We start from the raw sequence: 40,564 nt of genomic DNA on the forward strand, positions 1-40,564 counted from the left end.
GCCATGCCCGGCGCCCGCGCCCACAGCCCGGCGGGGACGGGCACGACGTCGAGAACCGCCGGGTCCAGCCCGCGTGGCACGCCGACGGGCGACCGGACCGCGGGGCGTGCGGGCCGTCTGCCCATCAGCCGCCCGATCCTGCTGCCGCACCCGCGTGCACCGCTCGCATGCTCTGTCTCTCCTGCCTTCCCTGCCCGCTGCCCCGCTCCCGCCCTCGTCGGCATCACGTACGGACGGGCGCCGCGGTTCACCCGGGGTCAGTCCGGGAACGGGGCGGCGGCGACGCGTCCGAGGAAATCCAGGTTGCGGATGTGCGCGGCGATCGTCGACGCCGGTTTCCTGGCCGCCTCGGCCCGCAGGACGTCGATGACGAACGCAGTGAAGCCCGCCCGCGGGTACGCCGTAGGCACCTCGTCGACGAGCGCGGCGTACGCCGGACCGACGCCCACCCCCGTACCCACGCCTGTGCCGGCGTTCTCGCCCATGGCCATACCTGTGCCGACGTCCGTACCCGCGCCGACGTCCGTACCCGCGCCGACGCCCGCGCGCAGGACCGTCGTCGCGCTCGCGGCGCGGTCCGGTCCCGGGCCGTCGCCGTTGGCCGACCGCGCCTGCAACACGCGCGACGCCGACGCGAACACGTCCGCCGGCCCGGTGATGTCAAGAAGCTGGACGCCGTCGAAGGCCACGATCACGACTTGCCGGGGGTCCACCAGCCCAGCATCGCCGCGGGCCCGTCAGGCGGCAATGACACCTCTCTGTCAGATCCGGCCATCCGACGCCAGCCCATCAGCCGCAGTGCGATCGGGTGGCTCCGTGCCCGCCCCATCCGTGCCCGCCACGGTGGTGGGTCCGGGCGGCCGTGGTGCGTCTCCCATCGGGATCGGATGGGTCAGCAGCACGGTGAGGAAGAGGACCGCTACGCCGATCGCGCCGACGGTGAACGCCTCGGCCACCCCGTGCGCCAGCACATATCTCGCCAGCTCGTCGGGGGCAAGGCCACCCGGCGCGTCGCCGCGCGCGTGCCGGGCTGCGCTGCCGAAGACGGTGACGAGGACGGCCAGGCCCAGCGAGCCGCCGACCTGCTGGGTCGTGACCATCATGCTGGCGGCCGCCCCGGAGTGCTCGGCGGGAACGCCCGCGACGAGGCTCACGCTCAGCGGCACGAACAGCAGGCCCAGACCGGCTCCGAACAGCAGCAGCGGCCCGAGCACGACCGAGGTGTAGCTGCTGGTCGCCGAGACCTGCGCCAGCCACAGCATGGCCCCCGTGCTCAGCGCGGCCCCGACCAGCATGAGCGGCTTCGGACCCACCCTGGGCAGCAGTCTCGACGCCCGCGAGGCCGACACCAGGATGCCCAGTGACAGCGGGAGGAACGCAAGCCCCGCGCGCAACGCGCTGAGTCCGAGGACCTCCTGCAGGACCTGGGTACCGAAAAAGAACATGCTTAGCATGCTTCCGGTCAGCAGCAACAGGAGAAGATAGGTCCGCGCCCGGCTGGCCTCGGCGATCAGCCGCAGCGGGACGACCGGCTGCGCGGCCCGCGACTCGACGACCACGAGCGCCGCGAGTGCGAGGACGGCGAGCAGGAACGCACCGAGAGTCCGTCCGTCTGCCCAGCCGGCCGCGGAGGCGCGCAGGAACCCGTAGACGCCGGACGCGAGACCGACCACGGAACACAGCGCCCCGGCCACGTCGAAGCGGCCCTCGCGACGCGGCGGTGTGCGCAGGAAGCGCGGGGCCAGCAGCAGAATGGCGAGCCCGAACGGCACGTTGATGAACATGACCCACCGCCAGGACAGCCAGGTGGTGAGCATGCCGCCGGCGATCAGCCCGATCGAGCCGCCGACGCCGGCCACCGCCGCCCACGCCCCCATTGCCCGGGTGCGGGCGGGGCCCGGCGGAAAGTTGGCGGCGATGAGCGCCAGCGCGTTCGGCGACGCGCACGCGGCCCCGACGCCCTGCCCGACGCGGGCGGCGACGAGCATCCACGGTGCGGTGGACAGGCCGCCGAGCAGCGAGGCGACCGTGAACAGGGCGATCCCGCCGAGCAGGGTGGCGCGGCGCCCCAGCAGGTCCCCGGCCCGCCCGCCGAGCAGCAGCAGTCCGCCGTAGGCCAGCGTGTAGGCGTTGATCACCCAGGCCAGGTCGGTGGCGGTGAAGCCGAGGGACTCCCGAATCCTGGGCAGCGCAACATTCACGATCGTGATGTCGAGGACGAGCATGAGCTGGCAGGTCACGATCGTGACCAGCGCGATCCGGGCGCGCCTCGCCTCCTGCGCCGGCGGCCCCGCAGCGGTCTGCCCCGCCGACGACGCAGCGGACGACGAGGAGGCCGGCGACGAGGACGACGACGAGGACATGACAGCCTCCCGATCAACGCTTCATAAGATACGAATCCGTATCCAATTCGGGAGGGTAGCAGAGCGCCGCCCCCCGATCACCCACCTTTCCGCCGACCTCGTCCCGCCCATGTCGACCCCCTGGCGCGGGTACGCTCGGGGCCGGGCCGACGATCCGCCGCCGGGGTGTGTCGCACGGTCGGCGGCCACGGGCGGACGGGGCAGGCGGACCCGCGGACGGGAGGCAGGGCGATCGTGGGCGTCGTTCCCGCCGACAGGCAGCGCGCGGAGGTGACCCAGGGGCCCCGCGCCGGTGTGGTCGCCACCCGTCGCCGCGGCGACACGCTGCTGGAAGCGATCTTCGACGCGGTCTTCGACCAGCTCCGGACCGTCGGTTATGCCAACCTGACGATGGACCGGGTCGCGGCCGCCGCCGGAACCAGCAAGACCGTGCTGTACCGCCGCTGGGCCACCAAGGAAGGCATGATCGCCGACGCGTTGCGGCACCGGCTGCCCTCGCCGGGCGACATCCCCCTGACCGGCGATCTGCGCGCCGATGTCCACGCACTGCTGCGCTGCGTGCAGGCGTCCTTCAGCGCCACCCGCGGCACGGCGTTCCAACTTGTGTCGGCTGAGGCGGGCTGCGGCCGTCCCGCCATTCGCCAGACGATCATCGACCACGTGGTCGAGCCGTGCGTCGAGCTCATCGGGGAGGTCCTGCGCCGGGCGGCCGAACGCGGCGAGATCCGGCCCGAGGCCGCCAGCGAACTGGTGGCCGCCAGCGGACCTGCCATGCTCGTGCAGTACTCGCTGATCCGGGAGCCTGTCGTGCCCGACGAGTTCGTCGCCTCCGTCGTCGACCAGATCGTCCTGCCGCTGACGACCAGGTCCGCGAGCGCTGAGCACCGCTGAGCACCGCTGATCACGGCCGAGCACGGCCGAGCACGGCAGCCACCGCCGGCGCGCGGCGAACGGAGTGCGGCGGCCGGCGAGCGCGGAGTCGTGTCCAGAAGCCTTCTGCTCTGCACTAGTTTGGTCATGACCGATGGGCGTCGTATTGACACAGAGCGAACCGCCTTCGGTCGGCCCTTCCACCCTTGACCGTGACATGTACCCATGACGGAGCGTGATGAGTTCTGCGGACGGACGCGTCGATGCAGAATCTTGAACCGGGGGATCCGTCGACGATCGGCCCCTACCACCTGCGTGCCCGGATCGGTGAGGGCGGCATGGGGCGGGTGTTCCTGGCCCACTCGCCCTCCGGTCGGCTGATGGCCGTCAAGGTGGTCCGGCCTGAGCTGGCCGGGGACGGCGGGTTCCGGGACCGTTTCCGGCGGGAGGTCGCGGCGGCGAGGCTGGTCAGCGGGGCGTTCACCGCCCCGGTCGTGGACGCCGACCCGGATGCGGCGACGCCGTGGCTGGCCACCCTGTATGTGCCCGGCCCGTCGCTGCACGAGGCGGTGACGCGCTGCGGGCCCTTCGGTCCGACGGTGCTGCGTCGGCTGGGGGCCGGCGTGCTGGAGGCGATCGTCGCCGTGCACCGAGCCGGCATCGTCCACCGGGATGTGAAGCCGAGCAACGTCCTGCTCGCCGCCGACGGGCCGCGCCTGATCGACTTCGGCATCGCCCGGGCCGCCGATCACACGGAGCTCACCCGGGCGGGCGACATCGTCGGCACCGCCGCGTACATGTCGCCGGAGCAGGCCGCCGGTGGTGCCGCGGGGCCCGCGGCCGACGTGTTCTCGGCCGCCGCCGTCCTCGTCTTCGCCGCCACCGGACGCGGTCCGTTCGGCCGGGGCGATCCGGCCGCGATGCTGTTCCGGGTCGTGCACGGCTCCCCGGACCTGACCGGGGTGCCGGCCGATCTCGGCGACGCGCTGCGGTCCTGCCTGGCGAAGGACCCGGCCGAGCGGCCCCGCCCCGACATGCTGCTGCGCTGGTTCGCCGACGGGGTGGAGGTCGCGGCCGAGACCTGGCCACCGGCGGTCAGCACGCTGGTGGCGCAGCACACCGCCGAGGTCGGCGACCACCTACCACCGGCGCGTCCGGACCCGCCCGCCTGGTCGGCGACCCCGGACGCCCCCCGTTCGCCGACCCGGGTCATGGCCCCGGCCTACGTCCCGCCCCCACCGACCCCACCGCCCCTGCTGACACCCCGACCTCCGCAGGTCTCCCCACCGGCACGAACACCACCACCGGCCCGAACACCACCGCCTGACCGAACACCACCGCCTGACCGAACACCACCGCCCGCACGAACACCGCCTGTCCGGACGCCGCCACCCGCCCGGACACCCGCGCCCCCGCAGACACCCGCGCCTCCACGGACACCCCCACCGCCGCAGACGCCACCACCCGGGCAGACGCCACCACCCGGGCAGACTCAGCCACCCGGGCAGACGCCACGACCCTGGCAAACGCAGCCAAGCCCGTGGACGCCTCCCCCGCAGCCGGTCCAGGTGCCCCGCCCCCTCGCGGGCGACGAGGCCGTCTTCCTGGGGCCGCGGCGGAGGTTGCTGGTCGTCGGCTCGCTACAGGTCGGCGTCGGCGTCGTCCTGCTGGCTGCGGCCTTGATCGTCCTCGTTGAACTCCTGTTCACCTACCGGGGCTACAACTCCAGTGGTATCTCCACCGCGCTCCTGGGGGCCGGCGTCGTCGTTGTCGTCGGCGCCGCCGCGCTGTTCCCGGGCTGGCGGCGGCTGCGCTTCGGCCTGCGGCCCGCGAAGCTGACGATCGGCCCCTACGGCCTGCGCGCGGAGCTCGGCGGGCAGCGGTACGAACGCGCCTGGCCGGAGGTCGCCCGTGCCGACGTCATCCGGCTGGGTCGCCGGGAGGTGCTGGCGGTCTGGCCAGCGCGGCCCACCGTCCCCTGGGCGGCCGGGCCGCCCCGGCCGTCGCGCCGGACCCCGAAGGCCCGCTACCGGTTCGCCTGGTACAACCCGGTGCTCCACTGTGACGTCGTGATGGACATGGCACAGCTGCGGGGACGCCCCGCGCGGCGCGTCTCCGCCGCACTCGGCGCGGTCAGCGCCGCGACGCGCAGATCCGCCCCCGGGCGATAGCCTCGCCGGGCCGGACCCCGCCCACCGGCGCCATCGCAGCCGTTGCGTGGTCCCGGCCGCCGGGACGGCCCGGTGGGACCAGCAGGATCGCGGAAGTCGAGGTCGTGCTCGGCAGCGTGGCGCGGTTCCGCGGAACCGCCCCGGGCCCGGGGCTGGGGGCATGGGCAGGGCGGTGGTCGGAGGGTCGGAGGGGATGACGCAGGGCGCGGCAGCGGTCCCGCGAGCAGACCGGCTCAGGAGGTGGCCGGGGTGGCGGCAGGCGCGTCGTCGGGGGTGAGGGAGGGCTCGTCGGGGGCGGAGAGGCTGAGCACGGCGTCGACGACGGCGGGTGAGGCGGACAGCTTGGCCTCCACCCCGCGCAGGCGCAGCGCGACGTTGGGCTCGATGTCGTCGCCGATCAGGTCCACATCCCCGACAACGGTGATCATCCTGGGACCCACGACCTCCAGGCGCAGGCGGGTGACCCGGTCGACCTCGGGCAGCGCCAGCAGGGCCCGCAGTGTCGCCGCCCGCACCTGCGGGTCGGCCTCCTGCCCGACGAGGAACCGCCGGTTGTGGCTGATGAGCACGGTGGCCACCACCCCGAGCAGCAGCCCGACCAGGATCGAGCCGAGCGCGTCGAAGGCCGCCACGCCGGTGATCTGGTGCAGCGCCAGCCCGAGCGCGGCGATCACCACGCCGGCGAGCGCCGCCGAGTCCTCGGCGAAGACCGCGCGCAGCGTCGGGTCGGACGTCTCCACCACGTGCTCGAGGACGTCCCGGTTCATCGACGCGGCCTCGGGCCGGGCCTGGCGCACCGACTGCAGGAACGAGGTCCCCTCCAGCAGGAACGACACCGCCAGCACGATGTAGCCGATCAGGTAGTCCCCGCCGGACTCGCCGGCGAACAGTTCCTGCACCCCGTGGGTGATGGAGACCGCGCCCCCGGCGACGAACAGCCCCATGGCCGCGAACAGCGCCCAGACGTACGCCTCGCGGCCGAACCCGAGCGGATGACCCGGCTCCGGCGGGCGACGCGAACGCCGGTTCGCCATCACCAGGAAGACCTCGTTGCCGGTGTCGGCCCAGGAGTGGGCGGCCTCGGCGACCATCGAGGCGGAGCCGGTGAGCAGGGCCGCCCCCGTCTTCGCGATCGCGATGACCAGGTTCGCGACGAAGGCGACGGCGACGGTGAGGCCGCTCTCGCTCTTGCCGCCGCCGCCGTCCTGCTGCAGCGGGATGGCGTCCTGCGCCTCGGACGGCAGCTCGGCCGTGGCGGGCGGCGTCGTCAGGCTCTCGGTCGCCGGCTCGCACTCCGCCGAGGCCGCCGGCGCCGCAGGTGATGCAGGGGTGGGCTGGGTGGCGGCAGGCGCGCCGTCGGTGTCAGCGGGCATGCCTTGGTCCTTAGCCCCGATGACCATGTTCTAACCCGACAATGCTGGATGTGTCGCACGGATCGCCGCGGCGGCCGTGGTGTCGCTCATGTGACCGGCCAGACGCCGCCGGCTCGGCACGGGAACGGGTCGCACGCTGTTAGCGTGCCCCGGTGGAAGTAACGGGCGGGCGGGGCCTGCGGGTCGACGCGGCGCGCAACTACGAACGGATCATCGCCGCGGCGGACCGGGCCTTCGAGGACGTCGGGCGGGCCGTGACGCTGGAGGAGGTGGCCCGGCGCGCCGGCGTGGGGGTCGCGACGGTCTACCGCCGGTTCCGCAACCGCGACCAGCTCCTGCGCGCCGTGTTCGACCACCTCGTCAGCACCGAGATCGTGCCCCGGTTGACCCGGGAGACCGACGACCCGTGGCACGACCTCGTCGGCGCGTTGGAGGCCACGGTGGCGGCGCTGGCCGGCCGGCAGGTCATCCTCGCCCTCGCCCGCGAGACCGACGCCTTCCACGTCGAGGGGGTGCACCGCTACCTGGAGTCAATGGAACGGCTGCTTGGCCGCGCCCGCGACGCCGGCGTGGTCCGCCCCGAGCTGGAGCGCCGGGACCTGTCCGCGGTCGTCGTGATGGCCCTGGCCACCGTGAACCCCGACGACCCGGCGGGCCTGGACCGCCGCCGCTACCTCGCGCTGCTCGTCGACGGGCTGCGCCCGGCCCCCGGCGAGCTGCCACCCCCGGCCCCCGACGGCCAGCAGACCTCCGCGGCGAGCTGACCGCAGGCGTCCCACGGTTCCGTGCACGGATACGGTGAACTCGGATCAGGCTGGCCGCAGCCACCTTCGGATGATCGAGGAGGGGCCGTAATCCGGATTCGTGGCGCAGTCGTGTGTGGGGTCGCGCTGGTTGCACTGGCCGGATGCACCTCGGGCGAAGCCGGGAAAGGCGCGCCAGCCGTGGGTGCACCTGTCACGGCGGGCCCGCTCGAGACGTTCCAGCGGCGGCCCGGGGTGGTCGCGTTCGTGGCCGCGTTCCGTACAGCGCTCCCCGATCTGGCCGACGGCCGATCCGACGAGGCCATCGCCTCGGACGTCACCCAGGTCTGCCTGGACGATCTGCGGGACCCGACGACGGGTCAGCCCGCGCCCGACGGGGAGGCAGCCGCGCTGCGGCGCATCCCGAGTAGGTTCGAGCGGAACGGAATCACGCCGGACACCGTCGCCGCCAGACTGATCCTTTCTCTGGCCAGGGGTACGGCATGTAGCCGGGTGCACGTCGTCGAGTAGACAGGTCGCACTGTGGTCGTGATCTGACGGCCTGCCCGCGCCGCCTGATCCGGACCGTCGAGCCGTATCCAGGTCGGGACCGGGAGGCGCCCTGCGGTACGCGATGTACGGTCTGCGGGCCCAGACCGTACAGAACGCACCGCCACCGGCGCGGTTCCGCGGATCCCCTTGATCACCAGGGGCGGTTGCGGGCCGCTCATAATTGCTGCGATGACAAACTCCAGCCATGCGGGCCGCCACCAACCCGTGACCGCCTCGGTGGGACGGAGCACCGCCGAGATCGAGGCCGCGCTGGACGCCGCCGCCGCGCTGCTTGCGGGCGCGGGGGCGCTGCTGGTGTGTGCGGGCGCCGGGATGGGCGTGGACTCGGGGTTGCCGGACTTCCGCGGCGACGCCGGCTTCTGGCGGGCCTACCCGCCGTACGAACGCCTCGGCCTGTCGTTCGTGGAGCTGGCCGACCCGGTCCACTTCCGCGACGATCCGACGCTGGCCTGGGGTTTCTACGGCCACCGCCTCGGCCTCTACCGGTCGAGGCGGCCGCACGAGGGCTTCGCCGTGCTGCGCCGGTGGGGCGCGCGGCTGCCCGGCGGAATGTACGTGTTCACGTCCAACGTCGACGGCCAGTTCCAGCGGGCCGGCATCGACGCGGTGGCGGAGGTCCACGGCTCCATCCACGTGCATCGAACTTAGTAACGACAGAAGATCGCCGTCCCGCCTCACCGCGGCCATGCACCGGGGCCTGATCTACCTTGCCACCAAGGGTGGCCGCATCCACCACCTGGACACCGCCGTCCGCGCCAACACGATCACGGCTCTCATGGCGCGCAACCTGGTCACACAGACCGTGGCGCGCGGGACGACGCTGTTCTATGTCCTGACCGACGCCGGATGGGCTGCCCTGGCGGCAGCGTACGGCGTCGAGGTGCGGCCGGAGCAGGATGCCCCCACCGTCACGGTGCCGCAGGCGAGCGACGTCACCAGCACCCCCGACCGTCCCGAGGCCCGGACGGTCCGTTTGTGGTGGAGCTGGGATCTTGATCCCCGCACGGCCGCGCCGTGGCTGTCTAGGAACGGCACGATCAACTGCCCGGTCGGGGCCCTGGTGGCCACCGCGGTAGGGCTCGACGCGACCGTGACCGGCACCGGCCGGACGAAGCGCCGGTGCGCCCTGCGGAACCTACCCGCCATCCTCCGTGGCCACGTCGATGCCGCCATCCGCGACCACGTGACCAATCCGGACACTCACCCCATGCGTGACCTCGCGATCGTCTCGTGATGGACGATTTCCCCCGCGCCTACGCCGATGGCGACCCGTGGGAGACGATCACCGGATCGTGGTGGGCTCAGGACGAGGTCATGAGAGGCCGGCATCCCCTGACCGGCGAGTGGCTAGCCGTGATCGATGTGGACCGGCCGTCCGGCCGTGACGGCGGGCTCGCCCTATGGCGGCATCCCGCGGACGACGACGGCGGTTGGCCGTTCTGGCAGTCCTGCCCGGCAATCCGGCTCAGCTAGCAACCACCCCGGAAATGCCGAGAGCCCCCACGTGGAGGGCTCTCTTCCTCGCGGGTGCAACCGCGGGGGCACTACCAAAACACCACCTCGAAGGATACCCGTGTCTCTTGGTCATCAGCTAGCCGCGTGGGATGTGTTCCCCGGCGAGCTCTCACCACAGGAACGTGTCGTTCTGCTCGCCCTGGCGGAGGATGCCCGGTCGGGCCGCGACGTCTGCAGCCCCGGACACCGGGTCCTGACGGCCCGGACCGGCCTGGGCCGCTCCCAGCTATCCGCCACCATCGCCCGTCTCGTCTCCCGCGGCCTGGTGCTCCTGGCGGAGCGGGCACGTCGAGGTAGGCACGCCGTCTACCGGCTACTGTTCGCCGAAAGAGAGCGTCCGGCGGACCGGACGCAGAACGCGCCGACTGGTACCGATCATGGTTCGGAAAGCGTCCGGCCTGCCGGGAGCCTCCCTGGTGGTTCTTCTCCCCGGAAAAACATCCTGTCGCGCGTCCGCGCTCCGAAGAGATCATCACCAACATCGAAGCTGCAGCCGTGGCAAGAGCCGTCGAACGCGCCGACGAACCGGCTCAAGCCGTCACCGCGGCCCGACCTGTCAGCCCTGCCTGAGCCGCCAGCGTGGGCCGTCGAGGTGGCCAGGGGGCAACTGGGACGGTTCGCGGGCCCGTCGGCCGTGCTGGCCGTGGCCCGCACGATCGCAGATGCGGCGTGAACCTCACCCCCACCCAACGCGCCGCGGTGCGAATCGCCATGGCGCATCGTCTCGCCGATGGCCTGCCCGTCACCCGCGAGCAGCTCGTCCGGAAACTGTTCGGCCCGCCGGTCATCGCCGTCGCCACCGTCCGGCCCGTCGAGGTCGCCACCCTGGCGCCGTCCCTGGCGGTGGTGTTCGTCGAGCCCCCACCCGTCACCCCTGACGTCACCCCCGACGGGGTCGACGTGCACCCCGATCAGGTCATCACCTTCACCGAGGCTGCCCGGATGACCGGACTATCCGTCGGGACCGTGCGCCGTTACTGCGCCCCCTCGTCGGGCAAGCTCCGCAGGTCGGGCACCGGGGTGAGCCTGGCGTCCATCGAGGCCATGGCAGCCTGACCGGTCGTAGTCCTGGTGGGCGTTGTTGCAGGTCAGCCGGCAAGTTGTGTAAACGACCCGTGCGGGTGTCACACGTCGGCGATCTCCTCCCGAAGCATGGCGGCAGCGTCCATAGCTGACGAGGATGCAGGCGAGTGGAGAACCTTAGCCGTGGCACTAAGGAGAATCTCATTGACTCGAGATGAGTTGATCTCTCCCGTATACACCAATAGGCCCTCCATAGTCGACTCCAAATCCACCCACGCTCCGGCCATAACCTGTACATCCAGCAGTGACGCAAGGTTATGGTATCTACGGCGCCTTTCCCTCGCCGGGGTAACCTCGATAGATCTTTGCAGCGCCTCAAGCGAATCAGACCACCGACCGAGGTCGGAATAGATCATTCCCTCATGCCAAAGAATTTCCTGATCATTGATCCACCAAAACCAGTAGGGCTCACTGTCGCGTACACCCTCCATGTACAGGCTTCGCGCCTTCGCGAAGCTGTCGAGCGCGCCACTTATATCGCCCCCCTGGGCCAGGGCGCGGGCCTCCCGCGTGCGGAACAATGCCTCTAGACGAGGGGTCAGCCTGTTGGTTTCGAGCACTTGCCGGGCGAGCGTGAGAGCCTCGGCAGGGCGGCCAAGGTGGGCCGCATGCATCGCCATATTTTGCGTGACGAGCAGCTCCATTGCATGATCTCCGGCCGCTCTGCTCATACGTAATGCCTGTCGGTTTACGTCTCTAGCGGCGTCATGTTTTGCAGCATCGTAGAGAAGCCACCCCGTTACCTCGGCCAACTCTGCCGCACTCGCTTGCAGATCTCGTTCAAGTCGCAGGGGAATCGAGGCCACTTCCATTTTCCGGCTCAGGTTCCCCAGCGCCTGCACCGCAAGCGCCGAGGACTGGTCTCCTCCAAAACTGAGATCCATCTCGACAAGATGCGCTATCCGATCCCGGACGAAGCCGAGATAGTCATCATCGACCGGCGCCTTTCGGTGCCCCTTCTCGCCCTGGCGTACGTCCTCCGGCATCAGTAAAACGGCGCGCTGCGGCACATCCTCGGAGTCAATCAGGCGGGAGAGCTCGTCTAAGGAAATGTCGAGGACTTCAGCAAGCCGTGGCCTCACCGCAGGTTGCGGTTCAGTGTCGCCGTTTTCCCACCTGAAGATCGTGGTGCGGTCGACTCCAACGGCATGCCCTAGTGCCTCCTGACTCAGGCCGCGGGCCTTACGCCGTTTCACTAGATCCTTACGCCGCGCCCTGGGTGCCATGGTTGCGTCCCTGTCTCCCTTGATCGCCTGCATCAATTATGCAGCAGTTCTGCAACCACCATGCAGTCGCCTAGGCAAGCTGCCCGGACCAGTGTGGTCGGAGACGTCCGGAGGCAACGTAGACGGAGGGGCAGACGACCGTGACCATGACCGAGCCCGAGAGTGGCGGCATGCCGGGGGTCGCGCCTCCATCCGCGAAACAGCCGGAAGTCCCGCCGGTCCTCCTGCCGGCCGAACCGACGTGAACCAGTCGATAACTTACGAAGCGGACATCACCGTTCCGTCGGTGCCATCGGCTGTAGCGTGCTCGCGTCACTTTGCGGCGAGCACGCTTACGCAATGGCGAATTACTGATGTCGTGGACGTCGCCGAGTTGGTGATCTCGGAACTCGTCACGAATGCAATCAATGCTGGCGACGCTGCCGAGTCGGCCGGCGAGAACATGGTTCGGGTCCGAATCGTCGTGGCAGCGGATCGCCTGTTCATCAGCGTCTGGGATCGAAACGCGGGCGTCCCTGCCGTACGGGAAGCAGAATCGGATGCCGAAGGCGGTAGAGGTCTCTTTCTCGTCGACTCCTTGAGTAAGCGATGGGGCCATCGGCCTTCGAGGCGAGGCGGAAAGATCGTATGGGCTGAACTGGCCGCGTCGGTTCCTCGGACCGCTAAGGACCTTCCGATCCGTATCCCCTCACCGATTCTGCGCGATCGGTACGTCTTCGATATCCGCGCAATCGACTCCGTACTGTTGAGGCGGACAGTTGACCGCCTCCATGCCCTGGCGTAGCGGATGCGCCGAATTCACTCGCAGCCAACACGTCGAGAGATCTTGACGGGGCATAGCTTGCCTGAGCCGATAGTCGTGCGCTCTTCCGATCTACCATCCCTGATGCTGCCCTACCAAGACGGGTTAATCATCGCTGGGCCCCCGGCCGTCCGGGGTCAATGTCAAGGGCGGTCTCGTCTCGATTTCATAGTCGTACCGGCCCACCGCTTGGCCGTCGCGGTGTATGTAGTCCAGATCGGCAAATCCGTCACGGCGGTCATGCACCGGCGTTGGGTGGCCAGCGAGCGGACCGCCCTGGCCCTGGTCATCTCTACCCATCTGCACCGAAGACGCACAGACGCGGGTCTCGTCGGAGACGTGGTTACCTCTGCTATACCGCCCGATATTCCCGAGGGGCTGACCGTCGTGCCCCACCCCGTTCAGCTCGTCGACGATAACGGACGAGCAGAGGAACAACGAATCTGGGAGGTGAGACGACCGACTCAACACGGAAGGGTGCAAGCGAGCCAATGGCAAACCTGAATCAAGGAACCAGACAGGAAAGGAATCGGACGGATGACATCTGCGCGTGAGCTGGTCGCCCCCGACCTGTTCAACCGTCTCGCTGAGAGGGTCATGAAGGACGAGGGCCACGACCGCGACCACTCCGAAAGGATCGTCGATCAGGCGTTGGTCTTCTTGAAGGCGTGCGCCGACAACCCCGGTGCCGCCCTCGGACCGTCGACCGCCGTCGACGCCGGATGGCACGCCTTCCTCCTCCACACCCGCGACTACGCCAGCTTCTGCGCCCGCGTCGCGGGCCGGTTCATCCACCACGAGCCCACCGACGGCGACAGCTCGCGCGCCGGTACCCTGCACCGGACCATCACCGCCGTACGCGCCACCGGGTACGAGGTGGACGAGAGCATGTGGGCTCTGGCGGCCGTAGCGGACTGCGCGGACGAAGGGAACTGCTCCGCCTCCGGCAAGGACGGGGACGAGAACAAGGACACTAGAATTCCCAAGTAGGAAGAAGGGCGACAGATGGTGACCACCGCATGGGAAGAGCTCCCGGCTCTGCTACGGGACGAGGTAGAACGCCACGTCGGCCCCGTCGCGAAGGCAACCCCTGTAAGGGTCGGAGGCAATAGCGACGTCGCAGCATTCCTTGACGTACCTGAAGGTCGGGTTTTCCTCAAGGGCGTCAAGGGGATATCGCGGCCCATGCGGTGGCTCCGCAACGAGGTCTCAGCCGGGACGCTCGCGGCGCCGCTGGCTCCGGCCGTCCTGTTCTCCGTGGAGCTGGACGACTGGTTGGCGGCCGGCTTCGAGTATGTGCCCGGCCGTCCCGCCGACCTCTCCCCCCGCTCGCCGGACCTAGAACTTGTCGGGTCGACTCTTGAGCGGATGAGCGTCATCACGGCCACGGGGCTCAAGGGCCTACACGAGCGGTGGACGGTCCGGGACTGGTGGAGCCGCCTGGCCACAGAAGCACCTGCCCACGTGGCGGACTGGGACGTCGACAGGATGGACCGATGGACCGCGCTTGCACCGGAAGCCGTGCAAGGCGACCGGCTCACCCATACCGATCTTCACGGTGACCAATTCGTACTCGGCGCAGACGGGCGGGTCCACGTCATCGACTGGGGATGGCCAGCAGCGGCAGCCGAATGGGTTGATACGGCTTTTATGGTGATCCGGCTTATCGAAGGCGGGCATACCCCAGCCCAGGCGGAAGAATGGGCCGGAACGCTGCGGACATGGTCCGGCATTGACGGCGAGGCGGTCACTGCCTTCGCGGCCTTCGTTGCTGGCCTGTGGACTTACCGCGCGGCCACAGACAACAATTCCGGCATGCACGGCCGTGCGAAGATAGCGCGAGAGTACGCCGCGTGGCGACTTCCGGTCGTGAACTCGACTTCGAAGACGGGCACGGTCGGACCTCCAAGGTGACACGGGTACGGGGTGGGGCCCGGATCCTATCCGGCAGGGTCGGACGATCCGTCGACCACGTCGACCGTGTAAACGACGAAAAGCCCCCACCCGACCGGCGAGGTCGGATGAGGGCAAGGTGGTGCGTCGTCGTCGAGGTTGAACCGCCACGGTGATCACTAGGCGTCACGGAGCTGTGAAAAAAAATGACTGGGCGATGGGTCACTAGGCGTAGTCGCTCAGAAGAAATCGGCCCACGGTGATGGCTGTCCGTATTTCAATTCGTCAACGCGACGATGCGAGCCCGTTTCCCCATCAACCCGACGGGAATCATTCGTCTACGTCCATGTGAGCCCCGGCGAGGACCTATGTCGTCGAGGTGCTGTCACCCCGACGTTCTGTCCCGGCACCGATCGCAGATGAGCGCGAACACGAGCAACGGACCGGCGCTTACGCCGACAACCCGATCCGTCGAGGTGCCGCAGCAGCAGCACCAGGGATCATCCGGCCAGCGGAGAACCGCCGGTCGGCAAGCCTCGCAGCACACCACATGCCCGACCCACAAAGCGCCGAACGCTGGTTGGGGCGCGCTGGGCTTCAGGTGGCGGCAGACAGCCGTCTCGCCATCACTGAAGGCGTAGACCAGTTCCAAGAGTTCACGGGCGGCAGTGTCGGGCAGGCTGCCCGCGTCGAGGGGTTCCGGGGCGCCTGCGGCGATGCCACCGGCAACGGCGTGCAAGTCGCGGATAGCCGCGTCACGCTGATCGTCGAACGCTCCGAATGCACTCATCGGGGCGCCACCATGCTAAGCACCTTGGCGCGCGTTTCGTCGTCCATCGCTGCGAGAGCGCGAGCCATGTTGTCCGGGTCGCCAACGGCACGTGCCGAACGGCAATTGATGTGATCCTCGCGGGTGACATGACCGAACACGCCCCACACGTCCGTGATCACAGGCTTGCCGCAGTGGTGGCACTCCATCGGATCGTTTGAAACCTGTTTCGCATCCCGTCCGGTGCTCCCGTCTTCAATCGCCCCGGCGTCACGATTCCATTTTCTCGCCATCCGCAGGCAATCGTTCTCGCCGGGCAGGTCAAGCCCCGGGAAAAGCTTCCGCCCGTTCTCCGTGGAGCCCAACTCAAAGACACGTGCGAGCGCCCGCGCATGGTTGGCACTGAGGTAAATCTTTCGAAGGTTCGTCGTGTTCGACATTCGACATTCCCGTCTTGTGATGGAAAAGGGCGGGGCGCTGTGCACGCCCCGCCCGTCAAGCCTTGCTAACCGCAGCCGTGCCTAGGAGGTCTTATTGACCAGGACTCGGAAAGCGTTGGCGTTGATCACGCCAGCCCCGACACGCGACCACGCGAACAGACCGCGCTGCCCGGTCGGACGCCGGTTCGACCCAAACAGATGCGGGACCGCCTCGATCTGCATTCCCGCACGCTGCGCCACGAGGTAGCCCTTGAAGTCGCCCACTGCCAGAATGGCACCGGCATTGGTGCCGGTCGGGAGGTCAGGCATATACTCATTTTCCGAAAATGCCCTAGAGAACAGCGTCGGGATGCCGCCCTGCGTCAGATCAACCGTGAAGTTGGGATCGGTCGTCCCGAGCTGCCGGATCGTGTTCTCCACGTCGGTCGAAGCCATAAAGGCACACCCGGGCGCCGCCCGGAAGCGCGCCGGCAACGCCTTCCACAGGGAGTAGACCGAGTTCGCTCCGAGAGTCCCCGCGGTGGGCACCACCAGGGGCGCCGGAGACGTACTCGCCACCAACTGCGCGATGAGCCCGTCAGGTTCGCCGCTGCCGTTCGTGCCGACCGTCAGCTTCTGAGCCAACAGCTCGTTGTAGCCCTCAGAGACCAGTTCGCCCATAGACCGAGCGAAATTCACCCAGTCCATTTCGACCTCGACGCTGAACGGGATGAACCCGTCCGCTCGACGGGCGATAATCTCAGGCTGGGCAATGGTCGGGCTGTTGTCGGTCGCTTCCGCCGCCTCGGCGTGGAACTGCCAGGACATGCCCGCGCTAGAAAGGCCGGTCCACCGGTCAGTGGTGATCGTCTCGACCCGGGCCAGATTGTAAATGCTGTTCGGCGAGCCCTGCGCCGTGAGAACGATGGTCGGGTCGATGATCCCGGGGACCGCATAGCCGCCGGTGCCAGGACCCCCAATGGCCAGCGCGCGAACCTCGCGGATAGCCGCCGCCTCCGCGGCAGTGAAAGCCGGGGCTGCGGGGTCAGCGGCAGCCCGCATGAACGCGGAGAGATACTCCGGCCGGGAACTCGCCAGAATGTGGCGGCCCAGACGATCACCGTCGATGTCGTCCGTACGGGACTCCACGAGGCGCTCGACGTGCCCGCGGGCGTCGCCGTCGAGGTGGCGAGCGTCGCGGCTGTCGAGAACTCGCAGCACCCCATCGCGGACGGTCTGACGGGAAGCGTGACGGAGGTCGATGTCGTTCAGGCTGTCAGTGGTGCCCATCTTGATAACTCCGGGGTGTGCGGCGCGGCTACGGGTCAGGTTTTCGGAACGCTCAAAGGAACTCAGCTCTCTGTCCCGAAAATCAAGTTCGGCGTCGAGGGCTTCCCATACCTGCTGCTGCCGCTCGTCGAGTGCCTGGTCCGTGGCCTCATCGTGGAGCGCCTGCATTGCCTCGGAGATTTCGCCGATGCGATTTCGTGTCTCCAAAGCCGTGCGGCTTGGAATGTATGACATGGATGACCCATCGTCGTGGCGGTATGGCGCGCGAATGCGCCAAAGGGAAAACCGCACGAACGGCAGCGAACCGATGTGGAGCCCGTCCGAAATTCAAGGAATTCCGAGGGAGAGCATCGGGGGCCGGAAGGTTCGACGGGGTGTTACGGGGGTGGTGCGATACGGCCGGCACGAACTCACACGATGATCAGTCGCGCGAGGGGTGGAAGGCCATGTGCCGCCAGTCAGGCGGCAGGGTTGTTGCGTGCTGTCCAGCGGCGCCGATTCTGCAAGCGGCGATCGTTCGCCACGATCTCCCAGTGGGTGCGCTGGACAGCATCCGGGCCGTAGTCGTCCGCATCGTCGCTGACGTGGCCACGAGCTCGGATGTTCAGGTTCCCCATCCGTCCGGGGACGGCAGGGAGGTTCGTGATGCGGCGTGGCCCTGCGGGCTCACCACCGGCCGCAGCCGCAGACCTGGGCACCGGCTGCGGCGGACGCCAGGGGGACGACCGCGGCCCCCAATGGGTGTTCAGCCACTCCCGGGCCTGCGCGTGCCGCAGGGCTGCGGCGGGCGTTGGCGCGGCGAGTCCGAGCCGGGCGCGCTGTTCGGCGAGCTCGTCGCCCTGGCCGTCGTCATCCTCGGGCACGTGCACCCCCGTAAAACGATCAGAGTTGGACGCGGCGCCGGTAGGGTCGCTCGGCGGCCCGCAAGACAGCGGCCGAGAAGCATCCGGCGGCGCGCAGACGTCCAAGGGCATCATCTACATAGGGCGGTTCGGCGAAGGCCGGAGAATCCAGCTCAGGGCCCGCATCGGGGGTAGGGTTGTCGGTCATCACGCGGCTCGCCCCTGGCCGGTATCCGAATTCCCCGGAACGACCGTGAGCCGAGCTCGACGTGCTGCTAGCCGACGCTCGCGACCGACCTTCAAACTGTGGGCGTACCGGCATCCTGCGCTACAGAACTCTCGCGGCCTTCCACTAGGGGCAGTGATGTCGACGGTCTCCCCGCAGTGGCGGCACGGGCGCGTCAGCGCACCATCTGCGCTCGGAGGTTCGGGCATGGCCAGGTCCTTTCGTCGAGGTGTGGGGCATGGCGAATAGACCCGCCGGCCGGTGATCGCCGCGGGCTACGGATTGCGGGTGTGGGGATGGGGAAGGGGAAGGGGAAGGGGAAGGTTCCCGAAACTTTCGCTCTTACCTTAGATAACATGCCGCGCCGCCAATTTCGCGGCACGCAGCGATCACAACGTCTACACAAAAGTTCTGCGAAGGTCTCGCCTCTACTTTAATTATCTCCTAAGCCCATCAGGTGAACACATCCCCGATCTTGAATCGAGTACAGTCACGCAACAGACGCTCGCGGACACCTTCGGGGTATCACAGTTCACGATCTCCGAAGACCTCAAGGTTATAGGGACCTATAACCCGCCGAAGGGCAAGGGCAGGAAGGGCGGACGCCCGCGCGGACACGGGTCGGACGGCAAGAGCTCCGACGCGAGCAAGGCCATTCCCGTACCCCTGGATACGCCTACAGCCGGCGAACTCGACTTCCCGGTCTATACCGGGGCTGGGTGGCGAGGAAAAGGCGCCCAGATTGGAAGTGGGGGCGCCTCGGATCGGACCGATGCCCGAGCTACCCCGCTGTCGGTTCACCGACAGCGGGGAGCCCTGCCGGTTCCCTGCCGCTCCGGGCGGGAGACACTAGTGAGACACGGTCGGCTAGTGGAACGGGGGATGAATGATGGGAACCGATGATCGGCCAGACGATGATGGTCCGGCGCCTAGCCCGAACCCTGACACCGGCGACACGGACCCGCCGGCACCCGACGACGAGGGCGAGCCCGGTCCAGGCAATGAAGGCGAGCCGCCAGACGAGGAATCGCCCGGCCGGCGGGGCGGACGGAGCACACTGGAACTGCTGACGGTTGGACTGACGGCCATCGCGTTCATCGTCGGATCAGTCTTCTCGTACCTTTCGGTGGTTGCATCGAAGGATTCTGTCGTAGTCGCGCGAGAGGCTCTGGACGACTCCCGTCAAGCCGAAGACGCGGACACTCTAAAAGACTTGTCGCGGATCAGCTTTGATGTTCACCTGCAAGAAGGGCGTGAGGTTCTTGACGTCAGGAACCGATCATCGAGACCGTTTGGGCTCTACGAGATGTCCTACGTCTACAGTGACCCCCGATCTGGACTTCGTATGATGAATGCACACCTTGAAGGCATCCCTTCCGTATTGGCCCCCTGTAACGATGTGACCCTTTCCGCGGACGCCGAGTCCGGATTCTGGGTGGTTGAGAAGAGTCGAAAGTTTTCGGCTAGATTGCTAGAGGGGGTCGACTTTGCGGAGAGCGGAAGCTATGCGATAGGTGAATTCGGAGCGCAGCCGGTGAAGCGGATCTTCATCGGAATCCAGCCAAAAAATATTGATACGACGATCGTGGAATTCAGGCTCGATAGGAAAGCCGAGATCGAGAACTGCTAGCCGCCGTCGTACGGACGAGAGTAGCTGATAGCGGGAGTTCTGAAAATCAGCAACGGCACGACGAACGAGCGCAGGCCAGATCACCTCATGGCCGGAGTGAGTGAGGAGTCCACGGCGAACCCCGAAGCGTTCATCAGCTTCGGGCAGGGTGAGCAGTGGCCGCGAGCTGCGGACGCTGCGACCTCGGGAACGTAACCACAGATCTGACCGGCTCCCCGGGCGGGAGCCTCTGACGACTTCGTAGGCGCTTCTGTGACCGCGTAGGCGCCATCGCCGTAGCGGGTCGGGTGGTTGGGTTACAGACCCGAACGGAAGCCCTCCGGATGGCCTCCGGACTTCCTTCGCCATGAACGACGAAGGGCGGCCCCCGATGGGACCGCCCGACTCGTACCTACCTCTGTCGCCCCCGCCTCCGGCCGATTGGGGGCTCTTCGTGCCGGCCGGTGCCGAGTCCGGCCGGTGTCGTTGTCGGGTGCAGCGCCTACCGGCCGATTGCTGCCCCCTTCCCCCACCTCGCTCGCTCGCCGTGGCTCGCTTGCCGCTGTGGCTCGCTTCGCTCCGCCTACGCTCCCGTTCGCTCGCCTGTGGGCTCGCTCTTATATAGGGAACAACTGCGTTCCTCGTGTTCTCGGTTGACTACGCTGCGCTAATCCATCTCTGTACGGTGGACGGGGGCACGCCCATCAACTTCCCGATGGTCTTGGCCGGGTATCCCTCGTCCCGGTGCAGCCGCCGCGCCTCCTCCCGGTCGTTCTCGCAGTACAGCCGCGTCCGCGGCTTGCGGGCGAGCTTCGGAGCTACCTCCGCGGGCGGGTCGGTCAGGAGCCCGCGAGCCTTCATCCACGCCACCCGACGTTCAGCCTCCGGCCGGCACTCGTCGTGGAGCCACACCCCGCGGGCGGTCGGCGCCAAGCGGACGCGCTTGCTCGCCGGATCGTCACAGACGACACAGCGAGGGTCGGACAGCGGTACCGGTTCGTCGTCGCCGATCGGGTCGAAAAGCTGCTCACGGCTGGACTGGTACCGACTGCGCCGCTTCCACGATCGCAGAATCTCGCCGGTGTCGATGTCCACCACGCCCACCTCAACGCCCGTGAGACTCACGATCCGAAGTCGCGGACACTGTTTCGGGCTCACTCGTCACCGCCCCGGCAGGACCCTCGCCCGCGACTCACGCCGCCATCTCCTCGACATCAGCGGACGTGCGCGCGGCGATGGACACCAGGACATCGGCGGTCGAGCCAACCGCCGCGGCAAGCGCATCCACAATTTCAGCGTGGGTCGCCCGCGAGGGGATCGGCGCCTTGTCAATCATCGCCGCAATCCAGGCCGCATCGGATTCATAGGAAGGCAAAAGAATAGCCCCGTCATCAACAAGCAGAAGAACGACACGGGAACAAAACGTCGCATGACGAACGCTCCCACTATTGCCACCGAATCAATGCGGTGCGCCGTCGTTTTCTCGCCTGGACGGTAAGGCCGTCTCTTGATCCTAGCATGTCCCCGACGTGGCGATGGTCCGCCCCGGTCGTGTCACTCCTGATGTAGCCATCGGACGTCGAGCCGGTCACGGTATGGCGCCCGATCCTTCGGCGAGATACGCCGTAGATCCGAGGTGTTGGGGTCCGGGTACGCGGCGACGGTGTCCAGGATGGCAGACAGGACCCGCCTTCGGGCTTTGAGATCATCACTACCCCATGCGCGCACCGCGTCAGCGGGGTCGAGCTGCACTGTTGCCCTTGTCCCTGCTTCGATCTGCTGATCGATATCTGTGATGCGCGACTCAAGCTGTCTGGTAATCACCGTATGTGTACGCGGCGAGATCTCTCCGGCTTCTAGCTGTGTATCTGCTCCGTCAAGATCCGCCAAAACGGTGAGGCGCTCTCTGCGCAAGTCTTCCACTGCCGACGCACTATCGGACCGTGTCCAGGGGTGCCGCGCAAGGTATGCCGAGACAAGGTCCTCTAGAAGGGCTTCGAGTGGCGTAGCGGAAAAGGAGAACCAGAGATCACAGTCACTGTAGTCGCTCCCCCGGCCAGCCTTGTGACGCCAGGACGAAAATTCGTCCTGCTCCCCACGCCGTGTAGTTCCACGGATGAACTTCCCGGCGCATTTGTGACAAGATATGAACCCTGCCCACAGGTGGCGCACCCGGGTTCCCGTCGAGCGGTGACGCCCCGAAATGACGTCCAACGCTTTTACAGTCTTCCCCCATTCGTCGACGGTTAGGATAGGATCCATATTGGTCATCATCCGGCCGTCCGTCACCCACGCCCTAGTTGTTCCCCCCGTGGCGAATAGGCCGGCGATACGCGGATGCCGAAGATAGCCCCGTAGCGTCGTCGGAACGATCGGCTTACCCTCGTTAGTGGTAATACCCTTGGCATGCAGGTCTCGACAGATCGCGTTGACCGCGGTCCCCTTACGGACCTCCTCGGCGATGCGGCGGAGCTCCTGAGCCTCTTCCGGTACCACAAGCCAGCGAATCGACCATTTTGACCCGTTCCGACGGTACTCGGATCGCCATCCGAAGCCGACGGGGCCTCCCATATATTCGGCTCTTTCCTCCTTGCGGCGTCTCGCGGCACGTACGTTCTCTGACTTGAGATCGGAATCCCCGGTCGATTGCGCTACCGCGCTCCGCCAGTTGCCACAGTCCGCCGACCTGGTGAAGTCGTAGACGGTGCTCGTCTTCCCGTCGGTTGAGATCAGGCGGGCACCGGCTGCCTTCATGGCTTTCTCAAAGAGGTCACCCACGCCGACGTCCCGCGTGATGCGAGACTCCCGCCAGACCAGCACCGTGCGCACCTTGCCCGCGCGGATCGCGACCATGAGGGCATCGAACCCGGGCCGCTGGACACCCTCACGCCACGCCGACGCCCCGTTGTCCACGAAGCGCTCGACGATGGTCAACTCATGGGCTGCGGCGTAGGTGTCCGTGATCGTGATCTGTTCGTCGATCCGCTCGCCGTCGACGTTGAGCTGACTCATCCGGGCATAGGTTGCGCTCTGTGACGGATCTGGGTATGGCGTGCTCATAGCGTCATAGGTTACTATGGCTGGCATGTCCACCACCTGCAGTGCGCCGGCCCGTGCGGCGGGGAGATCTGGCCGGCCGACGGCGTCGAGGTGAACGTCGATCCGGAGACGATGCGCGCGGGCGAGCCGCTGCCCCGCTGCCCGTCGTGCGGCGACCTGGCCCGGCCGAACATCCTCATGTTCGGCGACGGATCCTGGGTGAGCGAGCGGACCGACGCCGCGCTGCGCTCCTGTGAGTCCTGGCTGGACGAGGTGACCGCGCCGGGCGCCGACGGCCCGCTGGTGGTCGTCGAGATCGGCGCGGGCACCGCCGTGCCGATCGTGCGCCGCACCGCCGAGTCCCTCGCCGACCACCTGATCCGCATCAATCCCGCCCAGCCCGAGATCCGCCCCGGCACCGGCGTGCCCCTCCCCCTCGGCGCCCTGCCGGCCCTGACCGCCCTCGCCACCCGGCTGCCCTGAGCCGGCGCGGCGAGTCCGTCGGCAACCCCGAGGTGACCGGCACCGTCTTCGCGACGACGATGGGCAGGGGCGCCCGACACGACGGACGACCTCCTCGGCGGCGGGCGCCGGGCAGCGATCGGGAGGGTCAACAGTCGAGGTAGGCGATGTCAGCCAGGCCGAAGATCGGCGTGATCGGCGGCGGCGCGTCCGCCGTCTGCCTTCTCGACGCGCTGGCACAGCGGCAGGACCTTCCCCCCGGACACCTGACGATCTTCGACGGCGGGCGGCACCTGTGGCGGGGCCGCCCCTATCAGCCGGACCTGGACGCGATGCGGGTCAACGCGATACCGCGGGACATGTCGGTACGGGCGGGCGACGACGGCCATCTCGCCGACTGGCTCGCCGCCCGCAGGCTCGTCGTCGGCACCGGGACGTCCTTCCTCGATCCCGTCTCCGGCGCGCCGTTCATCCCGCGGGCGATGTTCGGCGACTACCTGGAGCAGGCCGCCCGGGTCGCACTGGTGACGTTGGCCGCGCGTGGCTGGCGCGTCGACCTGCACCGGCGGATGGTGCACCGCGCCGTGCCGACCCGTCACGGGCTGGCCCTGCGCACGGCGGACGGCGAGGAGCACGAGGTCGACTACGCGGTCCTCGCCACCGGCGCGGGCACACCCGCCGACCCGTACGGGCTGGCCGGTTCCGCCGGGTTCGTGCGCGATCCCTACCCGGTCGCCGAGAGGCTGGCCGCGATCCGCCGGGACGACGACCTGGCCGTGATCGGCAGCGGGCTGACCGCAGTCGACGTGGCCCTCGCCCTGGCAGCCCGCGGACACACCGGCAGGATCCGGCTGCATTCCCGCCAGGCGGTCCTGCCCGCCGTGCGCCAGCGGCCCGCCTGCTTCATCCCGCGCCACGTCACCGCGGCGCGGTTCCGGGCGATGGCCGCCTGGGATGGATCACTTCCTCTGGCCGACCTGATCGCCATGATCGGCGACGAGCTCGCGGCGGCGGGCGAGAGCCTCGACACCGTGCGGACGGAGATCGACGCCGCGCGCCGGGAGGATCCCACGCACCGGCTGCTCCGGCAGCTCGACGCGGTCAACGCCCCCGATGGCCCGCTGCGCATCCTGCAGCAGATCATGCCGGACGTCGGGCCCGACGTCTGGCCGCTGCTGCCCGAGCACGACAAGGACCGCCTGCTGGCCACGCACCACCGCGCCTTCATGAGCCTGTGCTGTCCGATGCCGCCCGCCAGCGCCGTCGCGCTGCTGGGCCTGCTGGAGTCCGGGCAGCTCGAGCTGATCGGCGGACTCGAACGGATCGAGCGGGCTGAGCGGGCCGAGCCGGGCGGCTGCGGCTTCGTGGCGAGCTCCGTCCACGGCGAGCACCGGGCGGACGTCATCGTCAACGCCGTCAACGGCCGCCTCGGCGGCGCCACCGACCTCACCGCGCCCATGCTGGCGTCGCTGGTGGACGCCGGCCTGGCCGAACCACATCCGCACGGTGGGTTTCACCTCGAACGCGCCACCAGCAGGCTGACGGTGGGCGCCCGCCCGAACCGGCGGCTGTACGCACTCGGCGACCTCGCGATGGGCAGCCTCTTCTTCACCTTCGGCATCCAGTCCCTGGTGGACCGCGCCGTCGACATCGTCACCTCGATCCGGGGGGACATCGCGCACAGGGCACTCCAAACCCCCCGCCGCGCCGGGCGCGACGTCCTGCAACCGATCTGAGCCGCGGATCTCCTCGGGTGATCTGCTCGGCGCCGGCGGTCGACCGTTCGTCACCCGGACGCCGGTGGCAGCGCTCCGTCTTTCATCCTGTCCACCACCTGGCTCCGCATGCTCTGGAGGTCCCGGGGGGAAGGTATGTCGACGGACCGCATGTCATGCGGCGAGAATCGACGGAGAAAGACGCGGATCCACGCCAGTTCGGCAGCATCGCGCCGGCCCCAGTTCGCCGCGACGGCAGCACAGGCCAGTCTGAATGCGTCCGGGCGCGGCGCCGAGTGCTGTGCGAGGTAGTTCAGCGCCAGGTCGATCACGGATGAATGCGGATCGGATCTACGGGCCGCATCTTTTTCCAACTGCGCGAGCACCGCGTCGACGGCACGGCCATCGCCGACCGCCACAAGCGCCTTCAGCGCCGCTTCGCGTGTCGCCAGATCCCGCCCGCCCAAGCACTCGATTATTCGATCAGTGCACGAAGCATCACCTCGTAGCGCGAGTATCGTCAGCCCGACCAGCCTCATCCGACGGTCGCCGCCCGCTATCAGGCCGGAGACCGTCGTCAGCTCCTCTCTGCCCAGCCGCTCCCGACCGTACAACAGGGTGGAAAGACACCGGAATCTGGAATACGATCCCCGGACCTTCGGAAGTAGGCGCACCATCGCGGCCTCCACGTCCGCGCCCCGCAGTACCAGCAGTCGCGCGGCGGCCGAAGCGAGGTCGCCATGGCGAACTTCCATGATCTCAAGCAGAAGGTCGCTCGACGTTTCCAGGCAGTGCGACTCCGCCATCACATCGAGAATCACAACTCTACGACTGTCCGACGCTTCACGTGCCAGCCATTCGCCCAGAAGCTCACACGCTCCAGGCTCCCCCGTCGCCGCAACGTCACCTACTTCCTTGAACAGTCACTCGAGCTGCGCGTTCACGAGTCGCCCCGGATAGCGCCGCCTAAGTTCCTGGATCGATGTCACCCCATCATCGTCGACCATAAGGTGTACCCTCTGCAACAGCGCGACACACACGCTCCAGGATTGAGCCTGGAGATCTCCGAAGACTCCGGAACTTGTCCAGACGAAGCTCGCGACCAATCTGAGCCACAGACCTCCCGGAGGATCTGTCCAGCGCCGGCATCAACAGTCCGCCACCTCGCAGAGGACCGGCAGGATCTCAGCCGGCGCGAGCGGCCCCCAGGGCAAGCCGCCGGATCTCCTCGACCACCTCGCTGGACGGAGGTGGCAGGTGATCCGGGCTTTCCAGAGGCACCTGGGGCAGGTACCAGGCGATGACACGGTGCGATCCTCGCCTTCCGGTCCAGTCCCCGCATAGCGAAACGGCCGAGGCTGGGATCGTAGAGCCGGACGCCCATCAGGGTGAGGCCCGACAGGGTGTCACGGGAACGCTGCTTTGCACCGAGCCAGCCGTAACGCGAGTAGGCCGAGCTTGGAAAGTACGGGCTGCCGAACTCGGTGGACTCCGCGTAGCTCGCCGGCGAGCCGACCGAGGTCGTGTCGTCGACGGTGGCGACCACATCGCCGTGCAGGTTCGCCAACTGCAGCGTGACCGCGCCGCCGTCGGTCTGGAAGGCGGCCAGGTCACCACCGATGCCGGTGATGTTCCGGGTCCAGAAGGAACCGACCCCGATCCACGCGGGACTGTCCCCCGACCCCGACGTGTAGTGGTTCACCGTCGTCGTCGACCCGTCCGACCACGACCGAACCCGCCGCGCCGGATCCAACGCATACGACCGCGTCGACGAACCGACGGTCTCGCTGGCGACCAGGTCGTTCACGTAGTAGCCGAGACTCGCCGACGACCCGGACGGCGGATACGGGTCCGTCGTCGTCCGACCGAACAGATCATAGGCGTACCCACTGTTCGTGAGTCGATCAGCCTGATCATAGCCGAAAGAATAACCAGTCGCCAATGTTGACGTCGAGCAGGTGCCCGCATCACTACCCTCACCATCCGGATAGCTCGTCAACGACAGTCGGTTCGAATCCGCGTCGTAGGCATACACCTGGGTCGTGCACGATGCTGGCCCACCATAACGCACCGTGTCCGCCACCGACGTCAACCTGCCCGACGGGTCGTAACCCAAGGTCTTCACCGACGCCGGCGTCGACTCGGACCGGATCCGCCCATAGACCGAGTTCGCTTCGGAAAACGCCAGCCACGTGCTGCCGTCCTTCGCGTAGGACAGCGCCGTCGGCTCCCCGTTGTCGTCGCAACGGGGAGTGTCCGACTGCCGCCCACGGCGACCGGCCGGGCGGTCAACGGCACGGCGTGCCGAGACGGCGACGGACTCCGGCGGGCCGAGGAGGGCCGGACGGTGGTGCTGCCACGGCGACCTGAGCCGCCTGCGGTCGAGCGGGACGCCGGCGGCCTGCCGGAGGCGGGTTTCACACCGCGCTGACGACGGCAGGCACCGAGCTGCCCGCCCGATGCGGCGCAGGTTGCGGCGCCCTGGTTGCGGCGCCCTGGTTGCGGTGCGCTGTGTACGGCTCCGAGGAGCAGGACCGTGCGGAACGCACCGCAACTGCGGGCCACCGGTGTCAGGCCCCGATCACGGGCCGGCGGGGCCAGGGGCCAGCGGGCCCGGGCGACCAGCGACCGGCGACCGGCCTCAGGCGTCAGGCGTCAGGCGACGGGGCGCAGGGTGTTGCGGTCGGTGTGGGCGACCGGGCCGCTGGCCACCCGCGCGTGGGCGATCGTGGTGGTCTCGTCGTAGGCGAAGCTGCCGTCGGGGTTGACGGTGATGGTCACCTCGTACAAGGTCGTGTTCGCCGCGCGAGCCAGGTACGGGTTGGACAGGATGCCGTACGTGGTGGAGCCGAGCTCCGCGCGCAGGGTGAAGCTGGTCGCGTCGGGCGCGACGACGCCGCCGGCGATCAGGGTCTGGCCGCGGGGCACCAGGAAGCTGCGCATGACGTGGCCGAGTTCGGCGTCCCACAGCCAGTAGCCCAGCTCGGTGTGGAACGGGGCCTCCTCGCCGAACCGCCAGGCGGCCATCTTGTAGTCCAGGCCGTAGAGCTGCTGCGAGCCGTTGGCCACCGGGCCGAACGGCTTCAGGGTGACCCGCTCACGGTAGGGGGTAGTGATCATCGAACCTTCGACGTTGCCGAAGGCGACGTCGACTCCCTGGTCGCCTTCCCACTCGCCGGCCAGGGCCGCCAGCGGCCCCCACTCCGGACCAACCTTCTCCGTCAACGCCGAACCCTCCTAGACTGAAAACACTGCGAAACCGGCACAAATCCACCGGAACATCCAGACACTACGTGGCGAGCCCCCGAACCTCGCCGGCCCTGACCCACCCGGGCCCCCGCCGCCGTCAACCGCCGTCGAGACCTCGGCTTTCTTGCCCTTTCGGGGGGGCATTTCGGGCGTGAAGCCCCCCCGAAGGGCAAGGAAGTGCCCGGGCCCCGCCGCCGTCCGGCTGGGCGGCGGCGGGGGCCGGTGTCGGTGTCGGTCAGGTCTGCGAGCCGTCGGGGGTGCGGGGGGCCGCGGCGGCCTCGTGCTCGTAGGTCTGCCAGCGGGCGCTGATGTCGTCCTGGGCGAGCTCCGCCAGCTCGGCGGCCGCGTCGGGGGCGACCGCGCCGAGCCGGGTGAACCGGGACTCGGTGGCGGCGAACTCGGCGAAGGTCATCGACGGCTTGCGCGAGTCCAGGCTGAACGCCTGCTCGGCACGCGGGTCGACCCGGTACAGCGGCCAGTAGCCCGACTTCACCGCCGCCTTCTGGTGCGACAGGCCCTCGGTCATGTCGATGCCGTGGGCGATGCAGTGGCTGTAGGCGACGATGAGCGACGGGCCGGGCCAGCTCGCCGCCTCGTTGAACGCCCGCACCGTGTGCTGGTCGTTGGCACCGAGGGCGACCTGCGCGACGTAGACGTCGCCGTAGGCGGCGGCGATGAGCCCGAGGTCCTTCTTGCGGGTCCGCTTGCCGCCGCCGGCGAACTTCGCGACCGCCCCGCGCGGCGTCGACTTCGACGCCTGCCCGCCGGTGTTGGAGTACACCTCGGTGTCGAGGACGAGCACGTTGACGTTGCGGCCGGAGGCCAGCACGTGGTCGAGGCCGCCGAAGCCGATGTCGTAGGCCCACCCGTCGCCGCCGACGATCCACACGCTCTTGTCGACGAGGTTGTCGACGAGCGGGTCGAGGCGGGCGTCGTGCTTGGTGCCGGCGAGGCGCCGGCGCAGCTCGGCGACCCTGGCTCGCTGGGCGAGGATGCCGGCCTCGGTCGTCTGGTCGGCGTCGAGGAGCTCCTTGACGAGCGCGTCGCCGACGATCGGTGCGGCGGCGGCCAGCAGCCGGCGGGCCTCCCGCGCGTGGCTGTCGAGCCCCAGGCGCATGCCCAGGCCGAATTCGGCGTTGTCCTCGAACAGCGAGTTCGACCACGCCGGGCCGCGGCCGTCGGGATCCGTCGTCCACGGCGTCGTCGGCAGGTTCCCGCCGAAGATCGACGAGCAGCCGGTGGCGTTCGCGATGAGGGTGCGGTCGCCGAACAGCTGGGTGAGCAGTTTCAGGTAGGGCGACTCGCCGCAGCCGGAGCAGGCGCCGGAGAACTCGAACAGCGGCTGGCGCAGCTGCGAGCCGCGGACGTTCTCCGCGGAGATGCGCGTCGGGTCGATCGGCGGCAGCGTCTCGTAGAACGCCCAGCCGGCGCGCTCCTCGGCGAGGCGCGGCGCGGCGGCGACCATGTCGAGGGCCTTGTGCTCGGTGTTCTGCCGGTCGGTCGCCGGGCACACCTTGACGCACAGGGTGCAGCCGGTGCAGTCGTCCGGCGCCACCTGGATGCTCACCCGCAGCCCGGCGAGGTCCTTGTCCTTGGGCTGACGCGACTTGAACGTCGCCGGGGCGTCGGCGAGCAGCGCCGGGTCGAAGGCGGCCATCCGGATCGCGGCATGCGGGCAGACGATCGTGCACTTGCCGCAGTTGATGCAGAGCTCGGCGTCCCAGACGGGCAGCTCGTGGGCGATGGCGCGCTTCTCGTAGCGGGCCGTGCCGACCGGGAAGGTGCCGTCGACCGGCAGCGCGCTGACCGGCAGCAGGTTTCCCTCGCCGGCCATGATCCGGGCCGTGACCTCCTTGACGAACACCGGCGCGTCGCCGGACAGCCGCCGGGTCGTGCGCTCCCCCGCCGTCCGGCCGGTCAGGTCGACCTGGGCCAGCGCGCCGAGGGAGGCGTCGACGGCGGCGAAGTTGCGCTGCAGCACCGCCTCGCCGCGCTTGCCCTGGGCGATGCGGATGGCGTTCTTGACCGCCGCGACCGCCGTGTCGGTCGCCAGCAGGCCGGACAGGGTCAGGAAGCAGGTCTGCAACACGGGGCTGACGATCCCGGGCAGGCCGGCGTCGCGGGCCACCCGGTCGGCGTCGACGACGAACAGCCGCGCGTCGCGGTCGAGCAGGTGGCGCTGGGCGTTGGCCGGCAGGTGCGCCCAGACCTCCTCCGCCGGGTACGGGCTGTTGATCAGCACGGTGGCACCGGTGGCGGCGACGGCGAGGACGTCGACCCGTTCGAGCAGCGAGAACTGGTGGCAGCCGACGTACTGGGCGTCGTCGATGAGCCAGGGGGCGTCGACCGGGCGCGGCGACAGGCGCAGATGCGACACCGTCATCGAGCCCGACTTCTTGGAGTCGAACACGAAGTACGCCTGCGCGTGCAGCGGGGTGTGGTCGGCGGCGATCGCGGCGGTGGCGCGGGTGGCGCCGACGGTGCCGTCGCTGCCGAGCCCGTAGAACACCGCGCGCCGCACGTCGTCGGGCTCCGGGTGGCCGTGGTCGTCGACGTCGAGGGAGAGGTTCGTGAGGTCGTCGTGGATGCCGACGGTGACCTCGCGGCGGGGCTGTGGGCGGGCCAGCTCGTCGAACACGGCCGCCGCCATCGCCGGGGTGAACTCCTTCGACGCCAGCCCGTAGCGGGCGCCGATGACCCGCGGCATGCTCTCGGGCCGCTCGGCGAGGGCGGCGAGCACGTCCAGGCGCAGCGGCTCACCGAGCGCGCCCGGCTCCTTCGTCCGGTCGAGGACCGCGATCGAGCGGACCGTCGCCGGCAGGCTGGCGAGGAACGCCGCGCCGTCGAAGGGCCGGTAGAGCCGGACCTGGACGAAGCCGACCCGCTCGCCGCGGGCGACCAGCCGGATGACGGCGTCACGCACCGCCGAGCGGCCCGAACCCATGACGACGACGACCCGCTCGGCCTCGGGATGACCCTCGTACTCGAAGATCCGGTACGCCCGCCCGGTGGCGGCGGACACCCGGTCCATCGCCCGCTGCACGATTCCGGGGACGGCGGTGTAGTAGGCGTTGGCCGCCTCCCGGGCCTGGAAGAAGGTGTCGGGGTCCTGGGTGGTGCCGCGGATCACCGGGCTGTCCGGGGACAGCGCGCGCAGCCGGTGCGCCTCGATGCGCTCGGCGGACAGCAGCCCGGCGAGCGTGGCGTCGTCGATCTCGGTGACCTCGTTGAGCTCGTGCGAGGTCCGGAAGCCGTCGAAGAAGTGCAGGAACGGAATGCGGGATTCCAACGTGGCCGCGTGCGCGACCGCGGCCAGGTCATGGGCCTCCTGGGGGGACGAGGAGGCGAGCATGGCGAAGCCGGTCGAGCGCGCGGCCATCACGTCACTGTGATCACCGAAGATGGACAGCGCGTGCGTGGCGATGGTACGGGCGGCGACGTGGAGGACCATCGGCGTCAGTTCGCCGGCGATCTTGAACATGTTGGGCAGCATCAGCAGCAGGCCCTGGGAGGCCGTGAACGTGGTCGACAGGGCGCCGGCCTGCAACGCCCCGTGCACGGCACCGGCGGCGCCGCCCTCGCTCTGCAACTGGACCACCTCGGGGACCGCACCCCAGATGTTCGCCCGGCCCTTCGTCGCCCAGGCGTCGGCGAGCTCTCCCATTCCCGACGCCGGGGTGATCGGGTAGATGGCGATCACCTCACTTGCCCGGTAGGCCACCGAGGTGGCGGCCTCGTTACCATCGATCGTCTTCTGACCCATACACCCAGAGTCGGCGCGGGATGACGCAGCGGCGAGGGACTTCCTTCCCTTCCCGGCGGACGGAAGTTACCGGTGTGAGTCCCTGGTTGAGCACCTTCGAGGTGCCCTGTCGTCCGGTAGGAGTCGGCATCGGTCCTGCCCAGGACGGGTCACTGCCCGCGCGGTCGGCGACCGCCGGCGGTGCGAGCCCGGGCGCGGGCCGGCCCGCGGGCTCGTTCCACGGCCGCGGGCCGCGGTGAACCGCACCGCCGATGGCACCACCGGTGGTGCGGGCGGATCGAAGGTGCTCACCCATTGGCGGGAGGACGACAATCGGGACGGCAACAATGCGAGACGGCAACAGCGCGGGACGGGCACAGTGCGGGACGGCAACAGTGCGGGACGGCAACAGTGCGGGACGGCAACAGTGCGGGACGGCAACAGTGCGGGATGACCGGTGCGACGACAGGATGCGAGGCGATGTGACCCAGCCAGAGTTCGGCGAGCCGCGGGACTTCGGCGAGCCGCGGGAGTTCGCCGCGATCCACAGCCACGGCCTGGTGCGGGTCGCGGCGGCCACGCCGCTGGTGGTGACCGCGGACCCGGCGTGCAACGCCGAGGCGACGGTCTCGCTGGCGCGGCGGGCGGATGCGGACGGTGTCGACGTCGTCGTCTTCCCGGAACTCGGGCTGTCGTCGTACGCGCTCGACGACCTGCACCTGCAGGACGCGCTGCTGGACGCGGTCGAGCAGGCGGTCGACACGGTGTGCCGGGCCAGCCGCGAGCTGGGGCCGCTGCTGCTGGTCGGGGCGCCGCTGCGCCGGCGCGGGCGGCTCTACAACACGGCGCTGGTGATCTCACGCGGGCGGATCCTCGGCGTCGTGCCCAAGACGTTCCTGCCGAACTATCGCGAGTACTACGAGAAGCGCTGGTTCGCCTCCGGCGCCGGCGTCACCGGCGAGGAGATCACCGTCGCGGGGCGGACGGTCCCGTTCGGCACGGACCTGATCTTCGAGGCGGCGGACCTGGCCGACCTCGTCGTCGGCGTCGAGATCTGCGAGGACTACTGGGCGCCGATCCCGCCGTCGTCGTACGCGGCGATGGCCGGCGCGACGCTGCTGGCGAACCTGTCGGCGTCGAACATCGTCGTCGGGAAGGCCGCCGACCGCGCCCACCTGTGCGCCGCCCAGTCGGCGCGGACGATGGCCGCCTACGTCTACTCGGCGGCCGGGACCGGCGAGAGCACCACCGACCTGGCCTGGGACGGGCAGGGCACCATCCACGAGCTCGGGGATCTGCTCGCCGAGTCCGCACGCTTCGCCGACTCCCCCCAGCTCCTCGTCGCCGACGTCGACCTCGCCCGGGTGCGCCAGGAACGGATGCGCACGGGCACGTTCAACGACGCCGCCGTCCTGGCCGGCCAGCCCGAGCAGCGCTTCCGCACGGTCCGTTTCGACCACCGCCCGCACCGCCGTGACGTCGGGCTGCGCCGCCACCAGCGGCGCTTCCCGTTCGTCCCCGACACCCCCGAACGGCTCGACCTCGACTGCTACGAGGCGTTCAACATCCAGGTCCACGGTCTGGCCCGGCGGTTCACCGCGACCGGCGGGGGCCGGATGGTGATCGGCATCTCCGGCGGGCTGGACTCGACGCACGCGCTGATCGTCGCGGCGAAGGCGTGTGACCGCCTCGGGGTGCCGCGCACGACGATCCTCGGCTACACCCTGCCGGGGTTCGCGACCTCGGCCGAGACGAAGGCGAACGCCTGGGCGCTGATGCGGGCGCTCGGCGTCGAGGCCGCCGAGATCGACATCCGCCCCGCCGCCCGCCAGCTACTCGCCGACCTCGGCCATCCCGCCGCCGAGGGCGTCGCCGACTACGACGTCACCTACGAGAACGTGCAGGCCGGGCTGCGCACCGACTACCTGTTCCGGCTGGCCAACCACCACGGCGGGTTCGTCGTCGGCACCGGGGACCTCAGCGAGCTGGCGCTGGGCTGGTGCACCTACGGCGTCGGCGACCAGATGAGCCACTACGCCGTCAACGCGGGCGTGCCCAAGACGCTGATCCAGTACCTCATCCGCTGGGCCGTCAGCCACGACCAGTTCGACGCCGACACCGGGAAGCTGCTGACCGCCGTCCTGGACACGGAGATCTCCCCCGAGCTGGTTCCCGCCGACGCCGAGACCGGCGCGATGCAGAGCACCCAGGACCGCATCGGCCCCTACGAGCTGCACGACTTCTTCCTCTACCACCTGCTGCGCCACGGCCTGGCCCCGTCGAAGATCGCCTTCCTCGCCTGGCACGCCTGGCGCGACGCGGCGACGTCCGGTTGGCCCGCGGGCTTCCCCGACGGCGAGCGGCACGCCTACGACGTGGCGACGATCGTGCGCTGGCTGCGCGAGTTCCTCGGCCGGTTCATGGCGTCGCAGTTCAAGCGCTCGGCGCTGCCCAACGGCCCGAAGGTCTCCTTCGGCGGCACCCTGTCGCCGCGCGGCGACTGGCGGGCCCCGTCCGACGCCCGTGCCACCGCCTGGCTCGCCGAACTCGACCGTAACGGCCCGCAGCTCCAGGTCAACCTGCCGCGGTTTCCGCCGATCGTCGGGCCGGGCTGACCTCCGGCTCCAGCCTGACCACCGGGTTCGGTGCCTGCGGATCGGCAGGGCTGGTGGGCGAACGGCGGGCGAAGAGGATGGCGAGGCCGGCGGCGGCGGACAGGCCGGCGGCGGTCAGGTAGGCGACGGTGAACGGGGCGGCGTGCAGCGCGTCGCCGACGATCGCCGAGAGCAGGCTCATCCCGATCACCGCGCCGATCTGGTTGGCGGTCTGCTGCAGCGAGGTGGCCAGGCCGAAGCTGTCGGCGGCGGCGGCGTTGCCGGTGATCACCAGCAGCGGCGGCTGGGCGTGCCCGAACGCCAGCCCGCTGACGATCAGGCCGGCGACGACCACGGGGAGCTGGTGGGCCTGCGTGCCGAGGGCGAGCACGGCCAGGGCGATCGTGTAGACCCCGCCGGCCACGCCCGCGAGCACCCGCGGCGAGATCCAGGCCCCCAGCCGGCTCGCCGACGGCGCGGCCAGCGCGATCGACAGGGTCCGGGTCATCGTCACCAGCGAGGTGGCCGCGACCGACAGCCCGAACACCCCCTCCAGCAGCAGCGGCGTGACCAGGAAGTTACCCATGTGGGCGGCGCCGAGCAGGAACGAACTCGCCCCCGCGGCCCGGATGTCGCGCTCGACGAGCAGCACCGTCGGGATGACCGGCATGTCGGTGCGCCGCTCGACCACGACCAGCAGCCACAGCAGCAGCGGGACGGCCACGAGCAGGCCGATCACGATCGGCCGCAGCCCCCAGCCGGCGGCCCGGTTGACCCCGAAGGTCAGCGCGAACGTGGCCGCACCGAGCACCAGCGCGCCGGTCTTGTCCAACCTCAGGCTGCGGTTGCCGACGTCGACCGGCAGCACCTTCACCGCGGCGATCAGCGGGACCAGGGCGATCCCGGCCTGCATGACGAACAGCGGCCGCCACCCGATCGAGTCGATGACCAGCCCGCCGATCGCCAGCCCGCTCACCGACGCCCCGGACAGCACCCCCGACGCCCAGGCCGACGGCCGCACCCGCTCGTGCGGCGGGAAGGCGTGGAACAGCATCGCGAACGACGCGGGGATCGTCGCGGCGCCCGCCACCTGCGCCAGTGCGCGGAAGGCGATGAGCGACACCGGGTCCCAGGCCACCGCGGTCGCCAGCGAGAACACCACGGCGAGCACGGAGCCGACGAGGAACGTGCGCCGGTGCCCGCGGATGTCGCCGACCCGGCCGAGGATCGGCATCGCGACCGCCTGCGCGAGCAGCGAGCCGGTCACCGCCCAGGAGATGACGTCGACGCTGCTGTGCAGGTCGCCGGCCACCGTGCGGATCGATACGGACAGCACGGTCGCCGTGAACGTCGTCGCGAACATCCCCGCGAGGCACGTCAGCAGGATGAGCTGCCGGTCCCGGCGCCCGCTGGCCGGCTCCGACGCCGACTCCGCGCGGGCGACGCGGCCACCCCTGCCGCCGCTGCCGCTGCCGCCGGCGTGCGTCCGCCCGGCAGACACCCGTCCTAAGGGCGCGTCCTCGGAAGGGTCCGCGGCCGGTGTCGCCGGCTCGAACGACGGGGGCGATGGTGCGGCCCGCCCCGGGCCCTGGTCCTGCGCAACCACGCTGCTCCCCTCCAGGGCCACGAGCCAAACCTGCCGATCGTCAACCGTGGTTGTGCCCGGACGCAACCAGTTACCCGGTGGCGTCGCCCGGACGCTCGCCCGGGCGCCAGCGACAGCGACCGCGCCGGGGCCGGGCCGGAGCCGGGCCGGAGCCGGCTCAGAGGACGGTGCAGTCGGCCGTCGCGGTGGTGGGGCGGTGCAGGCTTTCCGCGATTGTGCCGGGGGCGACGGTTCTCACCGTGGCATCCGTCGGGTCGAACCGGCGGATGAGCACCGGTGCGCTGGTCGAGTCGCCGTACCGGTCGAAGCTGATGTAGCCGTTCGCGCCGGCGAGGGCGCCATCGCCGCAGGTGCCGTCCAGGCCCGTCTTGATGTTCGCGCGGAGCTGGCCAGGCGGCGGGTTGGTGCGCTCGGCGACGCCGATGGCCCGGGCGAGGACCGACATTGCATCGAAGGCGACGATCGTGTGCCCGGAGATGAGCCGCTGCGGGGTGCCGCGCACCTGCGCCGCCCACTGCCCGGGTACCGGGCTGGCCGGGCCGACCTGCTCCAGGTACGACTGCGTGACGTCGCCAGGCTGGGCGAGGCCGAAGTCGGCGAAGTAGAAGGTGTGGCCGCCCTGGCCGCTCCACGCGATCTCCCCCGGGTCGGTCTCCAGTTCCATCGCGTCGTCCCCGGAGATGATGGGCAGATGCGGGTCCGCCCTGCCGCAGCCGGAGCCGGCCAGGGCCTCCAGCAGGATGCTCACGCTCGTGGTCCGGCCGGTGTAGACGAGCAGGTTCGGCCGCTGCGGCCCGGTGCAGCGCGCGCTCAGCGCGTGGCCGAGGACGCCCGGCACGGTGGGGCCGCCGTCCGCGGCGCTGGTCGACGCCGCCTGCTTCGAGGTGGGGAAGGGCGCGAGGACGGCCGGGGCGGCGTGGGGCAGCCGGCGCAGCTCGGCGCTGACGTCCTGGGCGAGGTTGTCGCTGTAGTGGTCAGCGCCGGGGGCGTTCGGGTCACCGACCACGCCCGCGGAGACGATCAACGGCCGGATCGGCACGTCGCCGCGCCCCTCCAGCTTCATGATCTCCGGGATTGCCCGCGCGATGACGCCCGCCTCCCGGCGGTTGGTCGACCCGACCCGGAAGTACCAGTCGAACGCGCGGCGGGTCTGCCCGGGTGGCCCGACGGGCAGGGTGAAGCCGTCGTCGGAGGCGGTGGACGACACGATGGGGATGTGGGTGGTGTCGCTGAGCAGCGCCACCGCCTGCCGGGCGGCCGCCGTGCTCTGGAACAGGCCCAGGACCCCGGCGAGGCCCGGGTCGCCGCGGGCCACCGTGTCGATGTGTTCGGCGACGGTGAGCGCGCCAGCCGACTGCCATCCGACGTTGGCGACCAGGAGCCGGATCCGGGCCCGGGAGCCGGGGGCGTCCGCGGCGGCGTTGATCGCCGCCTGGGCGAGCTGCGCCCCGCGCAGCTCGTTGAGGCCCCCCTGCCCGACGGTCGTCGGCGAGTCGGCCTGCACGCCACCGGGTCGGGAGTGCACGCCGGTCAGCGGGGCCGCGACCACCACCGTGTACACCCCGCCCTTGCCGGCGACGGCGGCGTTCTGGCGACCGATCGTGGTCAGCAGCGCGACGAGGTCGGGTGAGGTGGAGTCGAAGGTGTACGCGCCGTCGCTGAACCCGATGCACTGTTCGCTGTGGGATCCCACCCACGTCTCCGCGGCCGGCAGCGCGGTCACGGGGGCGACCGACCGGCAGGCGCGCGACGATCCCGACCGCCCCACCCCGGCGCCGAGCAACGACCCGGCGGCGACGGCGCCGGCGAGGACCGCCGCGCCGATCACGTAACGCCGCCGGCGTCGCCACCAGACCGTGGCCGCCGGTGGGACGGGCGAAGTCCGCTCATCGCCACCGACGTCGACAATGGGCTTCGGATCGACCAGCCCGGCCGAATCGACCAGTCCGGCCGAATCGACCAGCCGGGCCGAATCGACCAGCCGGGCCGAATCGACCAGCCGGGCCGAATCGGCCGGATCGACCGAATCGGCCGGATCCAGCGGATCGACCGGCCCGACAAAACGCACGGGATCGTCCTCACCGCCGCGCCGTAGATGGGTCAGCGCGCGCGTGACCTGCGCTTCCAGGCTGTCGGCGGTGCGGAAGGTACCGACGATCACACCGGCGGAACGTAGCCGCGCCCGGAAAGCGTCGACCAGGTCGAGATTGCGGTCGGTAAGACCGCGCGGAATCGGGGTGTCCTCGTGCAGCAGGAACAACAGCCGGGGAATCTCGCTCTCGACCGCCGTGAGGAACTCCAGTTCCGTGTAGGAGACGGCCGTCCTACGCGGCGGGCCCGCCGTCGGTCTGGATCCCCCGGCCGGATCTTCCTGCGGCGCAACGGTTGCAGACGCGGTGCCCACCGCCGGGGCGTCGTCGTGCAGGCCGCCCGCCACCAGTGAGCCGTATCGAAAGCCGATGACCCCGATGTACACATCGCATTCGCGGACCTGTTCCTGGCAGAAGGACGCCGGCAGGCTGCTGACCGCGGGAAAGTCCTCCATGGAGATGGCGATGTGCCCACTGCGGCGCACGGCGTCCGCCGCCGCCCGCACGAAGGCCCGGTCAGCCGGGTACGTATTCATGTCCGACGTATGGCTGACAAAGACCCGAAGCCCGGCGCGCACCACGCTCCCCCGCACGTCGTGGAAAGTACCTGACCGGACTGTACCGAAATTCCGTCCGCACCCCCTCCCGCAACCCGTCCGCAACCCGATCGAGCGCCGACAATCCACCGAGGCGGCCCGCGAGCTGCTGCGCGGCGAGTGGACCGACGAGATCGTCTACGCGTGTACGCACTCGATGCCAGGCCTGGGCCGCCCACCGCTACTTCGACACCCTCGCCGCCCGGCTTCCCCACCACCCGCCGCGCTGGCCGGCTCCGCTCAGATCTCCGCCCAGATCTCAGCGCTCCCGACGGCGGCTACCCGGCGGTGAAGGCCGTGATGTAGGTGCCCGGGTGGGTGGCGCCCGACTGGTCGAGGACAGAACCGCCGTCCCAGCTCAGCGGGACCGCGGTGAACGTGTCCGGCGGGGTGACGAGGACGCGCGCGGGGAGGAACGCGCCGCTGTCGCCGGGCTCGGTGGCCAGGTATGTCAGGTTGGCCCGGGCGTTGGCGCCGGGCGGCAGGTCGATCCGGCCGGGTCGGACGAGCGGCGATCGCACGACGTCGTAGGCCGATCCGTCGCGGGCGACGAACCGCACCCCGGGGTAGCCGGTCACGGCGCAGCGCCGCGGCGACCGGTTCGTCACGACCAGCGGACGCTGATGCTGCCCGCCGGCCGCGGCGTCCACCGCACCGAGCGTGACGGCCAGGTCCCCCGCCTCGCACCGCGGGACCGGCGACGTGCCGCTCCCGGCAGCCACCGCCGGCGTCGGAGACGTCGCGGAGGTCGGGAGCGGGCTCGTGCCGGTGGCGACGGTGGAGCCACCACAGCCGGCGGCGGTCAGCAGGGCGGCCAGCGAGATGGCCACCAGGCCCGGACGCCCCCCGGGTTCGCCACGCATGTCGTACCTCCGCACTCGCCAGTCCGAACTTCGTCGATGGCCTCCCCCGCGCGGGGTCCACCGTGTCCGGGCCCCGCCGGAAAGTGACTGTATCGACGGGTCCTTCCGGGGAATCCTTCGGGTCACCAGACGGAGGCAGCGGGCGGCCCGGATATCCAGCGACCCCACCGGCCACCCGATGCCGAAGGTCCCCGTGGGCCGAGAACCGGAGCAGTTGCTGACGAGATCATCGACGCCGGTCAGAGCGCCCCGGCCGGACCGGGATCCGAGGGGGCGGCTTCGGCGTGCGCCAGCGGGCCGAGTCGGGGCCGGCGGCGGGTGGGCTGGGTGCGCAGGGACTCGTCGAACAGGATGCGGCGGTGGCGGCCCTGGCGCTTGGCGGCGTACATGGCGATGTCGGCGGCGTGCAGGATCTCGCGGGGGTCGCTCAGCCCGGGGCCGGACACGGCGACGCCGACGCTGGAGGTGACCCGCGGGCCGCCGTCGGGCGAGCGCACGGCGGCGGTCTCGACGATCCGGTCGGCGATGCCGATGACGGCGTCCGACGAGGTGATCCCCGCGCAGAGCACGGCGAACTCGTCGCCGGCGAGGCGGGCGACGGTGTCGCCGGGACGGACCGCGCGCCGCAACCGTGCCGCCACGTCGCGCAGCACCCAGTCACCCGCCTGGTGGCCCACCGAGTCGTTGACGGCCTTGAAACCGTCGAGATCGACGAAGAGCAGGCCCACCCGCTGCTGCCACCCGTCGGCCTCGGCCTGGGCGAGCGCCCGCCCGAGCCGGTCGAGGAACGACATCCGGTTCGGCAGCCCGGTGAGCCCGTCGCGCAGCGCACGGCGGCGGG

At 69.8% G+C, this 40,564-nt stretch carries 31 protein-coding genes and 2 pseudogenes; 15 read left to right on the top strand and 18 right to left on the bottom strand.

The genetic code is table 11. The features are described from left to right. Positions 1 to 257: 257 nt before the first annotated feature. Both ND748_RS03360 and ND748_RS03365 read right to left on the bottom strand, forming a co-directional pair. Complete coding sequence (locus ND748_RS03360) at positions 258 to 713, bottom strand: hypothetical protein (protein ID WP_251743927.1); 456 nt, start codon at positions 711 to 713, stop codon at positions 258 to 260. A 48-nt stretch (positions 714 to 761) separates the two neighbouring features. Next, positions 762 to 2,363, bottom strand: coding sequence for an MFS transporter (locus tag ND748_RS03365; RefSeq protein ID WP_251743928.1), 1,602 nt, complete (start codon positions 2,361 to 2,363; stop codon positions 762 to 764). Positions 2,364 to 2,597: 234 nt separating this feature from the next. Between ND748_RS03365 and ND748_RS03370 the strand changes: the two genes are divergently transcribed. Together ND748_RS03370 and ND748_RS03375 are read left to right on the top strand one after the other, a co-directional pair. Beyond that, positions 2,598 to 3,254, top strand: a complete 657-nt coding sequence (locus ND748_RS03370; RefSeq protein ID WP_251743929.1) for a TetR/AcrR family transcriptional regulator — start codon at positions 2,598 to 2,600, stop codon at positions 3,252 to 3,254. A gap of 242 nt (positions 3,255 to 3,496) precedes the next feature. Continuing rightward, positions 3,497 to 5,404: a serine/threonine-protein kinase gene (locus ND748_RS03375; protein ID WP_251743930.1), complete on the top strand. Its 1,908-nt coding sequence runs from the start codon at positions 3,497 to 3,499 to the stop codon at positions 5,402 to 5,404. A 233-nt stretch (positions 5,405 to 5,637) separates the two neighbouring features. Here ND748_RS03375 and ND748_RS03380 read toward each other — a convergent pair whose 3' ends face one another. Then, a complete protein-coding gene (locus tag ND748_RS03380; RefSeq protein WP_251743931.1) occupies positions 5,638 to 6,777 on the bottom strand; it encodes a cation diffusion facilitator family transporter in 1,140 nt (379 codons plus the stop codon). A 152-nt stretch (positions 6,778 to 6,929) separates the two neighbouring features. Here ND748_RS03380 and ND748_RS03385 point away from each other — a divergent pair, with 152 nt between their 5' ends. The 6 genes and pseudogenes from ND748_RS03385 (at position 6,930) to ND748_RS03410 (ending at position 10,664) form a co-directional block, all read left to right on the top strand. Continuing rightward, a complete protein-coding gene (locus ND748_RS03385; RefSeq protein WP_251743932.1) occupies positions 6,930 to 7,541 on the top strand; it encodes a TetR/AcrR family transcriptional regulator in 612 nt (203 codons plus the stop codon). A 180-nt stretch (positions 7,542 to 7,721) separates the two neighbouring features. Beyond that, positions 7,722 to 8,051, top strand: a complete 330-nt coding sequence (locus ND748_RS03390) for a hypothetical protein (protein ID WP_251743933.1) — start codon at positions 7,722 to 7,724, stop codon at positions 8,049 to 8,051. Between the two features lie 246 nt (positions 8,052 to 8,297). Then, a pseudogene (locus ND748_RS03395) lies at positions 8,298 to 8,726 on the top strand (NAD-dependent deacetylase); the annotation flags it as partial. Between the two features lie 52 nt (positions 8,727 to 8,778). Further along, positions 8,779 to 9,327: a hypothetical protein gene (locus ND748_RS03400; RefSeq protein WP_251743935.1), complete on the top strand. Its 549-nt coding sequence runs from the start codon at positions 8,779 to 8,781 to the stop codon at positions 9,325 to 9,327. Then, positions 9,327 to 9,566, top strand: coding sequence for a hypothetical protein (locus ND748_RS03405; RefSeq protein WP_251743936.1), 240 nt, complete (start codon positions 9,327 to 9,329; stop codon positions 9,564 to 9,566). The genes ND748_RS03400 and ND748_RS03405 overlap by 1 nt, the downstream gene beginning before the upstream one ends. Positions 9,567 to 10,277: 711 nt before the next feature. After that, positions 10,278 to 10,664 (top strand): helix-turn-helix domain-containing protein, encoded by a 387-nt coding sequence (locus ND748_RS03410; RefSeq protein ID WP_251743937.1) that lies wholly within the window; start codon positions 10,278 to 10,280, stop codon positions 10,662 to 10,664. Between the two features lie 68 nt (positions 10,665 to 10,732). Here the strand turns inward: ND748_RS03410 and ND748_RS03415 are convergent, their stop codons facing one another. After that, positions 10,733 to 11,887 carry a helix-turn-helix transcriptional regulator gene (locus ND748_RS03415; RefSeq protein ID WP_251743938.1) on the bottom strand — a complete coding sequence of 385 codons (1,155 nt, stop codon included), beginning with the start codon at positions 11,885 to 11,887 and terminating at the stop codon, positions 10,733 to 10,735. 28 nt (positions 11,888 to 11,915) lie between these two features. Between ND748_RS03415 and ND748_RS34915 the strand changes: the two genes are divergently transcribed. The 3 genes from ND748_RS34915 (at position 11,916) to ND748_RS03425 (ending at position 14,633) form a co-directional block, all read left to right on the top strand. Further along, positions 11,916 to 12,701 (top strand): ATP-binding protein, encoded by a 786-nt coding sequence (locus ND748_RS34915; protein WP_374215832.1) that lies wholly within the window; start codon positions 11,916 to 11,918, stop codon positions 12,699 to 12,701. 555 nt (positions 12,702 to 13,256) lie between these two features. Beyond that, on the top strand, positions 13,257 to 13,709 hold the full coding sequence (locus ND748_RS03420) for a hypothetical protein (RefSeq protein WP_251743940.1): 453 nt from the start codon (positions 13,257 to 13,259) through the stop codon (positions 13,707 to 13,709). Between the two features lie 15 nt (positions 13,710 to 13,724). After that, positions 13,725 to 14,633, top strand: coding sequence for a hypothetical protein (locus tag ND748_RS03425; protein WP_251743941.1), 909 nt, complete (start codon positions 13,725 to 13,727; stop codon positions 14,631 to 14,633). Positions 14,634 to 14,997: 364 nt separating this feature from the next. On the opposite strand, the gene ND748_RS03430 is transcribed toward ND748_RS03425, so the two are convergent. The 4 genes from ND748_RS03430 to ND748_RS03445 all read right to left on the bottom strand — a co-directional run bounded on the left by ND748_RS03430 (position 14,998) and on the right by ND748_RS03445 (position 17,953). Then, positions 14,998 to 15,402, bottom strand: a complete 405-nt coding sequence (locus tag ND748_RS03430) for a hypothetical protein (protein WP_251743942.1) — start codon at positions 15,400 to 15,402, stop codon at positions 14,998 to 15,000. After that, entirely contained in the window at positions 15,399 to 15,821 is a 423-nt protein-coding gene (locus ND748_RS03435) for a hypothetical protein (RefSeq protein ID WP_251743943.1), read from the bottom strand. The genes ND748_RS03430 and ND748_RS03435 overlap by 4 nt, the downstream gene beginning before the upstream one ends. 81 nt (positions 15,822 to 15,902) lie before the next feature. Continuing rightward, the gene (locus ND748_RS03440) at positions 15,903 to 17,324 is read right to left on the bottom strand and encodes a phage major capsid protein (RefSeq protein ID WP_251743944.1); all 1,422 of its coding nucleotides are present in this window, start codon (positions 17,322 to 17,324) and stop codon (positions 15,903 to 15,905) included. Positions 17,325 to 17,548: 224 nt separating this feature from the next. After that, on the bottom strand, positions 17,549 to 17,953 hold the full coding sequence (locus tag ND748_RS03445) for a hypothetical protein (RefSeq protein ID WP_251743945.1): 405 nt from the start codon (positions 17,951 to 17,953) through the stop codon (positions 17,549 to 17,551). 1,094 nt (positions 17,954 to 19,047) lie between these two features. Between ND748_RS03445 and ND748_RS03450 the strand changes: the two genes are divergently transcribed. Beyond that, entirely contained in the window at positions 19,048 to 19,788 is a 741-nt protein-coding gene (locus ND748_RS03450) for a hypothetical protein (RefSeq protein ID WP_251743947.1), read from the top strand. 636 nt (positions 19,789 to 20,424) lie between these two features. Here ND748_RS03450 and ND748_RS34455 read toward each other — a convergent pair. From ND748_RS34455 to ND748_RS03465, 3 genes are all read right to left on the bottom strand, one after another. Continuing rightward, positions 20,425 to 20,862, bottom strand: a complete 438-nt coding sequence (locus tag ND748_RS34455) for a helix-turn-helix domain-containing protein (protein ID WP_251743948.1) — start codon at positions 20,860 to 20,862, stop codon at positions 20,425 to 20,427. A 97-nt stretch (positions 20,863 to 20,959) separates the two neighbouring features. Continuing rightward, positions 20,960 to 21,103: a hypothetical protein gene (locus tag ND748_RS03460; protein WP_251743949.1), complete on the bottom strand. Its 144-nt coding sequence runs from the start codon at positions 21,101 to 21,103 to the stop codon at positions 20,960 to 20,962. A 218-nt stretch (positions 21,104 to 21,321) separates the two neighbouring features. Then, the gene (locus tag ND748_RS03465) at positions 21,322 to 22,854 is read right to left on the bottom strand and encodes a recombinase family protein (RefSeq protein ID WP_251743950.1); all 1,533 of its coding nucleotides are present in this window, start codon (positions 22,852 to 22,854) and stop codon (positions 21,322 to 21,324) included. Here ND748_RS03465 and ND748_RS03470 point away from each other — a divergent pair. After that, positions 22,855 to 23,289 (top strand): annotated as a pseudogene (locus ND748_RS03470) (NAD-dependent protein deacetylase); the annotation flags it as partial. It lies immediately after the preceding gene. 146 nt (positions 23,290 to 23,435) lie between these two features. Then, positions 23,436 to 25,004, top strand: a complete 1,569-nt coding sequence (locus tag ND748_RS03475) for an FAD/NAD(P)-binding protein (protein WP_251743952.1) — start codon at positions 23,436 to 23,438, stop codon at positions 25,002 to 25,004. Between the two features lie 50 nt (positions 25,005 to 25,054). Here ND748_RS03475 and ND748_RS03480 read toward each other — a convergent pair whose 3' ends face one another. From ND748_RS03480 to nifJ, 3 genes are all read right to left on the bottom strand, one after another. Then, on the bottom strand, positions 25,055 to 25,804 hold the full coding sequence (locus ND748_RS03480) for a HEAT repeat domain-containing protein (protein WP_251743953.1): 750 nt from the start codon (positions 25,802 to 25,804) through the stop codon (positions 25,055 to 25,057). 1,834 nt (positions 25,805 to 27,638) lie between these two features. Next, entirely contained in the window at positions 27,639 to 28,208 is a 570-nt protein-coding gene (locus ND748_RS03485) for a heme-binding beta-barrel domain-containing protein (protein ID WP_251743954.1), read from the bottom strand. Between the two features lie 259 nt (positions 28,209 to 28,467). Further along, positions 28,468 to 31,995, bottom strand: coding sequence for a pyruvate:ferredoxin (flavodoxin) oxidoreductase (gene nifJ, locus ND748_RS03490; protein WP_251743955.1), 3,528 nt, complete (start codon positions 31,993 to 31,995; stop codon positions 28,468 to 28,470). Between the two features lie 449 nt (positions 31,996 to 32,444). On the opposite strand from nifJ, the gene ND748_RS03495 reads away from it, so the two are divergent. Beyond that, complete coding sequence (locus tag ND748_RS03495) at positions 32,445 to 34,589, top strand: NAD(+) synthase (RefSeq protein ID WP_285901543.1); 2,145 nt, start codon at positions 32,445 to 32,447, stop codon at positions 34,587 to 34,589. Here the strand turns inward: ND748_RS03495 and ND748_RS03500 are convergent. The 4 genes from ND748_RS03500 to ND748_RS03515 form a co-directional block, all read right to left on the bottom strand. Continuing rightward, the gene (locus ND748_RS03500; protein WP_374215833.1) at positions 34,549 to 36,069 is read right to left on the bottom strand and encodes an MFS transporter; all 1,521 of its coding nucleotides are present in this window, start codon (positions 36,067 to 36,069) and stop codon (positions 34,549 to 34,551) included. The two genes, ND748_RS03495 and ND748_RS03500, sit on opposite strands and share 41 nt — an antisense overlap. Before the next feature lie 262 nt (positions 36,070 to 36,331). Further along, the gene (locus tag ND748_RS03505) at positions 36,332 to 38,800 is read right to left on the bottom strand and encodes a DUF4062 domain-containing protein (protein ID WP_251743957.1); all 2,469 of its coding nucleotides are present in this window, start codon (positions 38,798 to 38,800) and stop codon (positions 36,332 to 36,334) included. 338 nt (positions 38,801 to 39,138) lie between these two features. Beyond that, complete coding sequence (locus ND748_RS03510) at positions 39,139 to 39,723, bottom strand: DUF4232 domain-containing protein (protein ID WP_251743959.1); 585 nt, start codon at positions 39,721 to 39,723, stop codon at positions 39,139 to 39,141. Positions 39,724 to 39,962: 239 nt separating this feature from the next. Further along, positions 39,963 to 40,564, bottom strand: a 602-nt coding sequence (locus tag ND748_RS03515) for a GGDEF domain-containing protein (RefSeq protein WP_251743960.1), incomplete at its 5' end; no start/stop codon positions are given.

Source organism: Frankia sp. AiPs1 (assembly GCF_023716945.1).
In the GTDB taxonomy this organism is placed as follows: Bacteria; Actinomycetota; Actinomycetes; order Frankiales; family Frankiaceae; genus Frankia.

Bases quoted from the DNA above. Each gene is read 5' to 3' on its own strand.
- ND748_RS03440 (WP_251743944.1), bottom strand. From the start codon at position 17,324: ATGTCATACATTCCAAGCCGCACGGCTTTGGAGACACGAAATCGCATC.
- ND748_RS03510 (WP_251743959.1), bottom strand. From the start codon at position 39,723: ATGCGTGGCGAACCCGGGGGGCGTCCGGGCCTGGTGGCCATCTCGCTG.
- ND748_RS03495 (WP_285901543.1), top strand. From the start codon at position 32,445: ATGCGAGGCGATGTGACCCAGCCAGAGTTCGGCGAGCCGCGGGACTTC.
- ND748_RS34915 (WP_374215832.1), top strand. From the start codon at position 11,916: ATGGTTGCGTCCCTGTCTCCCTTGATCGCCTGCATCAATTATGCAGCA.
- ND748_RS03460 (WP_251743949.1), bottom strand. From the start codon at position 21,103: ATGATTGACAAGGCGCCGATCCCCTCGCGGGCGACCCACGCTGAAATT.
- ND748_RS03380 (WP_251743931.1), bottom strand. From the start codon at position 6,777: ATGCCCGCTGACACCGACGGCGCGCCTGCCGCCACCCAGCCCACCCCT.
- ND748_RS03505 (WP_251743957.1), bottom strand. From the start codon at position 38,800: ATGAATACGTACCCGGCTGACCGGGCCTTCGTGCGGGCGGCGGCGGAC.
- nifJ (WP_251743955.1), bottom strand. From the start codon at position 31,995: ATGGGTCAGAAGACGATCGATGGTAACGAGGCCGCCACCTCGGTGGCC.
- ND748_RS03450 (WP_251743947.1), top strand. From the start codon at position 19,048: ATGGGAACCGATGATCGGCCAGACGATGATGGTCCGGCGCCTAGCCCG.
- ND748_RS03425 (WP_251743941.1), top strand. From the start codon at position 13,725: ATGGTGACCACCGCATGGGAAGAGCTCCCGGCTCTGCTACGGGACGAG.
- ND748_RS03375 (WP_251743930.1), top strand. From the start codon at position 3,497: ATGCAGAATCTTGAACCGGGGGATCCGTCGACGATCGGCCCCTACCAC.
- ND748_RS03405 (WP_251743936.1), top strand. From the start codon at position 9,327: ATGGACGATTTCCCCCGCGCCTACGCCGATGGCGACCCGTGGGAGACG.
- ND748_RS03475 (WP_251743952.1), top strand. From the start codon at position 23,436: ATGTCAGCCAGGCCGAAGATCGGCGTGATCGGCGGCGGCGCGTCCGCC.
- ND748_RS03400 (WP_251743935.1), top strand. From the start codon at position 8,779: ATGCACCGGGGCCTGATCTACCTTGCCACCAAGGGTGGCCGCATCCAC.
- ND748_RS03465 (WP_251743950.1), bottom strand. From the start codon at position 22,854: ATGCCAGCCATAGTAACCTATGACGCTATGAGCACGCCATACCCAGAT.
- ND748_RS03420 (WP_251743940.1), top strand. From the start codon at position 13,257: ATGACATCTGCGCGTGAGCTGGTCGCCCCCGACCTGTTCAACCGTCTC.
- ND748_RS03365 (WP_251743928.1), bottom strand. From the start codon at position 2,363: ATGTCCTCGTCGTCGTCCTCGTCGCCGGCCTCCTCGTCGTCCGCTGCG.
- ND748_RS03435 (WP_251743943.1), bottom strand. From the start codon at position 15,821: ATGTCGAACACGACGAACCTTCGAAAGATTTACCTCAGTGCCAACCAT.
- ND748_RS03430 (WP_251743942.1), bottom strand. From the start codon at position 15,402: ATGAGTGCATTCGGAGCGTTCGACGATCAGCGTGACGCGGCTATCCGC.